66 protein-coding genes, 3 tRNA genes and 1 pseudogene (1 of these 70 only partly in view) are annotated in these 53,864 nt (G+C 61.8%); 36 read left to right on the top strand and 34 right to left on the bottom strand.

Going from position 1 to position 53,864, the window contains the following annotated elements; all coding sequences use genetic code 11:
• A protein-coding gene (locus CP49_RS13765) for an alpha-2-macroglobulin family protein (RefSeq protein ID WP_057850780.1) crosses the window boundary here: on the bottom strand, positions 1–687 show its beginning. The gene continues 4,524 nt to the left of window position 1, outside the view; only the first 687 of its 5,211 coding nucleotides appear in the window; the start codon lies at positions 685–687; its stop codon lies off the left edge, out of view.
• Positions 688–1,003: 316 nt separating this feature from the next.
• Here CP49_RS13765 and CP49_RS13760 point away from each other — a divergent pair.
• The 3 genes from CP49_RS13760 (at position 1,004) to CP49_RS13750 (ending at position 1,832) form a co-directional block, all read left to right on the top strand.
• A tRNA-Arg gene (locus CP49_RS13760) sits at positions 1,004–1,080 on the top strand.
• Between the two features lie 29 nt (positions 1,081–1,109).
• A complete protein-coding gene (locus CP49_RS13755; protein WP_057850779.1) occupies positions 1,110–1,385 on the top strand; it encodes a hypothetical protein in 276 nt (91 codons plus the stop codon).
• Positions 1,386–1,574: 189 nt separating this feature from the next.
• On the top strand, positions 1,575–1,832 hold the full coding sequence (locus CP49_RS13750) for a hypothetical protein (RefSeq protein WP_057850778.1): 258 nt from the start codon (positions 1,575–1,577) through the stop codon (positions 1,830–1,832).
• Between the two features lie 67 nt (positions 1,833–1,899).
• On the opposite strand, the gene CP49_RS13745 is transcribed toward CP49_RS13750, so the two are convergent.
• Positions 1,900–2,178: a hypothetical protein gene (locus tag CP49_RS13745; protein ID WP_057850777.1), complete on the bottom strand. Its 279-nt coding sequence runs from the start codon at positions 2,176–2,178 to the stop codon at positions 1,900–1,902.
• 358 nt (positions 2,179–2,536) lie between these two features.
• On the opposite strand from CP49_RS13745, the gene CP49_RS13740 reads away from it, so the two are divergent.
• A complete protein-coding gene (locus tag CP49_RS13740) occupies positions 2,537–2,788 on the top strand; it encodes a PilZ domain-containing protein (RefSeq protein ID WP_156438390.1) in 252 nt (83 codons plus the stop codon).
• Between the two features lie 277 nt (positions 2,789–3,065).
• Positions 3,066–3,380: a hypothetical protein gene (locus CP49_RS13735; protein ID WP_057850775.1), complete on the top strand. Its 315-nt coding sequence runs from the start codon at positions 3,066–3,068 to the stop codon at positions 3,378–3,380.
• A gap of 195 nt (positions 3,381–3,575) precedes the next feature.
• On the opposite strand, the gene CP49_RS13730 is transcribed toward CP49_RS13735, so the two are convergent.
• Positions 3,576–3,893, bottom strand: coding sequence for an H-NS histone family protein (locus CP49_RS13730; protein WP_063791689.1), 318 nt, complete (start codon positions 3,891–3,893; stop codon positions 3,576–3,578).
• Between the two features lie 1,199 nt (positions 3,894–5,092).
• Between CP49_RS13730 and CP49_RS44595 the strand changes: the two genes are divergently transcribed.
• Positions 5,093–5,254 (top strand): hypothetical protein, encoded by a 162-nt coding sequence (locus tag CP49_RS44595; RefSeq protein ID WP_156438388.1) that lies wholly within the window; start codon positions 5,093–5,095, stop codon positions 5,252–5,254.
• 327 nt (positions 5,255–5,581) lie between these two features.
• Here CP49_RS44595 and CP49_RS13725 read toward each other — a convergent pair whose 3' ends face one another.
• Positions 5,582–5,884, bottom strand: a complete 303-nt coding sequence (locus CP49_RS13725) for a hypothetical protein (RefSeq protein WP_057850774.1) — start codon at positions 5,882–5,884, stop codon at positions 5,582–5,584.
• A 43-nt stretch (positions 5,885–5,927) separates the two neighbouring features.
• Positions 5,928–6,173, bottom strand: coding sequence for a hypothetical protein (locus CP49_RS13720; RefSeq protein WP_156438386.1), 246 nt, complete (start codon positions 6,171–6,173; stop codon positions 5,928–5,930).
• 197 nt (positions 6,174–6,370) lie between these two features.
• Between CP49_RS13720 and CP49_RS13715 the strand changes: the two genes are divergently transcribed.
• A complete protein-coding gene (locus tag CP49_RS13715; protein WP_057850772.1) occupies positions 6,371–6,586 on the top strand; it encodes a hypothetical protein in 216 nt (71 codons plus the stop codon).
• 109 nt (positions 6,587–6,695) lie between these two features.
• Here CP49_RS13715 and CP49_RS44590 read toward each other — a convergent pair whose 3' ends face one another.
• A complete protein-coding gene (locus tag CP49_RS44590; protein WP_156438384.1) occupies positions 6,696–6,878 on the bottom strand; it encodes a hypothetical protein in 183 nt (60 codons plus the stop codon).
• A 123-nt stretch (positions 6,879–7,001) separates the two neighbouring features.
• Between CP49_RS44590 and CP49_RS13710 the strand changes: the two genes are divergently transcribed.
• Positions 7,002–7,355 (top strand): DUF6481 family protein, encoded by a 354-nt coding sequence (locus tag CP49_RS13710; protein ID WP_057850771.1) that lies wholly within the window; start codon positions 7,002–7,004, stop codon positions 7,353–7,355.
• Between the two features lie 180 nt (positions 7,356–7,535).
• On the opposite strand, the gene CP49_RS13705 is transcribed toward CP49_RS13710, so the two are convergent.
• Positions 7,536–7,772, bottom strand: coding sequence for a pentapeptide MXKDX repeat protein (locus CP49_RS13705; RefSeq protein ID WP_057850770.1), 237 nt, complete (start codon positions 7,770–7,772; stop codon positions 7,536–7,538).
• A 294-nt stretch (positions 7,773–8,066) separates the two neighbouring features.
• Between CP49_RS13705 and dctP the strand changes: the two genes are divergently transcribed.
• Positions 8,067–9,089, top strand: a complete 1,023-nt coding sequence (gene dctP / locus CP49_RS13700) for a TRAP transporter substrate-binding protein DctP (RefSeq protein ID WP_057850769.1) — start codon at positions 8,067–8,069, stop codon at positions 9,087–9,089.
• Positions 9,090–9,181: 92 nt separating this feature from the next.
• Here dctP and CP49_RS13695 read toward each other — a convergent pair whose 3' ends face one another.
• The gene (locus CP49_RS13695; protein WP_057850861.1) at positions 9,182–9,853 is read right to left on the bottom strand and encodes a GntR family transcriptional regulator; all 672 of its coding nucleotides are present in this window, start codon (positions 9,851–9,853) and stop codon (positions 9,182–9,184) included.
• Positions 9,854–10,036: 183 nt separating this feature from the next.
• Between CP49_RS13695 and CP49_RS13690 the strand changes: the two genes are divergently transcribed.
• From CP49_RS13690 to CP49_RS13675, 4 genes are all read left to right on the top strand, one after another.
• Positions 10,037–10,660 (top strand): TRAP transporter small permease, encoded by a 624-nt coding sequence (locus CP49_RS13690; RefSeq protein ID WP_057850768.1) that lies wholly within the window; start codon positions 10,037–10,039, stop codon positions 10,658–10,660.
• Positions 10,660–11,925 (top strand): TRAP transporter large permease, encoded by a 1,266-nt coding sequence (locus CP49_RS13685; protein WP_057850767.1) that lies wholly within the window; start codon positions 10,660–10,662, stop codon positions 11,923–11,925. The genes CP49_RS13690 and CP49_RS13685 overlap by 1 nt, the downstream gene beginning before the upstream one ends.
• A 28-nt stretch (positions 11,926–11,953) precedes the next feature.
• Positions 11,954–12,937, top strand: a complete 984-nt coding sequence (locus tag CP49_RS13680; protein ID WP_057850766.1) for a TRAP transporter substrate-binding protein — start codon at positions 11,954–11,956, stop codon at positions 12,935–12,937.
• Positions 12,938–13,013: 76 nt separating this feature from the next.
• A complete protein-coding gene (locus CP49_RS13675; RefSeq protein ID WP_057850765.1) occupies positions 13,014–13,940 on the top strand; it encodes a dihydrodipicolinate synthase family protein in 927 nt (308 codons plus the stop codon).
• 6 nt (positions 13,941–13,946) lie between these two features.
• Here the strand turns inward: CP49_RS13675 and CP49_RS13670 are convergent, their stop codons facing one another.
• From CP49_RS13670 to CP49_RS13655, 4 genes are all read right to left on the bottom strand, one after another.
• The gene (locus tag CP49_RS13670; RefSeq protein ID WP_057850764.1) at positions 13,947–14,855 is read right to left on the bottom strand and encodes a hydroxymethylglutaryl-CoA lyase; all 909 of its coding nucleotides are present in this window, start codon (positions 14,853–14,855) and stop codon (positions 13,947–13,949) included.
• Positions 14,852–16,861: an acetyl-CoA carboxylase biotin carboxylase subunit gene (locus CP49_RS13665; RefSeq protein WP_057850763.1), complete on the bottom strand. Its 2,010-nt coding sequence runs from the start codon at positions 16,859–16,861 to the stop codon at positions 14,852–14,854. Before CP49_RS13665 ends, CP49_RS13670 begins: the two co-directional genes overlap by 4 nt.
• Before the next feature lie 2 nt (positions 16,862–16,863).
• Positions 16,864–18,468 (bottom strand): carboxyl transferase domain-containing protein, encoded by a 1,605-nt coding sequence (locus tag CP49_RS13660; protein WP_057850762.1) that lies wholly within the window; start codon positions 18,466–18,468, stop codon positions 16,864–16,866.
• A gap of 114 nt (positions 18,469–18,582) precedes the next feature.
• Positions 18,583–19,755 carry an isovaleryl-CoA dehydrogenase gene (locus tag CP49_RS13655; protein ID WP_057850860.1) on the bottom strand — a complete coding sequence of 391 codons (1,173 nt, stop codon included), beginning with the start codon at positions 19,753–19,755 and terminating at the stop codon, positions 18,583–18,585.
• Between the two features lie 190 nt (positions 19,756–19,945).
• On the opposite strand from CP49_RS13655, the gene CP49_RS13650 reads away from it, so the two are divergent.
• Complete coding sequence (locus tag CP49_RS13650; RefSeq protein WP_057850761.1) at positions 19,946–20,614, top strand: TetR/AcrR family transcriptional regulator; 669 nt, start codon at positions 19,946–19,948, stop codon at positions 20,612–20,614.
• A gap of 18 nt (positions 20,615–20,632) precedes the next feature.
• Complete coding sequence (locus CP49_RS13645) at positions 20,633–21,130, top strand: Lrp/AsnC family transcriptional regulator (RefSeq protein WP_057850760.1); 498 nt, start codon at positions 20,633–20,635, stop codon at positions 21,128–21,130.
• A gap of 53 nt (positions 21,131–21,183) precedes the next feature.
• Here the strand turns inward: CP49_RS13645 and CP49_RS13640 are convergent, their stop codons facing one another.
• Positions 21,184–21,489 (bottom strand): ETC complex I subunit, encoded by a 306-nt coding sequence (locus CP49_RS13640; protein ID WP_057850759.1) that lies wholly within the window; start codon positions 21,487–21,489, stop codon positions 21,184–21,186.
• Positions 21,490–21,720: 231 nt separating this feature from the next.
• Between CP49_RS13640 and CP49_RS13635 the strand changes: the two genes are divergently transcribed.
• A complete protein-coding gene (locus CP49_RS13635) occupies positions 21,721–22,866 on the top strand; it encodes an OpgC domain-containing protein (RefSeq protein WP_057850758.1) in 1,146 nt (381 codons plus the stop codon).
• 31 nt (positions 22,867–22,897) lie between these two features.
• Here CP49_RS13635 and CP49_RS13630 read toward each other — a convergent pair whose 3' ends face one another.
• The 4 genes from CP49_RS13630 to CP49_RS13610 all read right to left on the bottom strand — a co-directional run bounded on the left by CP49_RS13630 (position 22,898) and on the right by CP49_RS13610 (position 28,422).
• Positions 22,898–24,712 carry a carbamoyltransferase family protein gene (locus CP49_RS13630; RefSeq protein ID WP_057850757.1) on the bottom strand — a complete coding sequence of 605 codons (1,815 nt, stop codon included), beginning with the start codon at positions 24,710–24,712 and terminating at the stop codon, positions 22,898–22,900.
• Between the two features lie 770 nt (positions 24,713–25,482).
• A complete protein-coding gene (locus CP49_RS13620) occupies positions 25,483–26,490 on the bottom strand; it encodes an amidohydrolase family protein (RefSeq protein WP_057850755.1) in 1,008 nt (335 codons plus the stop codon).
• A gap of 124 nt (positions 26,491–26,614) precedes the next feature.
• Positions 26,615–27,391 carry a cyclase family protein gene (locus CP49_RS13615; RefSeq protein WP_057850754.1) on the bottom strand — a complete coding sequence of 259 codons (777 nt, stop codon included), beginning with the start codon at positions 27,389–27,391 and terminating at the stop codon, positions 26,615–26,617.
• Positions 27,392–27,438: 47 nt separating this feature from the next.
• On the bottom strand, positions 27,439–28,422 hold the full coding sequence (locus CP49_RS13610; RefSeq protein WP_057850753.1) for a fumarylacetoacetate hydrolase family protein: 984 nt from the start codon (positions 28,420–28,422) through the stop codon (positions 27,439–27,441).
• Positions 28,423–28,509: 87 nt separating this feature from the next.
• Here CP49_RS13610 and CP49_RS13605 point away from each other — a divergent pair, with 87 nt between their 5' ends.
• From CP49_RS13605 to CP49_RS13585, 5 genes are read left to right on the top strand one after another with little or no spacing between them, the layout of a single operon-like run.
• On the top strand, positions 28,510–29,433 hold the full coding sequence (locus CP49_RS13605; protein ID WP_245310677.1) for an ABC transporter substrate-binding protein: 924 nt from the start codon (positions 28,510–28,512) through the stop codon (positions 29,431–29,433).
• Between the two features lie 11 nt (positions 29,434–29,444).
• On the top strand, positions 29,445–30,143 hold the full coding sequence (locus CP49_RS13600) for a GntR family transcriptional regulator (RefSeq protein WP_057850752.1): 699 nt from the start codon (positions 29,445–29,447) through the stop codon (positions 30,141–30,143).
• A 3-nt stretch (positions 30,144–30,146) separates the two neighbouring features.
• Positions 30,147–30,950 carry an ABC transporter ATP-binding protein gene (locus tag CP49_RS13595; protein ID WP_057850751.1) on the top strand — a complete coding sequence of 268 codons (804 nt, stop codon included), beginning with the start codon at positions 30,147–30,149 and terminating at the stop codon, positions 30,948–30,950.
• On the top strand, positions 30,947–31,711 hold the full coding sequence (locus tag CP49_RS13590) for an ABC transporter permease (RefSeq protein WP_057850750.1): 765 nt from the start codon (positions 30,947–30,949) through the stop codon (positions 31,709–31,711). The genes CP49_RS13595 and CP49_RS13590 overlap by 4 nt, the downstream gene beginning before the upstream one ends.
• On the top strand, positions 31,708–32,475 hold the full coding sequence (locus tag CP49_RS13585) for an ABC transporter permease (protein WP_057850749.1): 768 nt from the start codon (positions 31,708–31,710) through the stop codon (positions 32,473–32,475). Before CP49_RS13590 ends, CP49_RS13585 begins: the two co-directional genes overlap by 4 nt.
• A gap of 8 nt (positions 32,476–32,483) precedes the next feature.
• On the opposite strand, the gene CP49_RS13580 is transcribed toward CP49_RS13585, so the two are convergent.
• The 7 genes from CP49_RS13580 to CP49_RS13545 all read right to left on the bottom strand — a co-directional run bounded on the left by CP49_RS13580 (position 32,484) and on the right by CP49_RS13545 (position 36,572).
• On the bottom strand, positions 32,484–32,696 hold the full coding sequence (locus tag CP49_RS13580) for a hypothetical protein (RefSeq protein WP_057850748.1): 213 nt from the start codon (positions 32,694–32,696) through the stop codon (positions 32,484–32,486).
• Positions 32,697–33,119: 423 nt separating this feature from the next.
• Positions 33,120–33,665 (bottom strand): CAP domain-containing protein, encoded by a 546-nt coding sequence (locus CP49_RS13570; protein ID WP_245310685.1) that lies wholly within the window; start codon positions 33,663–33,665, stop codon positions 33,120–33,122.
• A gap of 122 nt (positions 33,666–33,787) precedes the next feature.
• Positions 33,788–33,864 (bottom strand) — tRNA-Pro (locus CP49_RS13565).
• A gap of 67 nt (positions 33,865–33,931) precedes the next feature.
• Positions 33,932–34,378, bottom strand: coding sequence for a DUF192 domain-containing protein (locus CP49_RS13560; RefSeq protein ID WP_245310684.1), 447 nt, complete (start codon positions 34,376–34,378; stop codon positions 33,932–33,934).
• A 180-nt stretch (positions 34,379–34,558) separates the two neighbouring features.
• Positions 34,559–35,224: a cold-shock protein gene (locus tag CP49_RS13555; protein ID WP_057850745.1), complete on the bottom strand. Its 666-nt coding sequence runs from the start codon at positions 35,222–35,224 to the stop codon at positions 34,559–34,561.
• Between the two features lie 200 nt (positions 35,225–35,424).
• Positions 35,425–36,186: an SIR2 family NAD-dependent protein deacylase gene (locus CP49_RS13550; protein WP_057850857.1), complete on the bottom strand. Its 762-nt coding sequence runs from the start codon at positions 36,184–36,186 to the stop codon at positions 35,425–35,427.
• A 149-nt stretch (positions 36,187–36,335) separates the two neighbouring features.
• A complete protein-coding gene (locus tag CP49_RS13545; RefSeq protein WP_057850744.1) occupies positions 36,336–36,572 on the bottom strand; it encodes a hypothetical protein in 237 nt (78 codons plus the stop codon).
• Positions 36,573–36,760: 188 nt separating this feature from the next.
• On the opposite strand from CP49_RS13545, the gene CP49_RS45980 reads away from it, so the two are divergent.
• Positions 36,761–36,928 carry a hypothetical protein gene (locus CP49_RS45980; protein WP_197423105.1) on the top strand — a complete coding sequence of 56 codons (168 nt, stop codon included), beginning with the start codon at positions 36,761–36,763 and terminating at the stop codon, positions 36,926–36,928.
• A gap of 448 nt (positions 36,929–37,376) precedes the next feature.
• Here the strand turns inward: CP49_RS45980 and CP49_RS13540 are convergent, their stop codons facing one another.
• Positions 37,377–37,562 carry a hypothetical protein gene (locus CP49_RS13540; RefSeq protein WP_057850856.1) on the bottom strand — a complete coding sequence of 62 codons (186 nt, stop codon included), beginning with the start codon at positions 37,560–37,562 and terminating at the stop codon, positions 37,377–37,379.
• Positions 37,563–37,935: 373 nt separating this feature from the next.
• Between CP49_RS13540 and CP49_RS45975 the strand changes: the two genes are divergently transcribed.
• Together CP49_RS45975 and CP49_RS13535 are read left to right on the top strand one after the other, a co-directional pair.
• Complete coding sequence (locus tag CP49_RS45975; RefSeq protein WP_197423104.1) at positions 37,936–38,082, top strand: hypothetical protein; 147 nt, start codon at positions 37,936–37,938, stop codon at positions 38,080–38,082.
• Between the two features lie 217 nt (positions 38,083–38,299).
• Entirely contained in the window at positions 38,300–38,494 is a 195-nt protein-coding gene (locus tag CP49_RS13535; RefSeq protein ID WP_057902702.1) for a hypothetical protein, read from the top strand.
• Here CP49_RS13535 and CP49_RS13530 read toward each other — a convergent pair.
• Both CP49_RS13530 and CP49_RS44585 read right to left on the bottom strand, forming a co-directional pair.
• A complete protein-coding gene (locus tag CP49_RS13530; protein WP_057850742.1) occupies positions 38,484–38,756 on the bottom strand; it encodes a hypothetical protein in 273 nt (90 codons plus the stop codon). The genes CP49_RS13535 and CP49_RS13530 overlap by 11 nt on opposite strands.
• 78 nt (positions 38,757–38,834) lie before the next feature.
• Positions 38,835–38,990, bottom strand: coding sequence for a hypothetical protein (locus tag CP49_RS44585; RefSeq protein WP_156438378.1), 156 nt, complete (start codon positions 38,988–38,990; stop codon positions 38,835–38,837).
• A gap of 246 nt (positions 38,991–39,236) precedes the next feature.
• Between CP49_RS44585 and CP49_RS42715 the strand changes: the two genes are divergently transcribed.
• The 5 genes from CP49_RS42715 to CP49_RS13510 all read left to right on the top strand — a co-directional run bounded on the left by CP49_RS42715 (position 39,237) and on the right by CP49_RS13510 (position 41,328).
• Positions 39,237–39,395: a Flp family type IVb pilin gene (locus tag CP49_RS42715; protein ID WP_082646008.1), complete on the top strand. Its 159-nt coding sequence runs from the start codon at positions 39,237–39,239 to the stop codon at positions 39,393–39,395.
• A gap of 54 nt (positions 39,396–39,449) precedes the next feature.
• The gene (locus tag CP49_RS13525) at positions 39,450–39,629 is read left to right on the top strand and encodes a hypothetical protein (RefSeq protein WP_057850741.1); all 180 of its coding nucleotides are present in this window, start codon (positions 39,450–39,452) and stop codon (positions 39,627–39,629) included.
• 147 nt (positions 39,630–39,776) lie between these two features.
• A complete protein-coding gene (locus CP49_RS13520; RefSeq protein ID WP_057850740.1) occupies positions 39,777–40,229 on the top strand; it encodes a VOC family protein in 453 nt (150 codons plus the stop codon).
• Between the two features lie 170 nt (positions 40,230–40,399).
• Entirely contained in the window at positions 40,400–40,525 is a 126-nt protein-coding gene (locus CP49_RS48620; protein ID WP_276326580.1) for a hypothetical protein, read from the top strand.
• 155 nt (positions 40,526–40,680) lie between these two features.
• Complete coding sequence (locus CP49_RS13510; protein ID WP_057850738.1) at positions 40,681–41,328, top strand: glutathione S-transferase family protein; 648 nt, start codon at positions 40,681–40,683, stop codon at positions 41,326–41,328.
• 1 nt (position 41,329) lies between these two features.
• Here the strand turns inward: CP49_RS13510 and CP49_RS13505 are convergent, their stop codons facing one another.
• Both CP49_RS13505 and CP49_RS13500 read right to left on the bottom strand, forming a co-directional pair.
• Complete coding sequence (locus CP49_RS13505) at positions 41,330–41,599, bottom strand: porin (protein ID WP_245310676.1); 270 nt, start codon at positions 41,597–41,599, stop codon at positions 41,330–41,332.
• A gap of 18 nt (positions 41,600–41,617) precedes the next feature.
• Entirely contained in the window at positions 41,618–41,878 is a 261-nt protein-coding gene (locus tag CP49_RS13500; RefSeq protein ID WP_057850736.1) for a PilZ domain-containing protein, read from the bottom strand.
• 239 nt (positions 41,879–42,117) lie between these two features.
• Between CP49_RS13500 and CP49_RS13495 the strand changes: the two genes are divergently transcribed.
• From CP49_RS13495 to CP49_RS13475, 5 genes are all read left to right on the top strand, one after another.
• Positions 42,118–42,192: transfer RNA gene (locus CP49_RS13495), tRNA-Glu, on the top strand.
• 986 nt (positions 42,193–43,178) lie between these two features.
• The gene (locus tag CP49_RS13490) at positions 43,179–44,417 is read left to right on the top strand and encodes a Zn-dependent hydrolase (protein WP_057850735.1); all 1,239 of its coding nucleotides are present in this window, start codon (positions 43,179–43,181) and stop codon (positions 44,415–44,417) included.
• Between the two features lie 8 nt (positions 44,418–44,425).
• Positions 44,426–45,640 (top strand): MFS transporter, encoded by a 1,215-nt coding sequence (locus tag CP49_RS13485; RefSeq protein ID WP_057850734.1) that lies wholly within the window; start codon positions 44,426–44,428, stop codon positions 45,638–45,640.
• 113 nt (positions 45,641–45,753) lie between these two features.
• On the top strand, positions 45,754–46,791 hold the full coding sequence (locus CP49_RS13480; RefSeq protein WP_057850733.1) for a PrsW family glutamic-type intramembrane protease: 1,038 nt from the start codon (positions 45,754–45,756) through the stop codon (positions 46,789–46,791).
• A 256-nt stretch (positions 46,792–47,047) separates the two neighbouring features.
• Positions 47,048–48,133, top strand: a complete 1,086-nt coding sequence (locus CP49_RS13475) for a 3-deoxy-7-phosphoheptulonate synthase (RefSeq protein ID WP_057850732.1) — start codon at positions 47,048–47,050, stop codon at positions 48,131–48,133.
• A 76-nt stretch (positions 48,134–48,209) separates the two neighbouring features.
• Here CP49_RS13475 and CP49_RS13470 read toward each other — a convergent pair whose 3' ends face one another.
• From CP49_RS13470 to epmA, 4 genes are read right to left on the bottom strand one after another with little or no spacing between them, the layout of a single operon-like run.
• The gene (locus CP49_RS13470; RefSeq protein WP_057850731.1) at positions 48,210–48,473 is read right to left on the bottom strand and encodes a single stranded DNA-binding domain-containing protein; all 264 of its coding nucleotides are present in this window, start codon (positions 48,471–48,473) and stop codon (positions 48,210–48,212) included.
• Positions 48,474–48,499: 26 nt separating this feature from the next.
• Complete coding sequence (locus CP49_RS13465) at positions 48,500–48,706, bottom strand: hypothetical protein (RefSeq protein ID WP_057850730.1); 207 nt, start codon at positions 48,704–48,706, stop codon at positions 48,500–48,502.
• Between the two features lie 6 nt (positions 48,707–48,712).
• Positions 48,713–49,804 carry a lysine-2,3-aminomutase-like protein gene (locus CP49_RS13460; RefSeq protein ID WP_057850729.1) on the bottom strand — a complete coding sequence of 364 codons (1,092 nt, stop codon included), beginning with the start codon at positions 49,802–49,804 and terminating at the stop codon, positions 48,713–48,715.
• Positions 49,801–50,853: an EF-P lysine aminoacylase EpmA gene (epmA, locus tag CP49_RS13455; RefSeq protein WP_057850728.1), complete on the bottom strand. Its 1,053-nt coding sequence runs from the start codon at positions 50,851–50,853 to the stop codon at positions 49,801–49,803. The genes CP49_RS13460 and epmA overlap by 4 nt, the downstream gene beginning before the upstream one ends.
• 474 nt (positions 50,854–51,327) lie before the next feature.
• Here epmA and efp point away from each other — a divergent pair, with 474 nt between their 5' ends.
• Positions 51,328–51,894: an elongation factor P gene (gene efp, locus CP49_RS13450; RefSeq protein ID WP_057850727.1), complete on the top strand. Its 567-nt coding sequence runs from the start codon at positions 51,328–51,330 to the stop codon at positions 51,892–51,894.
• Positions 51,895–51,964: 70 nt separating this feature from the next.
• Positions 51,965–53,509, top strand: coding sequence for a M23 family metallopeptidase (locus CP49_RS13445; protein ID WP_057850726.1), 1,545 nt, complete (start codon positions 51,965–51,967; stop codon positions 53,507–53,509).
• Between the two features lie 46 nt (positions 53,510–53,555).
• Here CP49_RS13445 and CP49_RS13440 read toward each other — a convergent pair.
• Positions 53,556–53,864 (bottom strand): annotated as a pseudogene (locus tag CP49_RS13440) (hypothetical protein); the annotation flags it as partial.

Genomic DNA, 53,864 nt, shown 5'->3' with positions numbered 1-53,864 from the left:
GCTCGTCAGCGCCGGCTTGTCGGTGCCGGCGAGCGCCAGGAACGGCGCAAAATCGATCCGCTTGGCGAGATCTTCTGAGAACTGGAAGCAGGCCCGCGGCGAGGCCCCGTCGGAATCGACGGTGTAGTCCAGAAGCCGGAAGCCGTGCTGGTCGCGCATTTTCTCATACTGGCCGCGGACTTCGGCGACCTCACGCATGTCGAGCGACAGCCGCAACGCGTCCAGCGCCGGACGCCACAGCTTGCGCTCGGACATTGCCCGGCCCAGCACGGCCAGCGCATCGGCCTCCTCGGCCTGGTTGCCGGCGCGCTGATAGGCGATGTAGGCCGCGGTCGAGGCGCGCTCGTACAGGAATGTCTGTTCGCTGGAACTGGCGGAACGGATCTGGAAGATGGTTTTGGCGAGTCGCAGCCAGTTGGCGCTGTCTTCGGGCGTAGTGGCGGCGATCTGCCCGAGGATCTGCAAGCCCACGCGGAAGTCGGAGCGCTTGAAAGCGGCGTCGGCATCGGCCCGCAGCGTCGCGGAGGATTTCGCGACCGGCCCGGCCTCGCTCTTGATCTGGGCCTCCAGCTTCACCGCCGAATCGGCGAGTTCGTCACGCTTGAACGCCTTGTCCGCGGCCCCTGCCGCCGTCAGGCCAAGCGCCAGCGTGGCGCAAATCACTGTGGCGCGAACCAAACCGATCATGATGGGCTCCCTGCCGCGGACGACGGCCGCGTAACGTCAAAAAAGGCGCGAAAAGGTGACGGACTGATGGCGGTCACATCGGCTTGCGAAAAGGTCGCATGCATGGCGTCGGCAGTCCAAGCGGTCCGGGCCACCCCCGAGCGGCGGCTGGCTTTGTGTCAGGGGCGGACCATGCGAAACGGCCCACCGTCTGCCTTAGTCGCGAACTTGAGGAAATCGGTTCGACCGGCTTGGCGGGAAAGCGGATTTTTCATATTGGCAGTGTTAGATAAGGAAGGCCTATAAGGCGGATACCCAGGGCGGCTACCGCCCGGACGGTCCCATAGCTCAACTGGATAGAGTAACGGATTTCTACTCCGTGGGTTGCAGGTTCGAATCCTGCTGGGATCGCCATTCGCCTATGCCGATGCAATAAGAGTTTCTTGCAGTTTCGGCTTCGTTCCAACAACCAATTCCGTGTTGCTAGGCGCAGCGAGATTGATCACATCGATAACAATACTCGCCGTATCGGCCTTGCCGAGGACGAACGCGCAAGGCTAGCCACTGCGGTTCAGGCTGAGAGATGTTCTGGCGGCACGCTCGAGCTGGACGAAGACGATCAGCAGTTCGAGGTTGACGATGCCGTATGTGCGGATGGAAGGAAATATGACCTCAAGTTTGATACGCAAATGCGGCTAAAGCGCAAAAATCTGGACTGATCGGTCATGCGCCGCCGAGCTGCTTGTGCCACGGGTCGCCGTTTCGAATCCTGTTGGGATCACCCAAAATAAGGCTGGCCGTGGCGCGCTATTCGCAATTTCGACGTTATTCTCGACTCGACTTGGACGCGAGCCTACGATGTCGGCCGGGAATTGCTTCCGTTGCCCTGACAAAGGATGCGGGTCGTAATGCCAAAGAAGGGAATCACCGGCCACGACGAGTGGGTCATGACGGAAGCGCTGGCGACGGCGCTGGTCGCGCTTGAGCAGCTTGAACCGACGCAGCAATCGCGGCAGCAGATCGACGATATCCGGAAATTGTTGGCCGCCAATTGCCAGCCCGGGACCCTCAACCTGCATCTGGCCCAGGCGAAATGCCGACTGAATCCCCTCACCGATCGCGCCGCCATCTATCGCGAATACGGATTTGAGGACTGGGAAGTCTGAAATGCGGGGGTACCCGCTGGAGCAGCCTCGCAGCGCCCCGGCAGCCTCACAGCCCTATTTATTTTATTCACCAGCCGTAGGTGCCAAGCGCAAGCGGCCGCTTTGGTGGAGCCTTGGCCGTTCGGGTCGTTTCGGGCTTCAGGCAGCGCCGCGCCGCTTCGATGTCGGCATCACTGGCGCCCTTGCTTCGCGCCCACTGCTCGGCGGCGGATGCACTGTATTGCGCCACGTAGTAGCGCACGACAGGGCACGAAATTCGACGCAAGACCCCGGACTGTTCACCAGCAAATCCGGCGCTCGATGTCACAAGACACAGCGCCAGCACGCACATCAAACGTGAGTACATCTGATTCCCCTCTGTGTATTACAGAGGTCACGGCTTTCGCCAACGCATCAAGTCTGATTGTGAGTTCCGCGCACGGAACAGCCGAAGCTGTGTTGAAGCCGCAACTACGACAAGGCGGCGCCCGGTCGAGCGCGAAACGCAGCGACATATCGACAATCAAAGCGAGTGACGGCACGCTGTGCCTACTTGAGGGCGCATTGTGATGGAACCGACCGACGGCTATTCTCCCGCGCGGAACGCGACTTTCCGCGATCATTAAAATTGATTGTTTACGAAAAAGGCCGAACCTGATTGCCGACCGAGCGCAATTCGGTAGCCTCTGCCTGCGAGGGCCTGGCGTGAACTGTTGGTAGCTCCGATGGACGTCGAACGCCGATCTGTTACGAGGACCACGATCTCGAAAAGCGCCTTGCTGTTCTTTGACGCGCAGCGAGGGGTCCTCACCTGCCAAGTTCACGACGTCACGAATTCCGGGGCCGGAATTGAACTCCATAACCTCAACCTGCTGCCGCTGAATTTTGAATTGACGTTCGACAATTTTCACACCGTTCGCGAATGCCGCGTGATCTGGCGGCAAGGCGATTTCGTCGGCGTTGCGTTTCTGAACTGATCGACGTGCAGCCAAGGTCAACCCGGAAATCGCTGCGCCAATCCGTGACGCCCCGCGCATCGACTTCGCACCTGCAAGACACACGCCTGCAGGTACCAGGAACCTGGAAAACGCGGCAAGCGGGACCCTTGGGAATGGAACGAATGGCGAGGCTCCGAGTCGAATTCTGTGATTTCGTTGTCCATTTTCGGCCTCACCGAAAGGCTACCCAAGCTGGGCCTGCGGTCCCGGCGCATCCCGTTGGGGTCGATCGAAGGTCCTGTAACGGGAGTTCAGCATGTCCTGGGATCGTCCGTTCGCTCAGCCTGTACCACTCCCGAAGGGGCCGCCCGCGCAAACGCTGCGAGACGCCGCCGACTACATCAGGAACCTGCCTCAGACGGAACGTGATCGTCAGGAATGGCGGCTTGCTGTCCAGATGCTCATTGATGCCGCCGAAGATCGCGGCCCCATGCTGTTTGCACGCATGGGAATTGTCAGAGCACTCGAAACGGACAGCGAAAGCAGGCTTCATCCAGAGCAGCAGGATGCACGACGCCAAGGCAAGAAGCCCCAAGGCAAGCTGAAGACAGACCGCGACGCCAGCATCTGAAGCCGGATCGGCAACAATAAGGATGCTGCCGAAACCTCCGAAATTTTTCAGGCAGGAGGGCCAAGCGTTCGCGAGTACTACGCGCGCATAAGCGGCGTGCGGCGGTTCGGAACGACGACCTCGTCCGCTCCGTCGATTGGCCGAAGTGCAAGCACGCCGCAAGCTTGTAGGGCAGCCGGACGGCTACCAGTCTGTTTATGCCACGTGCCTTATGCGGAAGTCGTCGATCCGCTTGCCGGACTTCAGTTTGGCAGCCAGCCAGCGAGGCGTCTTTCCTCGTCCCGCCCAAGTCTCGGACGGCCGATCTGGATTCCGGAATTTCGGAACCACGGTCGGATAAGGGCGCCGCCCTGATTTAGTACGCTCAGCTTCAGCAACGCCCTTAAGCTGTTTCAAGCGATCTTCGAGCACCCGCTTCTCCGCGATGAGTGTGGCTGCAAGCCTTGCAGCAATCTCTTCGTGGAGTGCCCACAACTCATCGGTGGACATCGATTTGAAGTCATTCCGGTTCACGACCGTCCCCAATCATGATTCGATTTCACCTATCATCGTTATTAGCAAACGTGAGCAGAAAGAATAAGGCTGATTAAGTACGTCTTTAAGTACCTCTTTCAGACCCTTAAAGTTCCAGGCCGTTGACCTCTTTAGATTATAAAGTTCCAGTCGGTTGACCTCTTTAGATAATGCAACCATGAGGGAATCTGTTTCAAGGGGGCACCCCAAATTTAACTGGTGATAGATTTGAAGATCCGAAGCTAACGATCTCTCGTTGACAGTTCCCCTAATCGCAATCGCATTCGATCAGCTTCTGTAAGGCACCGGTGAAGCAACGCGCGATCCAGATACGCAACGCATCATCCGGGTTCCAACTCGGCGCAATATCTCCCTACGCCTGCCACGCCGCGCCAAAGCCGCGCGGGAACTTTCTGGCGGAACCTCCGGCGCGCATCGCACCGAGCATCTTCGTCGTCACCAATCTCGAGAACGGCAAGAAGATCCGCTGCCCAGTGCAGGACCGCGGTCCCTATGCCCGCGACCGCGCGGCGCCGCGCGCCCAATCGGCTGCGACGGCTTGTGCCGCGTCACCCGCGCCGGCACGAGCAGCAAGCGCAGCCAGAACTACCTCCGGGTGTCGCCGAATGCCCCGGGCCCGGGCGGCAATCGCTAGGCCATCGTCTGGTGAATCGCTGGTTGGCCGCCATAAATCCCTGCCGGCGAAAACGGGCTTTGTCCCCGTCATCGGCGTTGTGCCCATAATAGCCGAGCGCGCGTCTCCCCTGGGGTAGGTGAAGGGGCGGCGCCCGGCTATTCGGGCCGCGCGGCGGTGCGACCTCAACAGGAACTCATTTATGACTTAAAGAGAATTTAAAAAGCCGTTGAATCATAACCATTTTATGATCAGGCCAAATTCAGACTTTGGCATCCGGGCATCCAGGGAACCGAAACGCGCAAAAGCTGGCCGAAATCCCGCGGCGCGAGGAACTGAGCGCCCTCGATACGTTTTCCCCGTCACATGAATGGAAACGGCCGAGCGCGAGGATCCGTTGAGCCCGCCACCACCTGAATTCGATCGCGACGAGGTGCTGGTGTGCATGGCGCTGGCGTTCTGTCTAGCCGGCGCATCGACCAGCATCATCTACTGGCTGCTGGGTTAGGGCCGGATGAGCGGGAGCGGTTGCTCTCAGCCGCGCGCTGCCGAAGGGAACAGTGCGATGAGCGGGATCGGCCGCAAGATCGTCTACGCCATGCTCGTGATCGTCGTGCTGCTGATCATCTGGCAATTTCTCGGATCGCTTTGGCCACCGGCACGCACGCCAATGAGCGCGCACCGCGTTCCGCTCTTCCAATGTGATTGTGCCGATGAAGCGGGTTGAAGGCGGGTAAACGGCTCGACCGCTGCGATCAGGAGTAGACGAGGCCCGGAGTGCCTAGGAGTCCGGGCCTCGTGGCCTCCAGTGGTAGCGTTCGTCGTGATGAACGCCCTGCCCCCCGCTGCAAGCGAGCGCGTTATAGATCGTCGTTACCTGCGCGGCCAATCCGTACGAGTACGGTGAGATGCGCGTGTGCATATTCCTTGCGTGTATCCCGCACGCTAGACCGCAAAACTCTGCCCGACCGTCATTGCAACGACCTGGTCAGGCTGCGGCGAACCGGATACCCCGTGTTCGCGGAACATGACGCGAGCAGCTATCCGCCGCGCTCTACCGCTTGTCGAACGGAATATACTGGTGATACTCCTTCGGCACCGAGCTCCGGTAACGCGCGGGCACCGTGCCGCGGTCGATCGAACGGTCGATCTCCTGCTGCCGGGTCATCTTGGCCGGTTTCTTTTTCTTCGGTGCCGCCTTCTCTTTCTCAGGAGCCGCGGCTTCCGGCGCAGCAGTGGACGACGTTGCCGGGTCAGTCGCGCCGCTCGGCGCACCCTGCGCCAGCGCGACGCCGGCCGGCAGGATTACGACAGCCGCCGCCGACGCGGCCACCACAAGACGAGACAGTTTTTGCATGCGAAGCTCCAGTTCCGGCCAACTTCGTTTCGGCCAGATCCTATTATGTCCGCAGCCCTCCGCACACCGGGATTTTGGCGACGCGGACAGGCCTTGACTGGGAGTGCTTGACCCGGCTGCAGGTCGTGAAGACGAAGGCCAGCCGGCTGCACTGCCAGTCCGGACCAAGGGCTGCGCTCAGAACCGGCTCCGGCGTGGACAGCCCGAACGTGGCGAAACCGACGGCGCAGGCCAGCGCGACGACGGTGACGGCGAGAACGATTTTGCGGGTCCACCAATTATGTGGCATGGCGCGGTCGCTCCTGTTTTGAAAGCCCGAAGAATAGGAACGGCCCGCCATAGCCCCTGTGAACAGGTTCACACTACACGGGTTTGTGCACGAGCCCGCTGGATGCAGAAATGGGTATAACTCACGTAAGTCCGTTGCGTGGTCACAACCCTTGATCGACACTGCACATTCGGGTGAGCGCGTGTGCGGGGCGTGCGATGGATAAGCAGGAAACGGGCTACGACTACATCAGGTACAAGCAATTGCTGGCGGAAGCAGTCGACGAGACCAAGCGGCTCGAGCTGATCGAGATCATGATCAGGGAGAAAGCCCGCGACAGGCTGGAGGCGCAGCGGACCGCGGATCAGGTGGCGATGACGGTCATGACGGTCGCGCGCGTTCTCGGTCCCCGCGGGCGTCGCGAGAATTTCTAGAGCCTTTACAGTTCCGATCGAATCGGAACGGGGCTCCGGATTTTGATTTGACGCGTTTTCTTGACGCGAACCGGTCTCCACTTCGCTGGGAAACGCTCCGGAAGTGCGGTTACTTTTCCGAAGCAGGCATCACCAGCGAGCCTATCAGGCCAATCAGCGCGCCGGCGAGAAGGCCATATTCAGGGATCGCCAGCGCCCGGCTGGGGGCTTCGGTCGCCGTTGCCATCTGGTAAGCCAGCCCGACGTAATCCCGCTCATCAGCGTCAGTTTGGGCCATTTGCTGTTCACGCAAGCCTCCCCTGCTCTACCTTCCCCATTTCGACGCTGGCATTTTGCCCCGGGTTCACTTACCTAGGCCCCATTCCGCGCGTGTGGCGCGTCCAACCCCAAGAGTGAAAGCGACAAGGCCCCTTTTATGAGTGGATTCAAGGAACCGAACTTCGCGGACCGCCAGAAGGCCGCGATGCAGGCGCGGCAGAACATCCTGAACAAGTTTCGCGCCAAGCCGGGAGCCGACGATCCCGAGGTGAAGCGCCGTCAGGCCGAGCGCGAAGCCCAGGCCGCCGCCCGCGCCAAGGCAAGAGAGGCAAAGGAAGCCGAAAAGGCCGAGCAGAGGCGTCGCGAGGCCGAGGCCGCCGCGGCGGAGGCCGCCAGGATCGCGCGCGAGAAGGAAGAAGAGGCCGCCAGACAGGCGGCGCTGGAGGCCGAGCAGAAGGCCAAGCGCGACGCGCGTTACGCCGCACGCAAGAGCAAAGGCAAGAAGAAGTAACCAAGACGCGCGCCGCGATCTCTTGCCGGCGCAACCCTCCCGTCATTCCGGGCTGGTGCATAAGCACCAGTTCCGGAAATCTCGAGATTTTCAGGTGCGCAATGCGCACGATGGTCCGATGCTGCGCGTCGTCCCTTTGCGCAAACGCCTTACGTTTGTCGCAGGGAACGACGGCGCGACTCAGTTCTTCTTCATTCCGTCCTTCTTCATTCCGTCCTTCATCATGCCATCGTGCTTCATGCCGTCCTTCTTCGTCATGCCGTCATCTTTCTTCATCGCGTCCTTGGACATGGACTCCTTCTTCATGCCGTCGTCCTTGCCCATCTTGTCCTGAGCGAAGGCGGCTGGCGCGAAGGCAAGGCCGAGCGAAACGAGTGCGGCAGAAAGGCCGAGGCCGATACGGGTCGTGGTGGTCATGGGATGGTCGTCCTTTGGGTTAGATTGTTTCTCGAAAGCGACGTCTGCCGCTTCCTCAGACGACGATGCCGCGGCCGGGATTGTTACTGGCCAAGCCCCAAGATTCTGCCGCTGTCACGGTTAGTTGACAGCGGGCTAATTGATGGCAGCTAGCGCTTCGCGAGTACCAAGGTCGGACGCATTATTGATGGAGCCGTCTGCGGTCGGGGCTGTTCCGGGGTGTACGCCGCAGCCGTATCAGGCTTTGGTCTGGGGCTGGATCGTCGGCCCAAGACCAATTTGCAGGGGACAACCATGCTTACACGCCGCCATGTCATCGCATCCGCGATTGCTGCGCCCGCCATCCTTCGTTTCGGCACCGGTACTGCCCATGCCGCCACGACGCTGAAGATCTCGCACCAGTTCCCGGGCGGCACCATCGACAAAGGCGACTTCCGCGACCGGCTGTGCCGCACGTTCGCCGCTGAAGTCGCCAAGCGCTCTGGCGGCGAGATCGCGGCCGAAGTCTATCCGAACTCCTCGCGGGTCAAGACGATCGCGCAATTCTCGGCGATGCGCAAAGGCGCGCTCGATATCAGCCTTTATCCGATGCCCTATGCCGGCGGCGAATTGCCGGAGACCAATATCGGCCTGATGCCGGGCCTGGTTGCGACCTACGACCAGGGCCTGCGCTGGAAGAAGGAACCGATCGGCAAGGCGCTGACTGATTTCCTCGCCGACAAGGGCATCATCCTTCTCACCTGGGTCTGGCAGGCCGGCGGCGTTGCCAGCCGCACCAGGCCGATCGTCGTTCCCGAAGACGCCAAGGGGCTGAAGGTGCGCGGCGGCTCGCGCGAAATGGACATGGTGCTACGGACCGCGGGTGCCGCCGTGCTGTCGGTGCCATCCAACGAACTCTACGCCGCGATGCAGACCGGCGCCTGCGACGCCGGCATCACCTCCTCCACCAGCCTGATCTCGTTCCGCCTCGACGAAGTCGCGAAGTCGCTGACCTCGGGCGCCGGCGCCTCCTACTGGTTCATGCTGGAGCCGCTGATGATGTCGAAGGCAATCTTCGACAGATTGCCCAAGAACCAGCAGGACATCATCATTTCGGTCGGGGGCGAACTGGAAGCGTTCGGCCGCAAGGGCGCGCAAGACGACGATATCGAAGTCGCTAAGGTCTATGAGAAGGCCGGCGCCAAGATCAGCAAGCTCGATGTAGCAACCGTCAGCAAGTGGCGGGATATTGCGCGCGACACTGCGTGGAAGGATTACAGTGCCAAGACGGCGATGTCGGCCAATCTGCTGAAGCTCGCCAGCGACGTCGCCGCATGAAGGTGAGGCTTCCGTAGGATGGGTAGAGCGAAGCGAAACCCATCGCATTGGTGGGTTTCGCTTCCGCTCTACCCACCCTACAAATTCATGCTTCAACGAAGCCCGATCGAGCCGCCACCGACCACGCGCAACAGGTCTGCCCTCACCGCTTCGATATGCTGCTCCAGAAACCGGCAAGCCTTGTCGATCTCCTGCGCCCGGCACAACTCGATCAGGTGGGCGTGCTCCTTTTCGGCCTTCCCCATCGCCTTGGTGTTGGAGAGCTGCAGGCGCGTGTAGCGGTCGCTGGTCTGCAGCAACGCCACCACGATCGCCTTGGTGCGCGGCTGCCGGGCGTGAGCGTACAGCGCCATATGGAAGTCGGCATTGAGCTGGCCCCATTCGCTGACGTTGCGCGCCTTGATCGCCTTCTCGAAGTGCTTCTGGATGTCGTCCAGCCCCTCGAAATCCTTTGCTGTAAATCCCGGCGCCGACTGCGCCAGCAGACGCGGCTCGAGGATCCGGCGCAAATCGAACACGTCGTTGATTTCATCAAGCGACAGCTCCGAGACGATCGCGCCCTTCTGCGGCACGATGCGCACCAGCCCTTCGGCCTCAAGCTGAAACAGCGCTTCGCGGACTGGAATGCGACTCACGCCGTAGGCCTCGCCCAGAGCATCCTGCCGCAACTGAGAGCCGGCCGGATAAGTCCCGTCGAGAATGGACTGACGGAGCTGATCGACGATTGCGGCCGACAACGTCCGGTGTTTCAGAGGGCCTTTCATTTCATTTTCCGTCGTCATCGCCGGCCTTCCGATTCCGATCCGAAGCGGCCCACTTTTCGCATGTTGACGTAGTCCCGACCCAGCAAAAGCTGATGAACGGGCCCGCAATCTCTATTTGACAAAAATGTATAAATTATACAATTCTGATTGGCACGATAAATCTCACGGGCAGCGGAGCTCTTTATGGTCGAGCAGACGATTGCGGATGCGCCAGCGCTCAGCGCCCGGCGGATCGTTGTCAGGGCCTCGAGTCGCCTGCTCGCTTTCGAGCGCATCGCCTTGATGTGCCTGATGTATCTGCTGACGGCGCTGATCCTGGTGAACGTCGTCACCCGTTATTCGCACTTCCCGATCTACTGGATCGATGAATCGGCCGTCTATTGCGTGGTCTGGCTGACCTTCATCGGCGCCTCCGCGATGACGCGGCTGCGGCTCGATTTTGCGGTCACGATGATGACGGAGCGGCTCTCGGCGCGACATCAGAAGATCGCGAAGGTGATCGCGACGGCCATGGTCGTCGTGTTTGGCGTGGCCCTGATCATCACCTGCTTCCTCTGGATGGATCCGATTGGCCTCGCCCGCGCCGGCTTCGACGCGCGCAAGCTCGCCGCCGAAACATTCAACTTCCTCTACACCGAGCGCACACAAACCCTGAACTGGCCGACCTGGGTCGTCTACCTGACGCTGCCGATCTTCGCGGTGTCGATGACCATCCATGGCCTGGCAAACCTGCTGGAGGATCTCGAGCTGGTGCCGCGCACGCCGCCGAAGGGCTTTCAGCTCTCCGAACTCGACGGGGTCAACTAGTGATCACTTCGGCAGCGTTCATTGCCGTCATGCTGGTCGGGGTGCCGATCGGGCTTTGTCTCTGCCTTGCCGGCTTCGTCTACATCATCGCATCGGGAAACCCGGTTCTGTTCCAGTCCTACCCGCTGCAGCTTTTCGGCGGGGTCGACAGCTATGGCCTGATCGCGATCCCGCTCTTCATCCTGATCGGCGAGATCATGAATGGCGGCGGCATTACGCGGCGCATCGTCGACATGGCGATGGCGTTTGTCGGATCGCTGAAGGGTGGGCTGGCCTACGTCAATATCCTCGCCAACATGTTCATCTCCTCCATCCTCGGCTCGGCGACCGCGCAGGTCGCGATCATGGCGCAGATCATGGTCCCGGAGATGGAAAAGAAGGGCTACGACAAGACCTTTGCCGCAGGCCTGACCGCGTATGGCGGCATGCTCGGGCCGATCATTCCGCCATCGGTGATGTTCGTCGTCTACAGCGTGCTGGCGCAGGTATCAGTCAGCGATATGCTGATTGCCGGAATCGTGCCGGGCGTGATCCTGACCGCGATGTTCTGCATCGTCATCGCGCTGATGGGATACGTCTACAATTACCCCAAGGCCGACTATCAGACGCCGCGGCAGCGGGTGGCGACGATCTTGCGGACATCGCCGACATTGCTGATTCCCATCGTGATTGTCGGCAGCATCCTTGGCGGGCTCGCCAACGCCACGGAGTCCGCGGCCGTCGGCGCGGTGGCGGCGGCCCTCGTCGGAAAATACTGGACCAAGGAGTTCCAGTTCTCGCAACTGCCGCAGATGATGCTGCGCGCGGGGATCTACGCGGCCATCGTGCTGTTCCTGGTTGCCGCGGCGGCGGTGTTCTCCTGGGTGCTGATCTTCGGCAAGGTGCCGCAGGAAACCGCCCGCTGGATCCAGTCGGTCGCCAAGGATCCGGTCAGCTTCATGCTGATCTGCAACGCGATCCTGCTGGTGATCGGCACAGTCATCGACGGCATTCCCGGACTGATCATGACGGTGCCGATCCTGCTGCCGGTCGCGACCGACATCTATCACATCGATCCGCGCCAGTTCGGCGTCGTCGTGGTGATCAACCTGGTGCTCGGATTGCTGTCACCTCCGGTCGGCCTCTGCTTCTTCGTTGCGGCGGCCGTCACCGGCGCCAAGCCCGGAAAGATGTTCATGGTGACGCTGCCGCTGTTCGGCATCTCCTGCATCCTTCTGGTGCTGCTCTCGCTTTACCCGTCGCTTTCCCTCGCCCTCATCAAGTAAACCCGCAAAAACGCTCAGGAGCCTTGCCATGCCTCTTTCACGTCGCCGCTTCCTTGCCGCCAGCGCGGCCGTGCCGCTGTTCGCGCCGTCGCTCGCGCTTGCCCAGGCCAAGGAGTTTCGCCTCGGTCTCATCACGCCCAACGGCCATTCCTGGAACAAGGCTGCCCTCAAACTCGGCGAGGATCTCAAGGCGGCGACCAATGGCCGCCTGACCATGACCGTGTTTCACTCCGGCCAGCTCGGCAATGAACCGGCGATGATGCAGCAGTTGCAGTCGGGCGCCCTCGACATGGGCTTCATCCAAGCGGCCGAGCTCGGCTCGCGCGTGCCGCATATCGCAGCGATTAATGCGCCCTACATCGTCCGCTCGACACCGTCGGTCGCGAAGTTCGTCCGCCATCCCGCGGCGATCAAGCTGTTCGAGGTGCTGCCGCAGGAAACCGGCACGATCGGCCTGGGCTGGGGCATCACCGGCATGCGCGCCATTTTCTCGGCGAAGGATTTGACTGGTCTCACCGATATCAAGGGCATGAAGCTGCGCATCAATCCGACGCCGGTCTATCGCGATTTCTATTCGTCGCTCGGCGCTGCACCGACGCCGATCCCGACGCCCCAGGTATTCGACGCCATGGCGAACGGCCAGGTCGACGGCCTCGAGGCGGATCTGGAATTCTCCTGGAATCAGCGCTTCGACAAAGTTTCAAAAGTCATCCTGCAGATGAACGCCGTCTTCATGCCGATGGCGGCGGTCGTCTCGGGCCGCGTCTGGCAGTCGTTGCCGGCGGCCGACCGTGAGTTGATCACCAAGACGGTCAAGTCGACGCTCGATGCACAGATCGATGAGTTGGCCGGCAATGAGCCCAAGCTGATCGAGAACTTCAAGAACGCGCCGATCCCGATCCGTCAGGTCCCGGCCGGGGATACCGAAGCGGTCATTGCCGAATTCGACAAGGTCTGGCTGCCCAAGGCCCCGGTCCTTGCCGAGTTGCGCAAAGTCGGCGCGACGCTCTGATCCTTCCATCGTTCTTTCAAGTCAAAGCCCGGCGGATCGAAAGCACCCGCCGGCCAATTCCAATCGGAGCCAAACAATGAGCCCACGCATTTCCTGGGAAGGCGTCTTCCCGGCCGTCACCACACAATTCAATGACGATCTGTCGCTCAACATCGATGCGACGGCGAAGGTCATGGACGGCCTGATCCGCGACGGCGTTTCCGGACTGATCGTCTGCGGGTCCGTCGGCGAAAACACCTCGCTGGAGCGCAAGGAAAAGATCGCCATCATGGAGACGGCCAAGTCGGTCGCGGCCGGCCGCGTGCCCGTGCTGTGCGGCATCGCCGAATTCACGACCGCCTTCGCCGTCGAGACCGCCAAGGAGGCTGCACGTGTCGGCATCGACGGCGTGATGGTGATGCCGGCGCTGGTCTATTCATCCAAGCCGCATGAAACCGCCGCGCATTTTCGTTCGGTCGCCACGGCGACCGATCTGCCTGTCATGCTCTACAACAACCCGCCGATCTACAAGAACGACGTGACGCCTGACATTCTCGCCACCCTCGCCGACGTCGAAACGGTGGTCTGCTTCAAGGACTCCTCCGGCGACACGCGGCGCTTCATCGATACCCGCAACATGGTCGGCGATCGCTTCGTCCTGTTCGCCGGCCTCGACGACGTCATCGTCGAGAGCGTCGCCATGGGCGCCGTCGGCTGGGTCTCCGGCATGTCGAACGCCTTCCCGCGCGAAGGCGAGACGCTGTTCCGCCTCGCCAAGGCGGGACGCTATGCCGAGGCCATGCCGCTGTACGAATGGTTCATGCCGCTATTGCACCTCGATGCCCGGCCGGACCTCGTCCAGTGCATCAAGCTTTGCGAGCACATCATGGGCCGCGGCACCGCGCTGACCCGCCCGCCGCGGCTGGCGCTGCTGCCGCACGAGAAGGCGGAGGTCGAAGCCATGATGGCCAAGGCGCTGAAGAACCGGCCGTCGCTGCCGAACGTTGGCCTGAAGGCCGCATAAACGGCTCTACTTCGCGGCCCGCATCTTTGCGTTCAACGCCGCCGCGACGCGGCTGACCGGCGGACGGCCGATCAGTCCGCTCACGACATTGGTCGCCGCGACCAGCTTTGCCATGTCTACGCCGGTCGCGACGCCTAAGCCTTCGAGCATGTAGACCACGTCCTCGGTTGCGACGTTCCCAGTCGCACCGGGGGCGTAGGGACAGCCGCCGAGACCACCGGCGGCGGAATCGATCACGCGGCAGCCTTCCTCCATTCCCGCATAGAGGTTGGCGAGAGCCTGCCCATACGTGTCGTGGAAATGCATGGCGAGATTGGCCATTGGCACATCGCCCGCCACGGCGCGCAGCAGTTGCCGGGCCTTCAGGGGCGTGCCGACGCCGATGGTATCGCCGAGCGAGATTTCGTAGCAGCCGAGATCCCACAGCACTTTTGCGACGTCGACCACCGCCTGCGGCTTGATCTCGCCCTCATAGGGGCAGCCGAGCACAGTAGAGATGTAGCCGCGCACCCTGACGCCATCGGCTTTGGCGCGAGCCAGCACCGCCTTGAATCGCTCGATCGATTCAGCGATCGAGCAATTGATATTGGCGCGCGAAAAGCTTTCCGACGCGGCGGCAAACACCGCGATCAGCTTGGCGCCGGCCGCCTGCGAGGCCTCGTATCCCTTCTCGTTAGGTACCAGCACCGGCAGTTCGCATTGCGCGTGATGGCTGACGCCGCGCAGGACATCGGCCGAACCCACCATCTGCGGAATCGCCTTGGGCGATACGAACGCTCCGACCTCCACCGCTTTGAGCCCGGCGCCGATCAACGCCTCGATGAAGGCGATCCGGTCGGCGACGCTGATCGGGGTCTTCTCGTTCTGCAGCCCGTCGCGCGGGCCGACCTCGACAATGTGAACGCTGTCGCTCATGACGCCGCCGCCGGTTCGATTTCGGCAAGTTCAACGCCTTCGCCGACGATATCGCCGACCTTGCACCTGATTTTCTTCAACACGCCCGCAAAGGGCGCGCGCAGGGTCTGCTCCATCTTCATGACTTCCAGCGTCAGGATCGCCGCGCCCTTCTCCAGCGTCGCGCCTTCCTCGGCCAGCAGCGCCACCACGGTCCCCGGCAAGGGCGCTACGATCTTGTCTTCGCCGACGTGCTCCTCGGTCTCGCCGCCGAACGGATCGACCCAGTGCAGCTCGAAGCGGCCGTTGCGGGTGCGCAGGTAAAGCTCATGGCCCTCGATGACAGCCGTAACGCGCGACTTCATGCCGTCGAGCGTCAGGTCGAAACCTTCGCCCTCCGCAGGCGAGGTTGCGAAAACGAATTGGTGTTTGCCGATCGATATTGTCGACGGTCCGTTGCCGTATCGCAGCATCACCTTCTGCTCAGGTCCCTGCCCCTGGCGGAACGAAAACACGCGTTGCCGCTGTCCGACCGGCATCCAGCCGAAGGTTTGCCATGGCGAATGGGCTTCCCGGCGCGCCGCCTTCTGCTCGTCGTTGACGATGGCGGCTACCGCGGCGCAAAGCTCGAGATCGCCGGGTTCGCTTGAGGCTTCCGTCAACTTCTTCAGTTCGCGTTCGATGAAGCCGGTATCGATGGTGTTAGCGCGCACATGCGGGTGCGTCACCAGCGCCGACAGGAACGGGATGTTCGTGATGATGCCGCGGACGTCAGTCTCTTCCAGCCCGCGGTTGAGCCGCTCGATGGCGGCCTGGCGGGTCGGCGCCCACGCAATCACTTTTGCCAGCATGGCGTCGTAATACGGCGACACCGCATCGCCATCGCGATAGCCGGCATCGATCCGCAGGCCGTCGACGGCGTCCGGCGTGCGCCAGGTCCTGATCCGGCCGACCGAAGGCATAAAGTTCTTCTGCGGATTTTCGGCATAAACCCGCGCCTCGATGGCGTGGCCGTCCAGCTTGATCTCGTTTTGCGCCAGCGGCAGCTTTTCGCCGAACGCGACCCGCAATTGCCATTCGACGAGATCGACGCCGGTAATCAGCTCGGTCACGGGATGCTCGACCTGCAGGCGGGTATTCATTTCGATGAAAAATACCTCCTTGCCGTCGGAGACGAACTCGATGGTGCCGGCGCCGACATAGTTCACGGCGGCAGCAGCCTTGCGCGCGGCGGCGCAGACCGCTTCACGTTGGGTCGCATCGAGCGTCGGCGACGGCGCCTCCTCGATCACCTTCTGGTGCCGCCGCTGCAGCGTGCATTCGCGCTCCCAGAGCGAGAGCAGATTCCCGTGGCTGTCGCCGATGATCTGCACCTCGATATGCCGGGGATTCTGGACGAATTTTTCGATCAGCATGCGGTCGTCGCCGAACGCCGCCTTGGCCTCGCGTTTGGCGCTGACGATCGCGGCCGAAAGCTCGGCGGCCGAATTCACCACGCGCATGCCGCGCCCGCCGCCGCCGGCGGAGGCCTTCACCAGCACCGGGAAGCCGATCTTGTCAGCAGCTTTTGCCAGCGTCGCCTCGTCCTGGGCCTCGCCGTGATAGCCGGGCACCAGCGGCACGCCGGCCTTTTCCATCAGCGCCTTTGAGCCGGACTTCGAGCCCATTGCGGTCATCATCTCCGCGGTCGGGCCGACGAACACCAGCCCGGCATTCAGACAGGCCTGCGCGAATTCGGCATTTTCAGACAGGAAACCGTAGCCGGGATGGACGGCCTCGGCGCCGGTCAGGCGCGCGGCTTCGATCACGCGTTCGATGTTGAGATAGCTATCGCGCGCCCGCGCCGGTCCGAGCAGCACGGCCTCGTCGGCCATCGCGACATGCATGGCGTCGCGGTCGGCCTCGGAATAGACAGCGACGGTACGGAGCCCCATGGCGCGGCCGGAGCGGATCACGCGGCAGGCGATCTCGCCGCGGTTGGCGATCAGGAGCGTGCGAAAACGCCGGTAGAGTTTCGAGCGGTCCATCATCACATCCTGAACAGGCCGAATTTGGTAGGTTCGATCGGCGCATTCGTCGCTGCCGACAATCCAAGGCCGAGCACAAGCCTGGTATCGGCGGGATCGATCACGCCGTCGTCCCATAGCCGCGCGGTAGCGTAATAGGGATTGCCCTGGCTTTCATACTGCGCTCGGATCGGCGCGCGGAACTTTTCTTCCTCTTCCGCCGACCAGGTCTCGCCCCTGGCCTCGATATTGTCGCGGCGAACCTGGCTGAGCACCATCGATGCCTGTTCGCCGCCCATCACCGAGATGCGGGCGTTGGGCCACAGCCAGAGAAAGCGCGGGCTATAGGAGCGCCCGCACATGCCGTAATTGCCGGCGCCGTAGGAGCCGCCGATCACGACGGTGAATTTCGGCACGCCGGCGGTTGCGACCGCGGTTACCAGCTTGGCGCCGTCACGCGCGATGCCGCCGGCTTCGTATTTCTTGCCGACCATGAAGCCGGTGATGTTCTGCAGGAACACCAGCGGGATATTGCGCTGGCAGCACAGTTCGATGAAGTGCGCGCCCTTCAGCGAACTCTCGCTGAACAGGATGCCGTTGTTGGCGATGATGCCGACTGGGTAACCCCAGATATGGGCGAATCCGCAGATCAGCGTGGTGCCGTAGAGCTTCTTGAATTCGTCGAACTCCGAGCCGTCGACGATCCGCGCGATGATGTCATGGACGTCGAATGGCTTGCGGCCGTCGGCGGACACCACGCCGTAGATTTCCTCCGCCGGGAACAACGGCTGCCGCGGCTCGCGCATGTTCAGCGCAGCGCGCGTCGGCTGCTTCAGCGTGGCGACAATGCGCCGGGCGATCCCGATCGCATGGGCATCGTTCTGCGCGTAGTGATCGGTGACGCCGGAATGCCTGGAATGCACGTCGGCGCCGCCGAGTTCTTCCGCCGTCACCACCTCGCCGGTCGCGGCCTTCACCAACGGCGGTCCGCCGAGGAAGATGGTGCCCTGATTGCGAACGATGATGCTCTCGTCCGACATCGCAGGCACATAGGCGCCGCCCGCGGTGCAGGAGCCCATGACGATGGCGATCTGCGGAATGCCCTGCGAGGACATCTGTGCCTGGTTGTAGAAGATGCGGCCGAAATGCCGCTCATCGGGAAAGATCTCCTCCTGCATCGGCAGGAAGGCGCCGCCGGAATCGACCATGTAGACGCAGGGTAGATTGTTCTGCCGCGCAATATCCTGTGCGCGCAGATGCTTCTTCACGGTCATCGGATAGTACGTGCCGCCCTTGATGGTGGCATCGTTGGCGACGATGACGCATTCGCGTCCCGAAATACGCCCCACCCCGGTAATGACGCTGGCGGAATGGACGTCACCGCCATAGAGGCCGTTGGCGGCAAGCGGCGACAATTCGAGAAAGGCGGTGCCGGGATCGACCAGCAGGTCGACGCGCTCGCGCGCCAGCATCTTGCCGCGCGAGGTATGCCGCTTGCGCGACGTCTCACCGCCGCCGCCGGAGACCACCTTCAATTTCTCGCGCAGTTCGGCCACCAGGCCGCGCATCACGTCCGCGTTGCGGGCAAATTCTGAGGATGTGGGATCGATCGTGGAGTGAAGCGGCATGGTCGGCGTTTTCTTTTGGATGCTGGAGGGCCGTTGGGATGGCTTCAGGACGGTCGGGGCAGCACGTTCGAAGAGGATGCGACAGCCTGTATCATCTTTGCCTCGATGTGAAGCTCAAGCGGTCTTTTCGAACAGTTCCCGCCCGATCAGCATGCGGCGGATTTCGCTGGTGCCGGCGCCGATCTCGTAAAGCTTGGCGTCACGCAGCAGCCGCCCGGTCGGATAGTCGTTGATGTAGCCATTGCCACCGAGGAGCTGGATGGCATCGAGCGCGCATTGCGTGGCCTTCTCCGCGGCGTAGAGGATCGCGCCGGCCGCGTCCTCGCGCGTGGTCTCGCCGCGGTCGCAGGCCTTGGCCACCGCATAGACATAGGCCCGCGAGGCGTTCATCGTGGTGTACATGTCGGCGATCTTGCCCTGCACCAATTGGAAGGTGCCGATCGGCTCGCCGAACTGCTTGCGCTCGTGCACATAAGGCAGCACCACGTCCATGCAGGCCTGCATGATGCCGATCGGGCCTGCCGCCAGCACCGCGCGCTCATAGTCGAGGCCGCTCATCAACACGTTGACGCCGCGGCCGACCTCGCTCAGCACATTCTCTTCCGGCACCTCGCAATCCTCGAACAGCAGCTCGCAGGTGTCGGAGCCGCGCATGCCGAGCTTGTCCAGCTTCTGCGCGGTGGAAAATCCCTTCATGCCCTTTTCAATGATGAAGGCGGTCATGCCGCGCGGGCCGGCGTTAGGATCGGTCTTGGCGTAGACCACGAGCGTATCGGCCACCGGGCCGTTGGTGATCCACATCTTGTTGCCGTTCAGCACAAAGCGGTCGCCCTTCTTGTCGGCGCGGGTCTTCATCGAGACCACGTCACTTCCGGCGCCGGGCTCCGACATCGCGAGCGAGCCGACATGCTCGCCCGAGATCAGCTTTGGCAGGTAGTTCCGTTTCTGCGCCTCATTGCCGTTGCGGCGGATCTGGTTGACGCAAAGATTTGAATGCGCGCCGTAGGACAGACCGACTGCGGCCGACGCCCGCGATATTTCTTCCAGCGCGATACAGTGCTCGAGATAGCCAAGGCCGGCGCCGCCATATTCCTCCTCGACGGTGATACCGTGCAGGCCGAGCGATCCAATTTTGGGCCAGAGGTCGCGCGGAAACTGGTTGCTGCGGTCGATCTCGGCGGCGCGCGGCGCAATTTCGGCTCTCGAAAACGCATGCACCGTCTCGCGAATCGCGTCCGCGGTTTCGCCGAGATCAAAGTTCAGAAGCAGCGCCCTGTTCGAGGCCATCATTCCACCCTTGGTTCTTCTTGGAATTAAACGATCATACGTTTTTTTACTATCCTCGCAAGCGGAACTAATCAGACCTCAAGAGAAGCACACAGGCTATTGAAATAATTACTATTTCATGCCAGTATTATACGATCGCTTGTTCGTTTATCGGGTTGGCGACCCGCCTTCATTCATTCCCAGAGACTCCATGGCACGGACGATCGGTTCTCACGGCCCGAAAACGATGGAGGCGATCCGGAAAGCCGGGCTACGCCTGATCTTCGAGCACGGCTACGCCGCCATGAGCCTGCGCCAGCTCGCGGCGGAGGTCGGCATCCAATCGGGCTCGCTCTATAACCACATCAGCACCAAGCAGGAATTGCTGTTCGAGCTGATACGGGACCATATCAACGAGTTGCTGCGCCAGCTTGATCGCGCCTTGCAGGGGCAGGAGCGACCGGCCGACAAGCTCCGCGCCTTCACAGCCTTCCACGTCAGCTACCACATGACCAGGAAGCGCGAGGTCTTTATCGCCAATTCCGAGTTGCGGAGCCTGGAGCCGAAGAACTACGAAGAGATCGTGGCGCTGCGCGGCGCCTATGAGCGGCGGCTGGCGGAAATCCTCAGCCAGGGCGTCGCCGAAGGCGAGTTCGAGGTGGTCGATGTCCAGGTCGCGACCTTTGCGATACTGGCGTTGTTGACCGGCCTCACCACCTGGTATCGGCCGGGCGGGCGGCTGACCAAGGAGGCCATCGTCGCCGCCCACGAGAAGCTGGTGCTGTCGAGCGTTGCGCCGGGCACAACGCCGAACCAGGCGCAGGCCAAACGTCCCCTCTCCCGGAGCGCCGCAACGAGCGCCAAGCCGGAGCGCCGATAAGGTGTCCAAGAGGAGCCTATGACGGAACGTCACCCCCTCGACGAAATCGACCTGAAGATACTGTCCGAGTTGCAGAAGGATGGACGCATCCGCAACAACGAACTGGCTGATAGGGTCGGCCTCTCGGAGCCTCCGTGCCGGCGGCGCGTTCGCGCCTTACGCGACCGCGGCTACGTCAGCGCCATCCGCGCCACGCTCGACGAGAAGCTGCTCGGTTACGAGGTTATTTCCTACGTATTGATCCAGTTGCAAAGCCAGGCCCAGGCGACGTTGCAGGCATTCGAGAAATCGATTGCGGCGATACCGCTCGTTCAGCAGAGCTGGCGGATTTCCGGCGACGCCGACTATCTGCTCAAATGCGTCGCGCGGAACGTCGAGGGCATGCACCAGCAGCTTCTGCAGTTTTCAGCGATGCCCGAGGTCCGCAACATCAGAACCTTCCCGGTGCTTGGCGTCGCGAAGGATGCTCCCCTGCCGATACCCCACCATCCGGCAGCGTCTGACCCGGCGCAGTAGGCCTCGCCCGCAACTCCCCGAGGCGAGCGGCCGGAACAGCGCCGGTCCGGCTCTTAGTGAGTCCAGGGTTCGACGCGCTTGAAAGCGAAATTGTCGGCGTAAGCGGCCGGCCGGCGCAACGGATCCTTGGGCTCGATCACCTGGTAGGCAATGCCCCTGCGCTCGCAATAGGCGATCGCGTCTTCCTTGGTGTCGAACTGCAGGGTGAGCTGCTGCTTCATATCGCCGGAAGAGGTCCATCCCATCAGCGGCTCGACGGCCCGGGGCTGCTCGGGCTCGTAATCGAGCTGCCATTCCCGGGTCATGGCCCTGCCCGATTGCATCGCGTTTTTGGCGGGCTTAAAAATGCGTGCGGTCATGGATGGTTGGATCCTCAAGCGATATGCGACATGGTAACGTTTGGTGGAAACGGCCGGGATAGTATAGAGACACCTTTCAGGAAATTTGATCGGTGATTCCAGAACCCGGATGTACCATTTCCGTACCGGTATAGTCATTATGCCGTACTGTGACAATCTAGGGCTATCCGGCGCCTGGGACCCCGTCTTTCGGCGCGATCTTCCCGAACGCATCACCTCGAAGCGGCACCCATGAAAATCAACGCCACCCTGCCCGACAAAGGACGCGACCTCCGGCTCGACCTGTTTCGCGGGGTCGCAAACTGGGCGATCTACCTCGACCACATCCCAGACAACGTCGTGAACTGGATCACCACCCGCAATTACGGGTTTAGCGACGCCGCCGACCTCTTCGTTTTCATTTCCGGGTATACCGCCTCCTTCGTCTATGCCCGGATGATGCTGGAACGCGGCTTCATCGTCGGCGCCACGCGGCTGACCAAGCGGGTCTGGCAGCTCTATGTGGCCCACATCATCCTGTTCGTGATCTATATCGCCTCGATCAGCTATCTCGCCCTGCGCTTCGGCGATTCCCAACTGGTCAACGACTTCAATGTGGTCGGCCTGATCGATAACGCCACCGAAACCCTGCGGCAGGGACTGTTCCTGAAGTTCAAGCCGGTCAATCTCGACGTGCTGCCGCTCTACATCGTGCTGATGGGTCTGTTCCCGCCGGTTCTTTGGATCATGCTGCGCCAGCCCAACTGGACCATGCTGGCCGCGATAGTGCTGTGGCTGGTGTCGCGGCAGACCGGCTGGAACCTGCCCGCTTACCCGATCGGAACCTGGTACTTCAATCCGTTCGCCTGGCAGGTCCTGTTCGTATTCGGCGCATGGTGCGCGCTCGGCGGCGCCCGCAACAACCTCGCGATCATCAACGCGCCGATCACGCTGTATCTGTGCATCGGCTATCTGATCTTCTCCCTCATCATGACGATGGCGGGCCGCTTTCCGACCTTCGGCGAAATGTTCCCGCAGTGGCTCTATTCGATGTTCAACCCGAACGACAAAACCAACCTCGCGCCCTACCGCTTCCTGCACTTTGTGGCGATCGTGATCCTCGTTATCCGTTTCGTACCGAAGGAATGGCCCGGACTGGAATGGAGGATTTTCGATCCACTGATCGTCTGCGGCCAACAATCACTCGCGGTTTTCTGCGTCGGCGTGTTCCTGTCCTTTGTCGGGCATTTCCAACTGTCGATGAGCTCAGGCTCGCTGCTCGTGCAGATCCTCGTTAGCGTAACCGGCATCGCGATCATGACCGTCGTCGCCTACTATATTTCCTGGTCAAAGCGGCAGGACAAGCCGCTGAAACCGGCGGCGCCGAAGGCCGCCTGAGCGGCCCTCGGCCGGTCTCCGGCAGGCGGGTTCAGGCCGGCTGCGCGGTCGACGCCACCAGTGTCCGCACGTCGGTGTAGATATTGACCAGCGGCGCCACCACCTTGTGCATCGCGTTCTTCGATACGATCGTGTCGTGGATCACCAGATGATCGACGCCCGTAGTCAGAAAGCAGTTCACGGCGTCCTGCGGCGCTTCCACGATGGGCTCGCCCTTGATGTTGAATGAGGTGTTGATTAGCACGGGAACGCCGGTCAGCGCCTCGAACTCCTTCAGCAAGCGATAGAGCATTGGATTGGTTTCCTCGCGCACGGTCTGCACGCGCGCGGTGCCGTCGACATGCACGATCGCCGGAATCTTGCCTCGCCATTCGGGGCGAACCGGCTTGGCGATCAGCATGAAGGGCGAATCCTCTTCGCCCTCAAAAATTTCCTTCATGCGCTCGGCCAGCACGATCGGCGCAAACGGCCGGAATGCCTGGCGGTGCTTGACGCGGCTGTTGAGGATATCCTTCATCTCGGGCTTGCGCGGGTCGGCCAGCAGGCTGCGGTTGCCGAGCGCGCGCGGTCCGAACTCCGAGCGGTCCTGAAACCAGCCGATGACCTTTTGATCGGCAAGCAGCTTGGCCGTGTCACGGCAGACGTTCTCGCTCTTGACGGCATCGACCTGGATACGGACGAGGAATTTCTGCAGTTGGGCGGCGGCCTCCTGATCGCTGTAGGCCCGGCCGACATAGGAATGATCCATGACGAAGCCGCGCCGCTGCTTCAAGATTTCGAGCCAGCCATAATAGGCGCAGCCGATGGCAATACCGTCATCGCCGGCCGCCGGCTGAATCCAGACATTCTCGAATCCGGCTTCGCGGGCGACCCGTCCATTGGCGACGCAATTCAGCGCCACGCCGCCGGCCATGCAGAGGTTCTTTGCGCCGGTGGTTTCGCGCAACCAGCGGGCGCGGGCGAGCAGCACGTTTTCGGTGTCGTCCTGCGTGCGCCAGGCGAGATCTTCCCAGTGCCGCATCGCGGGGTTCTTTTCCCAGTTGCTGGCGGCGTCAAAGACGTAAGGCTGCTTGAAGTCGGTAGCGTTCCAGTGCGGTACGTGCAGCTTGCCGTCGTTCAGTTCGAGCAGATGCTTGAACTGGTCACGGCGGCCATAGGGCGCCAGCCCCATCAACTCGCCGCATTTATTCCAGTCGCCGAAGATGTAGGTCGAGGCGCGGCTGTAGAGCGCACCGAGACCGGGCATGTTGTAGAATTCATCGCTGAGGAAGCCGCGGTCGGGCTCCATCCAGACCTTCTTGAGGCATTCCAGCGTCGTGCCGCTGAACTTGTAGTAGCTCTCGGACTCACGTGCCAGCGGCGTCGCCGTATCGCTGGCGGGAAAGGCTTCCATGACGTCGGAGCGGTAGCTGCCGACGCCGTCGACGATCATCACGACACCATCCTCGAACGGCGACACCGCGAACGCGCTGTAGGCGTGCGCCAGATGATGGGAAATCGTGACCACCTTTTCCTGACGCGACAGATACAGCGGATGCTTGGCGGCGTCGCCGCGTTCGAAATCCGGCAGAAAACCCGGCGCGTCGAAATAGACCAGCCGCTCCTCCATTTCCGGGACCGGCAGGATGTAGCAATTGCGCACCACGAGATCGACGTCGTCGAGCGTAATGCCTTCGGCCTCAAGGCAATAATCGATCACTTCCTTGTAGAAGCCCGATGCGTGCTTGGCCCGCGTGATCCGCTCCTTGGCGATCGCAAATGCGATGGCGCCGTCGCGCAACAGGCAGGCGCTCACATCATGGTCATAGGTGTTCAGGCCAAGGACATAAGTGTGTTTTTTGGGCATGGTTACTCGTCAGGAGAGGATCGTCTTGCGCTGAAAAATGGAGATCATGTCGATATCAAGTTGCCGGCGTGGCCTCGTTGAATTTTTCCAGCTCGAAGTTCTGCAGCGCACCATCCTAGTGTTCATCCAGCATTCAGAAAGATGAACAGCGCGATGCAAGAAGCCTCGGTAGACCGGCTACAACTTGACCTTACCTACCCTTCTTAATAAAGTCCCGAAAGCTCGAAAGAACCTTGTAAAATATTGTCTTAGCGCATCTGAACTAAAAGCTTTCTCGCGTGTCTAAGTGAGATAGTGCCGAAGTCCAGGTGTTTCGGAAGTGACCGGGAGAATCTAGAATGGCTAAACGCTACAATATCCTGACCCGCTGCCTGGCAGCGCTGGCTTTGTTGTTCGTCTACGTGGCCAGCACGTCTGCGATTCTGGTGGGTGCGACGACCACTTCAGCAGAAGCGCAACGAGGCAGAGGCAGAGGTTATGGTCGCGGTTACGGTCGCGGCTACGCGCGCGGTTATGGCCGGGGTCGGGGCTATGGCCGGGGTTATGGCTTCTATGGCGCGCCCCTCGTTGTTCGCCCGGGCCCTCGCTGCTATTGGAATCCCTACGGCGTCCGCGTCTGCAGGTGGTGATTTAGGCTCGATCGCCGTCGCCTTAGACGGGACCGGAGATAAGATAGAGGCGCACCGGAAATCCGGTGCGCCTTTTCTTTTTTTAACGAATCTCTTTTTGACGGATCGTGCCGCGAGGTGACGAGAGGCTCGGCTCCCGAACTAGCTTGCAAGTCGCGGCAGCAGCTTGAGCGCATTCCCCCGCTCGATCGCCGCCATCTGCTCCTCCGTGAACACACCCGCCTCGCGCAGCCCCTTCACATGATCGATGCCGGTCCGGTACGGGAAATCGGTCCCGAACACGATCTGCGACGGAGGAATGATCGCCGCCAGCGCCGACATCGCACTACGGTTGGATGTTTGCGCGGTGTCATAGAAGAAGCGCTTGAGCTCGGTAAGCGTGCCGTCGGGCACCGTCTCCTTGGCCTTCGGCGCCAGCAGCGGATGCCGCACGAAGCGCTCGATCAGGAACGGCATCGTTCCGCCGGCGTGCGAGAATATCCATCGGATGTCGGGAAACCGCCGCGCATTGCCGGAGAAGATGATGTCGGCGATGGTGCGCGTCGTGTCGGTGCCGAACTCGATCATGACGGGCGGCTGCGTCGGCACTAGGTTCACGCAGCAATTAGCCGCGGTCGGATGAGTGTAGACCAGCACCTTTCGGCGATTGAGCTCTTCCATGACGGGAAGGAACAGCGGATCGCCGAGCCATTTGTCGCCGTAGCTTGTCATCAAGGCAATGCCGTCGGCCTTGAGCGTGTCGAGCGCATACATCAGTTCGCGCAGGCTGCCTTCGGCATCGGTGAGCGGCCGCATTGCGAAATTGCCAAACCGTCCGGGATAATCCGCGACGAGTTTTGCGGCATATTCATTCGACTCGCGGCACAGCCTTCGCGCGGTATCGCCCTTGGTGAAATTGACCGCGGGCGTGGTGACGGAAAGCATCGCGGTGGCGATGCCGGCCTTGTCCATGTCGGCCAGCGATTTCTCGATGGTCCAGTTCTTCATCAGGGGATCGCCGAAGCCGCTGTCGTTCGACGCGGTGACGTAAGTTGGCGGCGATAGATGATGATGCACATCGATCCGGGACGGCTTTGCATCAGCAGTTTGTGCCACTGCCCCGTCGCGCCCGATGGCCGCAGTCAGCGCCAGCGCGCCGGCCCCGAGCATGAAGCCGCGCCGGCTTGGTGCGGAGCGCGACGAACTTGATGGGTCACAGCAGAAACATCCCCGCCATCGCGGTGCGCGCACATCCATCATCCGTTCCCTCCCTTTTTTGTTTGTTGTCGCGCCTTCAGCCATCGAGAATGGCGACCGCCCGGGTCCAGCCTGCGGATGCGCGCTCGATCTTCACCGGGAAGCATGACACCATGAACCCCGTCGACGGCAGTTGCTCGAGGTTGTGCAGCTTCTCTAAGTGGCAGTAGCCGATGTGGCGGCCGGCCTTGTGACCTTCCCAGATCAGGCTAGCGTCTTTGGTCTCGGCATATTTTTTTGCCGTGTAGACGAACGGCGCGTCCCAGCTCCAGCCGTCGATGCCGGTCAGCCGCACGCCGCGCTCCAACAGATACATCGTCGCCTCGTAGCCCATGCCGCAGCCGGAGATGACGTAATCGGGCCTTCCATATTTGGCGCCGGCGCTGGTGTTGACGACGACGATTTCCAGCGGCGAAAGCGTATGGCCGATGCGCTTCAGCTCCGCTTCGACATCCTTGGCGGTGGCGACATAGCCGTCCGGCAAATGCCGGAAGTCGAGCTTCACGCCCGGCTGCAGGCACCATTCCAGCGGCACCTCGTCGATGGTCCATGAACGCTCGCCGCGATTCATGGTGGGATGGAAATGCCAGGGCGCATCCAGATGCGTGCCGTTGTGGGTGGAGAGCGATACCTGCTCCACCGCCCAGCCCTGCCCGTCAGGCAGATCTTCCGCCTTCAGCCCATCGAAGAACTGCAACATCCGCGGCAGGCCCTGCTGGTGATCGATGTACTGGATGGTCGGGTGATTGCCCGGCGGATCGGCCGGTACGTCGTTTTGCAGGGGGACAGAAATGTCGATCAACTTGCGCGCCATGGCGTTTCCTCGCTGGATGTTTTTGTTGGATAGCGTCGCGGAACGGCTTATTGCCGCTCGACCCGGTTCTTCAAAATACCGATCTTTTCGACTTCGAGCTCGATGGTGTCGCCATGTTCGAGATACCAGCCGAGCTCGAGGCCGCAGCCATTGCCGACAGTGCCGGATCCGATGAACTCGCCGGGCATCAGGGTCTCGTCCTGGCTGACATGGGCGATGATCTCCTCGAACGAGAATAGCATGCCTTCGGTCACGCCCTGCGAGCGCATCTTGCCGTTGACGCGCGCTTCCATCTTCAATTTGTAGGGATCGCCGATCTCGTCCGGCGTGACGATCCACGGCCCCATCACGTTGCCGCCGTCAAAACTCTTGCCTTTCGCCGGGCCTAGCCGGCCCTCCATTTCGATGCGCTGGGCATCGCGGGCGGAAAAGTCGTTGAAGATCGTATAGCCGAAGATGTGATCTTTGGCCTTGGCCGCGGAGATGTTGGCGCCCTTGCTTTTGGTAATGATGCCGAATTCCAATTCGTAATCCATCACCTGGCTATAGCGCGGCCACTTCACCGTGGTGTTGGTGCCGCGCACGCTGAAGCGGTTGGTGATGTAGTAGATCGGCTGTTTGCGGTAGATCTCCGGCAGTTCGCCGAGCGGCTCGGCCTCGATCCGCGCCAACTCGGCCATGTCGCCCTTGGCGCGCGCAGCGAGCTTGAGCTGCCCGCGCGGCGCCTGCAGGATATGCAGCGGGAACGACATGCCGTCCCGCATCTGCCGCGGCTCGGGGACAGGTGCGAGAAGCTCGGCCGCCTCGATCTTCATGGACAAGCTCTCGTCCTTGCCGTGCTTGTCGAACACCTCTGCCGCCTGTTCGAGCGCGGCGTCGCCGGCGTCGATCAATGCCAGCATGGAGGCGAAGGCGGGATTGGTGCTTCCGCTCCGGCCGGCGGCGGCCGCGAGATCGAAAGCAAGCGTATCGCCCGTATGCACGATTCCGATCTTTTCCTGGCCGCCGGATTTGAATGTCGCGAGTTTCACTGGATGACCCCTTGTTTTCCGATGAAATATATGATCAAAAAAAATATCGATAAACAAGACAGAAAAATGTGTCATGGGGAGATTGTCGTGAAAAAGGTCCTTGCCGCCCTTGTGGTCAGCGTGGCGCTGACCGGTACCGCCTTTGCGCAAGCCAAGATCCAGGTCGGCTGCACGGCAACCTCGGACTGCGCCTCCGCGATGGTGGCGATCGACGAAGGCATTTTCAAAAAGCACGGGCTCGACGTCGAGATGACGCCGATCGGCATCAACTCGAACATCCCGGCGGCGATCCTGTCGAACTCGATCCAGATCGGCGGGCCGACCTCGACCGTGTTCCTGCAGGCGGTCGACGGCGGGCTCGATCTCGTTGCGATTGCGGGCGCTACCGTGATGAGCCCGGTGAACCAGGACAGCATCGCCGCCTTCGTCCGCAACGGCATCACCATCAAGGAGCCGAAGGATTTCGCCGGCAAGAAGGTCGGCGCGCCCGGGCTGAATGCCTTCCTGCATGTATTGTTCGTGAAGTGGCTGGTCGAGAAAGGCGTCGACCCCAAGAGCGTCAATTTCGTCGAGGTCACCTTCCCGACCATGGCCGACATCATCAAATCCGGCGGCGTCGATGCCGTGCTGACCGCCGAACCGTTCGTGACCCGCATGACCAATGCCGGCCTCGGCTCGGTCGGCGCACGCTACGCGGTCGAACTGGCCCGCACCGATCCCATCATTTTCTACGCTGCGTCACGCGAATGGGCCGACAAGAACGCCGCGGCGATCAAGAAATTCCGTGACGCGATCGCCGAGTCCGCCGTCATCGTCAACAACGACCGCGAAAAGGCATCGACCTCGATCGCAAAATTCACCAAGCAGCCGATCGAGCTGGTCAAGGCGACGCCGCCGAACCGTTCCGAACCGGCGCTGAAGCCCGAGCAACTCGGCTGGTGGATCGAGGTGATGTCGTCGCAGAAGATGCTGCAATCCAAGCTCGACACATCGAAGCTGGTCCTGAAGTAACGGATTGCGCGATGTCAGCCTCCGAGCGCCAACTGAATCGACCGGTGACCGAGGCCGCCACCCTGAGCGAGCGCGCGGCCGCGCTGGTCGAGCAGGACATTCTTGCCGGTCATCTGGCGCCGGGATCGCGGCTCGGCATCGTCGATCTCGTGCAACGCTATGAGATCGGCGCCACGCCGCTGCGTGAGGGCTTGTCGCGGCTGATGTCACGCGGGCTGATCGTCGGCATCGGGCAGCGCGGCTTTCGCGTCGCCGACGTCAGCCGCGAGGATCTGCTCGACATCACCTGCATGCGCACGGCGGTTGAGGTCGAGGCTATCCGGCTGGCGATCATCCACGGCGACGATGCCTGGGAGGCCGGTATCGTCAGCGCATTGCACCAGATGCGCCGCCACATCGAGCGGACTGGCGATGAATTCCGCGAGGGCGCGGAGGATTTCGACCGGCTGCACAAGGGCTTTCACACCGCCCTGCTGGCGGCGTGCGGCTCGAAGCGTTTGCTGGCAGCCCATTCCGATCTCTACGACCAGGCCTACCGCTACCGCCGCGTGATGATGCGCTCCGTCGACAGCGGCAAGAAATTCGTGCGCGCGCATCAATTGCTGGCCGATCGGGCGATCGAGCGCGATATTCCCGGCTCGCAGGCAATGCTGGAAGCGCATCTGCGCTCGACCCTCAATTTCGTCTATCCTCCCGGCAGCGAGAGTTGAACCATGGCAAGCGCCGCAAAACGCCTCGAAGCCGTACCTGGCATTCCTGCGCCGCAGATCGCATTTGACGGAGTGACGCTCGTACTCGGCGGTAAGACCATCATCGAGAATCTGAGCCTGGGCGTGCGGCCCGGCGAATTTCTCTGCATCGTTGGCGCCTCCGGTTGCGGCAAGACCACGGCGCTGCGTCTGGCCGCAGGTCTGTACCAGCCGACCAGCGGCAAGGTGAATTTCGACGGCCAGCCGATGCGCGCGCCGCGTCGCGAGATCGCGATCGTGTTTCAGGACTATGGCAAGGCGCTGCTGCCCTGGCGCACCGCGGCCGGCAACGTCTCGCTGGCGCTTGAAGCGGGCGGCATGCCGTCGGCCGAGCGCCCTGCCCGCATCGAAGAGTTGCTGCGCACCGTCGGCCTGCCCGGCCATGCCGGCAAGTATCCGTCCGAAATGTCCGGCGGCATGCAGCAGCGCCTGCAGATCGCCCGCTGTCTCGCGCAGGAACCAAAGACGCTGCTGATGGACGAGCCGTTCGGCGCGCTGGACGCGATGACGCGGCAGGGATTGCAGGACGAGGTGTTGTCACTGGTGGCAGCGAGCGGCGCTACCGTGATTTTCGTAACCCACGACCTCGACGAAGCGATCTATCTCGGTGACCGCGTGATCGGCCTGTTGCCGCATCCGGGCCGGATCGGCATCGAACTTTCGGTCAACCTGCCGCGCCCGCGCGACCAGCTATCGACCCGCGAGCATCCGGAATTCCTGCGGCTGCGGCGGCAATTGTTCGATTTCGTCAAGGCGACCGAGCAGTGACGGCCAACTCCGCCAAGGCGCTGGTGCTGCCGCTGGCCGTGCTGGCGGCGTTCGAAGTGTGGGCGCGCGCCACCCATCTGCAAAGCGACAGCCTTGCGCCGCCGAGCGAAATCGTCATGGCGCTCTTCGGCGCCTTTGCCGATCTTTCGATCCTGGCGGCCACGCGCGATACGCTGTTTTCAACTTTCGCAGGCCTTGCGATCGGCACGATCATCGGCCTTGCGCTCGGCATCGCCTTCGGGATTTTCGACACCCTCAATCGCCTGATGGAAGTGACGGTCGAAGCTATCAGGCCGATCCCCTCGATCGCGCTGCTGCCGATCGCACTGATCGCGCTCGGCTTCGGCTATCGCATGGAAATCGTGATCGTGGCGTTTGCCTGCGTCTGGCCGGTCCTGATCCTCTCACGCGCGGCCGTGCGCAGCATTGAGCCGCGGCTGATGGAAGTGGCGCGGGCGCTGCGGCTGCCGCCGGCGCAACGGGTCTGGAAGATCATCGTTCCGGCGGCGCTGCCGCGGATCTTCGTCGCCTTTCGGCTGTCGGCCGGCATCGCGCTGATCGTCGCCGTGACGGTCGAAATCGCGATCAATCCGCTCGGCCTCGGCGCCGGCATCATGCTGGCGCAACAGGCGCTGCGTCCCGATTTGATGCTGGCCTATCTGGTGTGGATCGGCGCCATCGGCTACGCGCTGAATGTCCTCCTGGTCGTCGCCCAGAACCGCCTGTTCGGGCGCGCCGCGCTCAGCGGAGACGGCGCATGAATCGGGCGGCCCTCCTCTGGCGTGTGGCGAGCTTTGCGGTCGCAGCCGGATTCATTGCGCTCTGGCAGTTGATCGCCAATTTGAAACTGGTCTCGCCGGTGTTCCTGCCGGGGCCTGATCGGGCCTGGGCCTCGCTGGTGCGCGGATTTTCCTCCGGTGATCTCTGGAGCAAGCTCGCCGGCACGCTCGAGCACATGGCCTATGGCTGGCTCGCCGCCTCCATCGCCGGCATTGCCATTGGCGCGATCATCGGATCGTCGCGCACGATGCGGACCTATGTCGCGCCCTCGCTGGAGTTTTTGCGGCCGCTGCCGGTGTCGGCGATCATTCCGGTCGCGATCGCCATGCTCGGATTGACCCAGGCGATGGCGCTGTTCGTGATCGCCTTCGGCGCGATCTGGCCGATCATGCTGGCGACCGTCCACGGATTCGGCGCGGTCGAGCCGCGCCTCTATGAGGTGGCGCGGTCGCTGCAAATGTCGCGGCTCGCCGTGATCTTCAAAATCGCACTCCCCTCCGCCAGCCCCGACATTCTCGCGGGCATGCGCCTCAGCCTGACGGTGGCGCTGATTCTGTCAGTGGTCTGCGAAATCCTGGCCGGCCTCGACGGGCTCGGCCACTGGGTGCTGCTGTCGGCCCGCGCGTTCCGCTCGGCCGACCTGTTCGCCGGCGTCATCCTGCTTGGTATCACCGGCTACGTGACGTCGGTGGCGATGTCACTCGCCGAGCACAAACTGCTGGCGTGGCAGGCGGCGCAGCGCTGACGTGGCGCTTACGGCTGCGAAGCATTCTCCGACATGGGTTCCGGAATGCGTTGAAGCCAGGCGGAACGCTTCTTCGTCCCGACAGCGTCTCGGACGACGTCTCCCATCCGCCGCCACAACGCCCGCAAACTGAAGGTGACGAGCACCTCGTGGTGCCGCATCCCCTTGCCGCCCTTGACCAGCCCGAGATCGCGGATGACGCAGTACGTCCCGCTGCTCATGCGGGCGAACTTTGCACCTCGAAAATGATTGCGCACACGCGACAACATGCCTGCAGCATGCACCGCGCGTCGATTCCGCGTCAATCTTGACGGCCGCCGAATCAACCTCGCCGACGTGCTAAGCCGTCAAAGCGGTGCGTTGTTGCCGCGTTCGCCGATGCGATGTATTTGCGCGGTCCGAACCGGCATGCGACGGAGCACTGCGCGCCGCTCGTTCATGCGTGCGCTCGGCGAATCCGGCTGCGCAAAGCATTCCAGAATCTGAATGCGGATTTCCTCCGCGAGCGGGCCCTCGACCCGACGCATGCGATTCCAGAGCCGGATTATTTCCCGTTGCTTCTCGACATCCATTGGCCACCTCCGAAGGAACGACCAAAAAGAACATAACGAGAACGATATTGCAAGCCACAAGTTGCGACTTCTCTAGAAGCAGATGCTGAGAATCTTCAGTCGGCAGGCCTCGGCGGCGCGCGATTTGGGCTTCGCAACGTTTGCCTGCTTCGAATCCTTCGGCGAACTCTTTGGCGAACTCTTCGGCGCTTTGGGACGCTCATAGTCGCCCGCGATCACCATGGCCCAATACATGCGACCGGTCTTCGCGCTTTTCACGCTGGCAACACCCACGCGCGTCGCGCCGGGCAACAGGAGGTTTTTTCGGTGCCCCGACGAATTGATCCACTGGTCGAGGGTTCTGGGAAAACCGTCATAACCGTACGCAATGTTCTCTGCGGCTCGGCCGGCGCCCGCCGGGCCGACACGCTTATTGAATCGACCGAGGACGTCGTGATCCAGTTGGTCCTTTGCGGCCATTGCCTGGGCTTGATCGTGCGCAATCCGTGTGAGCGTCGCGTCCAGGGTTACGCGCTTCTCCCCGTGCTTTAGCCGAAAGTCGGAAATCATCTGCGCGGGATTGGCCGCGGCCGTCTGGCCCAAAACTGTGGTGACAAAACAAAGAGCCAGCCCCAGCAGCAGAGCCTGCCGCGCCAGAATGACTGTCTTCGTACCGGTCACAAGTTTTCCCCCGCCCCTCCCAATCGGGATCGCTGGGAGAGATTCAACCCGAAAAAGACGCAGCAAATCATTGATTTTATTGGTCGGGGCAGCTGGATTCGAACCAACGACCTGCAGTACCCAAAACTGCCGCGCTACCAGGCTGCGCTATACCCCGATCCGATACTTTAAGAAATGCGTCGATACACCGTTAAACCGGTGCCATCAAGGCGATGTCGGCCGGATTAGCGCTTGCTGAACAGCGGGTGTGCGACCCGGTCGCCGGGTTGAATTCCATATTTTTGCGCTGTGCCGGCGATCACCTCCAGCACCCCCCTGGCGAGCCCGCCCGAGGAGATGATCTTGGTGGAAAGTGGCTCGGTATTCTCGGCGATGCGCAGGATGCGGCCGTCGGCGCGGATGAAGATCATGTCCAGCGAGATATAGGTGTTCTTCATCCACATCGAGATCGGCTGCTCCGGCGAGAAATCGAACAGCATGCCTTTTCCGTCGGGCAGCTCCTTCCGGTACATCAGCCCGTTGGTCTTCTCCTCTTCCGTGGTCGCCATCTCGACCGAGAACACATGCACACCTGACTTGGTGACGATCTCGAGCGGCTGAACGCTCGCGGCCCTCGCGGCGGGACCGGTGTAGAGCGTAACGAGCACCGCGGATGCTGCCGCCAACGACATCATCAAGCGGCCGGAGATGCGAAGCCGCGCAACCATCAAAGCGAAATTCATCAAAGCACTCACGCCGGATATCTCAGGGAATTGCCGGGGAACCCTAACCCGAGGATTGCGGCAAATGCCAGAGGACGCCGCGCGGGTGCACGGCGTCCGGCTCACGTTTCCGTCAGCGGTGTAGCGGGATTAATGCGAGGATAGCGCCGACGGTCCGGTCTCGGGATGGATCTCCGCCGCCATCATGCCCTTGGACCCGGGCCCGAAGCGCACCAGCACATACTGACCCGGACGCAGCTCGGTCATACCGAAGCGGCGCAGCGTTTCCATGTGGACAAAAATGTCGGGCGTGCCTTCGCCGCAGGTCAGGAAGCCGAAACCGCGCAGCCGGTTGAACCATTTGACCTGCGCCCGCTCCAGCCCGCTTGTCGGCGTGACGCTGACATGAGTCCGGGGCGGCAGCATTTGCGCCGGATGGATCGCGGTGGACTCGTCCATCGAGACGATCCGGAATGCCTGATAGCCCTTGGCCCGCTGCACACATTCAACAACCACGCGTGCGCCTTCATAGGCGGTCTGATAGCCGTCGCGCCTGAGCACGGTGACGTGCAGCAGCACATCGGGCCAGCCGTTGTCGGGAACGATGAAGCCGTAACCCTTCGAGGCGTCGAACCATTTGATGACGCCGGATATTTCGACAAGGTTGGCTGCGGCATCGCCGAGGCCCGAAAACGCATCCACCGCCGGATCGCGCTCGGCGCCCGCTGCGTATTCACCCGGTCCAAGCCTGTTCTGCCCCGTCCCGCCTTGCGGCGGCCCCCCGAGCTTCTTGGACCCAAATTCGTCCGACCCCATGACCCCGGACCTCACACTTCAAAAAGCGGCCCGCCATCGCCCTGGCGGGACCGGAACACGCGCTCATCCATGACCACTCATGACAACGCCGCGCGAATCTCTCGAATCAAAGATAACACTCTCGACTGCGGCGCATAGCTAAAAAAAACAAAATTGCGGAGGCTATGAACAGGCTTGCACAACTGCGAATCAGTTGGAGATCAATTGCCTACAAACGGTCCGAGCGCTTCCCCGATGTCGTGACGGATCACCAGATCGGCGACATCATCCTGTTCCGTGGGTTCATTGTTGATGATGACGAGCTTCGCGCCGCAGTTCTTGGCCATCAGTGGAAAACCTGCAGCCGGCCAAACCACCAGCGACGATCCGATCGCCAGAAACAGGTCGCACTGCTGCGACAATTCGGTGGCGCGGCGCATTGCGTCTTCCGGCATCGCCTGTCCGAACGAGATCGTCGCCGTCTTCACCGGCTCCTCGCAGAGGGAGCAGTCGGGCGCGCTGCCGGTTTCTTCGAAACGCGCCTTTACCCAAGGAAGATCATAGGCATGTCCGCAGCCGATGCAGCGGGCATAGGTCGTGTTGCCATGGAGTTCGACCACGTCGTCGGTCCTGAAGCCCGACGCCTGGTGCAGATTGTCGATGTTCTGGGTGATAATCGCCGGGGTCTTGCCGGCCTTGTAGAGCGAGGCCAGCGCGCGATGCCCGCGGCCGGGCTTGGCCGCCGCGAAGGTCTCTTCCATCGCAAAGCGCCGCCGCCAGGCCTCGGCCCGCGCGTCGGCACTGGAAACGAATTCGTCGAACGCAATCGGGCGGTTACGAGTCCACAGGCCGCCGGGCGAGCGGAAATCCGGAATGCCGCATTCGGTCGAAATGCCGGCGCCGGTAAAGGGCACGATACATGCGGCTTCGGCAATCATGTTGCCGAGCTGCTCGACGCCGCTGCGCAAATCCTTGGCGATCACCGCTGACATTTCCGAATGGTTGGCCGTGCGGATTATAGCACGGCCGTTCGGAATGCCAGATCGATGCGCCCTGCCCGGCCGCGCAGCATGCACGCTATTAAGATGCCTTATCGCGCAGGCTCATCAAGCCGCCTTCTCAAGCAGCATTCTCAAGCAGCCTTGGCGACCGGTTCCTTCGGCTCTTTGGCTTCCTCGGTTTTCTTCGCCTTGGGTGCTGGTGCGCTTTCCGCCTTCTTCACCGGCTTGCCGTACTGGGCCAGCTTTTCCAGTTCCGCTTCGAGCTCGGCGCGGCGCCGAGCTACCTTCTCGAACAGTTTGTCGGTGGCGTGTTCGCGCAAGCCCGCGAGTTCTTCGATGCTCAGTGAATCCAGATCGATCTTTGCCATTGGAACCTCCCGTTTGACCTTTCGCTAACGGGAACCCGCGCGAGCGACAAGAATGCAGCACATTTTATCCACCGCCTTCGCTTCGCAACGGCGCGCGATCGCAATGCTGCAACTTCCTTCCCCAATCACGCCTCATTCGCGCGCGCCAATGATGGCGGGGCCGAATCAAACAAGAAAACGGATGGGCGATGACGGAGAAGGAAGAAAGACTCGCGCGCGATCGCGCTGAAATCGCAGCGCGCGTCGCGAGCTTCAGGGAAACCCAGCAGAAGTTCGAACGCGAGCGTGAGGAATATTACGAGACGACCTTGGCCAATGCGGTGAACGGAGCCAGCCGGCCGTCGTTCTGGCGTTGAGGCGGAGCCGGCAAGCCTTTGCGTTATCGCCGACGGAATATGGCGCACGGAACCCGCCACGAGAATTCCACCAAGAGAATCCGGGAGCGCGGGAACGAAGCCGGCACTTCGACGTTTTTTTCAGAAGTGCAGTAACCTTGCGAGAGGTGAAAGCACGAAAGACCCCGTCTGCATCTTCCGGATGTGGGCGGGGTTTTCGCTTACCAAGTGGACGGCCTTGCGGCGCGATCGCGAGCCATGCGATCGCGCGGGTCTGATCATCGGATTTCGCCGGAACTTACACGGCCCTTGCGGAGTTTACTCTTAGGGAAAGGTGTGTCGTGTCATGCCCGCATGGATGGAAATTCTGATTAATGTAATCGGCTATGCCGGCTTCATCGCCATCGCGACCTATCACAAATCGCCCGACGAAAAATTTCCGGACCGTTGAGCGCGTGGGTCCCGCGCGCTAGTTCGCCTTGTGCGGTTCACCCGCAGTGCGGACGAGCCTGTCGGCCTTGACCAGCGCCTGGCCGCTTTCGGCTTGCGGCCGCAACGAAAAGCTGATGACGACGAAGGCAAGGCAAAACAGCAGGCCGACCACCATGACGCGATGGTGAGTCGGTTTGTCCGCATTGTGAAACGAAGGGACCATGGCCTGTTTCCTGAAGGCCATCCCTATCGCAACATCGGATACGCACAACGCGATTTGGGTTTTAACCTAACTGAATAGGGTTATCTGCGTTTCCGAGAGGAACCGATCCGCATCGATCGCCTGTTCGGAGATCGATCGCGTGTTAGGAAGACTCCTTTTGTTCTCTTGGAACGAACAGGGGGCACGTTTTCTGGGGCCGTTGCCTTGTTAAGATAGCGTTACTTCGCCGCTTCGTCCTCTCACCAGTCCGATCGATCCTGCGCGAATTTCCTCTCTCTCTCTCTCTCTCTCTCTCTCTTCCCGCCGTGACCGGTCGAGTGCCGGATGTCGAACCTTTTTGGCACACCCCATACTCATCTAAAAAGGTGCTGCCATGACCCAAGCCGACCACTACCGCGACCAGTCCGACAAAGCCCGGCGGCTGGCCGAAGCCGTCAAGGATCCGGAAGCGTCGAAGAAACTAATCGAGATGGCCGAGGAATTCCGCCTTTATGCCGAGCGGCTGGAACAGATGCACTAGAGCCTTTCGGTTCTGATTGAAGCCGAGCCGGGTTTCAGATTTCTTTTGACGCGTTTTCTTCACGCGAACCGGTGTCTCGGCGCTATTCTTTTTGACGCCGGGCATGGAAACTTAAGCCTTCATTTACCCAACCCCACTGAAGTGCTGCGCCGTTAACCCAACCCCTTTACAAAACGTAAATAGGCGCCTGACAGGTTTGGCCCAGGAGGGTCATTCCATGGTCATTTATCCCATACCGGTTGAAGTGACACAGGCCAGAATACAACTCGTCGTCGATCAAAACGCCAAGGCGCCGCCGAACACGATCAACCAGGATCTTCAGGCCGTCTACCATGCCAAGGCGGCCGCCATGGAAGCGGCGCTTGCGGAAGTGCAGGCCGACGAACCATCCTTGCTGGACGTCAAGGTCTGAGCAAAACCTGACGCGAATTCCCGCGGGTGGCGAGCGGGCCGTTACGTATGCGGCTATCCGACGTCCACGCGAGCTGTTGCGCCCGCACGGCACGCAGCGTGACAATGCTGCCGACGTCGGCGAGCACCGCCAACACAGCAAACCGGAGCCATTGCGGCCGTTCCTTGTACGCCAGGGAGGCGGAGCATATCGCGCACACGATCGTCGGCGTGCTTGCGACCAACAGAGCCTTCGAGCCTTCGACCGCAAAATGGTCGCGCAACGCCGTCTCATCAGTCCATTGTTCGAAGACGACCAGCGCATGGGATTCTGGCAGTCGACATGCACGTCATGCGAGATGTCAAGGCATCAGGCGCGGCACGACAACCGATACCGCCAGCAATACGCCGAGGCTGCTCACCACAGACAGTTTCATCCGAACCGTCCTGACGTCGGTAATCGGGAGAACGAAAAAGAAAATCATCGCGAGAATGAGCAGGCCATCGAACAGAAACATCGTTGATCCCTCCGTTAGCGCCACAATGGACGGGGGAAACCAATTGCGTATGTGTGAGGGATCACGCTGATGACGCCGCGTTTTGGCTCGTCAAAGATATCCGCCCGAAACAGGGCCACGACCGAACACGCTTAATCACGTCGTTTGCCCCAGCGCCGCCAGCATTACAATTTTACGCTTTTGGTTGTTATAGTAGCAACTTGGACGTGCCACACCGTTTTCCGTCAAGATTCCAGAGAAAAATGGATGCTTCGAAAATTTCTGCGCGACGACTCCGCCGCCACCGCCATCGAATACAGCCTCATCGCTGGGTTCATTGCCCTGGCCATTATCGCCGCTGTCGAAATGACCGGCGAAAGGCTCCTGGCGCTGTTGGAGAGTCTTCTTGACGCGTTGACGCGTTAGGGCACCGTGTCTGCCGGGGTTGCAAGGCGCGCCGCGTTGCGGACTAGAAATTAAATGATCGAACACGTTGTCAGTGGACTTTTCGAGTTGCTTGTCGTCGCTACCGGACGGCAGGCGCTCAAGCTGTTTGGCAGAAACGACCCAAATGAACTGATCTCGATGCTCGCAGGATTTGCGGTCTGGATCTTGGCCGGCTTCGCAATCCTGGCCCTTGCGGTGTCCCTTGGCGGGTAGCGGCGCGCTTTAACTCGATTGATTGAATGCGGCGAGGGCACAGGGTAGCACGCAGCCCCTGCCCTCCGCTGCAATTTGCTGCTACTTATTGCCCTCGGGAGCTGAAACGAACTTCAATTTTTGCAAGACCTCAAGAGGACAAGAAACATGCGCTATCTCCACACCATGCTGCGCGTCCGCAATCTCGATACGGCGATGAAATTTTATCAGGACGCGCTGGGGCTGAAGGAAGTACGCCGGGTCGACAACGACAAGGGCCGGTTCACGTTGGTGTTCCTGTGTGCGCCTGAGGACGAGGGCCTGTTCAAGGCCGCTCCGCAGAACCGCGGCGCGCCGCTGGTTGAGCTCACCTACAATTGGGACGAGGAGAAATACGGCGAGGACCGCTATTTCGGCCACCTCGCCTACGAGGTCGACGACATCTACGCGACCTGCGACCGCCTGATGAAGGCCGGCATCACCATCAACCGGCCGCCGCGCGACGGCAACATGGCTTTCGTGCGCTCGCCGGATCTGCATTCAATCGAGCTGTTGCAGAAGGGCGAGCCGAAGCCGCCGGCAGAGCCGTGGACATCGATGCCGAACACCGGCCATTGGTAGGACCAAATGGCGGCCGACGCGCAGCCGCCATTTCGACGACCTCAGCGCCGAAATGCGCGAAGCTGTCGAGCATGATGGCTACTCGCTATTTCCCGGATTGTAGCTCTCGGAAGTTCGGAACTCATAAAACGTTCCTTCGCGCAGGGTCCTTTTCTGCGCAGGAACAGGCCATGACATGGCGCGTTTTCTCCCCGACGGATTTTGAGGAGGAGACGATGGGACGAGGAATTCTGCTTTGGTTGCTGGGCGTACCTATTCCGGTGATCATTCTGCTGTGGCTGTTCTTCGGCCACTGACCGGCTGATGCAGGCCACGCGTTACGAGAGAATCAGGGCTCTGTCGCACTGCGGCGGAGCCTGATTTTTGTTGGGCTTCAGTCCGCGCGAAGGCGCGCTTTTTCACTGATCTTCCGCTATGAACGGCGATCGGAAGATCAGCGGGATAACAACGCGTGGCCGACAACAACAAACAACAACTAACCATCTGGGGCCGGGCCAATTCGGTCAACGTTCAAAAAGTGCTGTGGTGCCTGGCTGAACTGGACCTCCCCTATGAGCGCATCGACGCCGGCATGCAGTTCGGCAAGAACAACGAGGCAGCCTATCTGGCGATGAACCCGAACGGCCGCGTCCCCACGCTGGTCGATGGCGACTATGTACTGTGGGAATCCAATTCCGTGATGCGCTATCTCTGTATGGCCTATGGCGAGAATTCACCGATCTACCTTTCGCAGCCGAAGGCGCGCGCCGGTGTCGATCGCTGGCTCGACTGGACGCTGTCGACGCTGCAGCCGGTCGATCGGCCGGTGTTCTGGGCGCTGGTGCGGACGCCGGTCGAAAAGCGCGACATGGTCGCGATCCAGAAGGATGTCGATGCCGAAGCCGCGGTGTGGCGGACCGTCGAGGCGCAACTGGCGACGCGGCGCTTCATCGAAGGCGATCAGTTCACGATCGCCGATATCGCGCTCGGCGCCTTTGCTCGGCGCTGGTTCGGCGTCGAAGGCGTCACCAAGCCGAAACTGCCGAACCTCGAACGCTGGTTTGCGCAGTTCGCAGCCCGCCCGGGTTTCACGCAGTTCATCGCGCCGCCGATGAGTTAAGTCAGCGCGAGCCGCTGGAAACGCCAGCGCCGACGCTCACCGCGCCGCCGATTTTCATGCAAGTGTTGGTGCCTTCGATCTTGACGAAGCCCGCGCCGTACTCCGCGCATGCATTGGCCGAGCTTGGGCGCTTCAGTGGAACCGACTTGCCCGGTGTTGCGGCCTTGTCGGCCTTCTGAAGACGGGGCTGTTCGGCAGAAGCGGCAGCCGAAGCCAGCACCACAGCAAACATCACAAGGAGGGATTTTCGCATCCCGCCTTTTATCGCCACTTGCCGATCGGTGCCAGATCAGCGCACGAACTTCACGCCGACCGATTTGCCACGGCGCCAGACCACTTCGCAGCGGCGTCCGGTCCTGGCGTCGCGCGAAAACGCCAACCGCAACTTCGCCGGCAACGTGTTGGGATCGTCAATCGTGACCTTCGCCCCGGTCGTGGACAGATCCTGCACCACGCATTGGCGTGCGGCAAAACCACCCTCCAGCGTGATCCAGCCGGGCTGACTCAATGATTTCCGCGTGTCGCGCTTCTTGCTCGATAGCAAAGCCATGTCGGAAGTTCCCCCGACACAGCCTTACGCCCTACGGCTTTAAAATCCGTTGCACGGCCTGGCGTGCCGCCGTGGCGTGTCGATCGAGGCGCAAACGACCGCAAAACGGGTTTTTCGAGCGGCTTGCCCACCCGGCCAAACGCCACTATACGTTCGCCCGTCGCCGCCTCCATGGAACATGGACGTTGGCGGCCAAACGGCCCATCAAGCGCATAACACCTTGATTTTCCGGTTGTTTTGCTCCCTTCGTCTATCGGTTAGGACGCCACCCTTTCACGGTGGAGAGAGCGGTTCGATTCCGCTAGGGAGCGCCATCACGTTCCAAACACTTTCAAAGCCCAAGGCGACCATTTTCACGGCTTAAGGGAACCATCTTCACAGCCCAAGTTCCATCCGCTGCGTAGTCCGGCAAACGGACACCAGTGCATAGGAATGAGGGACAGGGAAAATGGATACGGCCGCTATTGCAATCACAGCCTGCGTCGCGCTTTACGTCGCACTCCGCCTGACGGTGCGGTGCTACTTTCCGCCAGATAGCTGAGAACGTCCGCTGGCCTTGCGCTGCTAGGTGCATTCGCGCCGTTCGAATTCGAAGTCGCCATGCTGCAACTATGAGGTGATCGCGCCACTAGCTTCGTGGCTTGCAGACAAACAAACGGCGAAACAACTCGCTACTGAATGCCATTGCGATTGCCATCATTCCATAGGTCGGTCCCAGCCCTGCCCATTGCACGACAAGCTCTTTGGTCGGAGGGCGGCGCATCGCTCTGACCGCCGGTCATTCGCTGCCGGCTCGCGCAGATATCATCATGGTGCAGGCGAGCTCGATCCAGCGGGATAATGTTCTTTTTACTACGGGCACTCAGTCTGGCACGACCGCGATGTGTCGAGCTTGCAAGGCACAACCTTCGGCGGCCGCACCACGATCAGCACGAACGGGGGACAGGCCCGGCTCGAGGACATTGAATAACCTCGCCCGACGATCGAGAATATCCCTGCCGGGGATCGCAGAATCGACGACATCAAGTTAGACGGCTGTTCGGCCGCGAGGGCCTCGACACACACTTTTTCCGAAAACAATGCGCGATTACACGTTAAAGGAGAAAGCGAAGATAACCGCCGGCGCGGTGGCGGCGCTTGTCATCGTTGCTTGGCTTGCCATCATCGCATTGGCCCTGCTGTCGGGAGGATAAGATAAGCGCGGCTAGCGACATCCCTGGAACTTTGTTCTACTCGCGCGAACATCATCCGGAACTTTGTTCTGCTCCGGAGAACTACGGACCCGCAAGGTACGCAAGTCATGAATAATAATCTCGCACGCGTTGATGGCACGCGTGTTCTCGCCGATCTTCACGCGCTGCGTGCAATCGGCCCGTACAAGACCGGTGTCCACAAGCCGACGTTTTCGGAACCGCATCTGCGTTCCCTGCAATGGCTGGTGCAGCGGCTTCCTGAGGCCGGCCTCGCGGGCGAGATCGACGGCATCGGCAACATCGTCGGCACCAGCACGAAGCCGGGGCCGAAGCTCTTGGCGGGATCGCATCTCGAAAGCCAAAACCACGCGGGCTGGCTCGATGGACCGCTCGGCGTGGTCTACGCGCTCGAAGCTGCCCGCGTCATCAATCCCGATCCGAATACAAGCGGCGCCGTCGAGGTTGCGTCCTGGTGCGATGAGGAAGGGCATTTCGGACACTTCCTTGGCAGCCGGTCCTATGTCGGCGGCGTCACCGAAGCCGATATCGACGCGGCGCGCGACCGCAATAACGACCGGAGCATGCGTGACGCGCTGCGCGATGCCGGCCTGGCCGGCCGCGCCCGCGCGCGCTACGAACGCGGACGGCATATCGGATATCTCGAAGCCCATATCGAACAGGGCGAGACGCTCGAAAGCAGCGACCTCAAGATTGGGATCGTCACGTCCATCGTCGGCATCTGGCAATACCGCATCACCTTCACGGGCGAACAAAACCATGCCGGCACCACGCGGATGGCCGTTCGCAGGGACGCCGGCCTCGCACTCGCCAGATTTTGCGTCGATATCGACGCCCGCTTCCCGGCCGTTTGCGGTCCGCGCACGGTGTGGACCACCGGCCGCATCACCCTAGATCCCGGTGCGCCCAGCATCATCCCGGGCGCCGCAGAGATGCTGTTCCAGATTCGCGACGACGATCCGGGCGTGATTGCGCGGCTGGAGGATCTGCTCCGCAGCATGGCCGCAGAGGTCGACAAGCAGGGCACTGTCGTGGTGGAGCGCATTCGCACCGGCGCGCCCGCGCTGATGGATGTCTCGTTCCAGCAGGCCATCGAACAAGCCGGCGCAGCCTGTGCCGGCGGCAGGTCACTCCGCATGCCGAGCGGCGCCGGTCACGACGCCCAGATTCTTGCGACCGTCATGCCGGCGGGCATGCTGTTCGTGCCCTCGATCGGCGGCATCTCGCACCACTGGACCGAGAACACCGCAGACGCCGACATCATCACGGGGGCCGTGGTCTTTGTCGAAGCGTGCCGGACAATACTGACGCAACGAGACAGCGCGTAAGGGGCGATATGGCTGGTGGCACCAAGCCGACCTACTCGATCAAGGATGTTCCGGCGAGCGTATGGGTTCTCGGTTTCGTCTCGATGCTGATGGACATCTCGTCGGAGATGATCCACGCGCTGCTGCCGATCTACCTGGTCTCGGTGCTTGGCGCGTCGATGGTGACGGTCGGTGTCATCGAAGGCATCGCCGAAGCGACCGCCTCCATTACAAAAATATTCTCCGGCGCGCTTTCGGACTGGCTCGGCAAACGCAAATGGCTCGCGGCTGCCGGCTACGGCCTCGCGGCCTTCACCAAGCCAGTCTTTCCGCTGGCGCCAACCGTCGCCTGGTTGGTGGCCGCGCGTTTTGTCGATCGGATCGGCAAGGGCATACGAGGCGCCCCTCGTGACGCGCTGGTGGCGGACCTCGCGCCGGCCCATTTGCGCGGCGCGAGCTTCGGCCTGCGCCAATCGCTCGACACGATCGGCGCCTTCATGGGCCCCCTGCTCGCCATCGCGCTGATGTGGTGGACGACAGACAACTTCAAGGTCGTGTTCTGGGTTGCCGTGGTTCCCGCCTTCCTGGCGCTGGCGCTGATTGTTTTCGCCGTGCGTGAGCCCGAGCGGCCGCAGACACTGCGTACGGTCCGCAATCCGATCAGCCTGGTCGAGATCAGAAACCTCGGAGCAGCCTATTGGTGGGTGGTCGCGGTGGCGAGCGTGTTCACGCTGGCGCGCTTCAGCGAGGCATTCCTGGTTCTGCGCGCCCAGAATGTCGGACTGCCGATCATGCTCGTGCCTGCCGTGCTGGTGGCCATGAATGTCGTCTATGCCCTCGCGGCCTATCCGGCCGGCGTCATCTCGGATCGCATGAGCCGCACGGCCGTGCTGGCGAGCGGCATGCTGTTGCTGGTTGCCGCTGATGTTGCGCTGGCCCTGCTGCCGTCGATTGGCGGCGTTGCGCTGGGCGTCGTCCTCTGGGGCCTGCACATGGGGCTGACGCAGGGCTTGCTGGCCGCGCTCGTGGCGGATACCGCGCCGGCCGAGTTGCGCGGCACGGCCTACGGATTCTTCAACCTGCTCGGCGGTCTGGCGGTGCTCGCAGCCAGCATCATTGCGGGCGCGCTCTGGGACATCACGGGACCGCAGGGAACGTTCCTGGCCGGCGCCGGCTTCGCGCTGGTCGCGCTGGCGGGGTTGCTGATGGTACATGGCAAGATCGGCGGCAAGGCCGTCGGATAGGCCCGGAAGGCCAAATTTTCGAATTGCTCTTGGCGACAACAAGTCGCGTTCGGATTTCTTGCAAACAACTGAATTTGCGGCCATTTGAGCGCCCGATGAGGTAATTTCCCCACATGCTTTTGCTCCAGGCCCTCCCCACATCGATCGGCGTTGCCGCCATCGCACCGGCATTGCTGTTGCTTTGGCTGGTCATCGCCGCCGACGAGCGCCCGGGCCCGCCCGTGCGGGTGTGGCTCGCCTTCATACTCGGGGCCGCCAGCATTTCTCTATTGGGAATTGCCCGCGCCCCCTTTGCCGCAATCCTCGCGGTGCCGGGAAACCCCTGGATGACGCAGGGGCTGCGCTCGGTCTTCGGCGTCGCTGCGCCCGAAGAGATCGTGAAGGTCCTGGTCATCATTCTCGTCTCGATCCGTCGCCGCGCCTTTGCGGACCCGATGGACACTGTGGTCTACGGCGCAGCCGCTGGCCTTGGCTTCGCGGCTTACGAAAACCTCGCTTACCTCGTGCAGCATGCCGACATGTGGCGTTCGCTGGCCGCGTTGCGCAGCGTCCTGACCGTGCCGTTTCACGGTGCGCTCGGCATTATCGCGGGCGCCTATATCGCGATCGCGCGCGCAGGAACGGCGCTGGGCGCGCATCGCCATCATCGCGACTGGGCCCGGATTTCGAGCTGGTGCCTCGCGCTGTTTGCGCCGGTGGCGTTGCATGCCGCATTCGACTTTCCGCTGCTGACATTGCAGAAACATCCCGATCTCGGTCCCAATGCGCGGATGCTGCTGGGGGCCGCAAGCCTCCTGATCGGCTTCAGTTCGATCGGGTTTGCCATACGGCTGGTACGGCGCGTCGGGCGCCACCATGCGCCGCGCACCGAGATCGCGCGGGAGCGGCTGAGCCAGTTGCGGCGGATGTGGGCCCTGCTGCTTGTCGGCAGCGGTGCAGGCTTTGCTGGGGCCGCTTTCGTGCTGACCTCGCTCCATCACTGGTTCGTCAATCCCGACCGCAACGCCTCGCTGCTTCTCATTCCGCTCGGCCTGACCTCCATTCTGATAGGCATGGCGTTGTTGCTGGCGACATCGGCGGTCTACGTGTTCGGCCGCAACCGCATCAGGACGTCCTCGGAGGGATTTTCGTCCGCGACCAAGCCGGGCTGATCCGGCTCCTTCTGTCGTTGATCTCGCTCAAAAATCCTGACGCCGATTAAATGATGACAAGGCCGGACGGGTGCGCTATAGAGCCCGTCATGATCATGATCGCCGCCAGCAACTTTTGGTATTTTAGCTACGACAGCTCGCTGGCGGTGGGAGGATCGCGCTCAATCTGATGAATTGAAGCCAAAAAGTCCGAACAGCCGCCAGACCTGGCGGCTTTTTTATTGGCCGGCAGGTTCTCAAAACAGGAGCCGCAGCCGTGTTGAGCACCACCGACGATCTTCGAATTAGCGAACTGAAAGAGCTGAGTACGCCGCAGGAGGTGATGCGTGAGATACCGCGCACCTTGACCGCGACGCGCGTGGTGATGGCGGGGCGCAACGCCATCCACGCCATCCTGAACGGGGCCGACGATCGCCTGCTGGTCGTCGTCGGCCCCTGTTCGGTCCACGATCCGGTTGCAGCCGTCGACTACGCCGAGCGCCTCGCCGCCTTGCGGGAGAAGCTTGCCGACCGCCTCGAGATCGTGATGCGCGTCTATTTCGAGAAACCCCGCACCACGGTCGGATGGAAGGGGCTGATCAACGATCCCGACCTCGATGGCAGTTTCAACATCAACAAGGGGCTGCGGCTTGCCCGCAACGTGCTTTCGGCCGTGAACAACCTCGGCCTGCCGACCGGGACCGAATTCCTTGACATGACGACGCCGCAATACATTGCCGACCTGATGGCGTGGGCGGCGATCGGCGCGCGCACCACCGAGAGCCAGATTCATCGCGAACTGGCGTCGGGACTTTCCTGCCCGGTCGGCTTCAAGAACGGCACCGACGGCAATGTCCGCATCGCAGCGGATGCCGTGAAGTCGGCCTCGCATCCGCACCACTTCATGGCGGTGACCAAGGGCGGACGCTCGGCGATCGCGGCGACCACCGGCAACGAGGACTGCCACATCATTCTGCGCGGCGGCCACAGGCCGAACTACGACCGGGAAAGCGTCGACGCCGCGTGCCTCGAACTTGTCCGCGCCGGCGTGGCGCCGCGGATCATGATCGACACCAGCCACGCCAACAGCAACAAGAGGCCGGAGAACCAGCCGCTGGTCGTGGCCGACGTCGCGCAGCAGATCTCGAACGGCGAGCAGCGCATCACCGGCGTCATGATCGAGAGCAATCTGGTGGCCGGCCGCCAGGACGTAATGCCGGGCAAGAAGCTCACCTACGGGCAAAGCATCACCGACGGCTGCATCGACTGGGAGACGACGGTATCCGCGCTGAACGTGCTGGCCGATGCGGTCGGGACAAGACGGAACGGGCCGTCGCGCAAAATCCAGGAGCTATCGGCCTAGCCAATTGAACGAACGACCGTGAAGCAGGCGCGCGGTCTGCGCGCCCTGCTTCACGGTTTCACGGAAGCTCTCGAGCCTAGCAGCCGCGGCAGATGCTCTTGATCTTGCGGTCGAGGGCTGCGTTTTCCTTGTTGAGCGGGTCGTTCGGATCGTTCAGGCTCTTCTCGCTGGGCACATCGCTGGCGCGCGGTTGGCGATGACCGACCGGCGCCTGCGGTATCGGCCTGTCCGGGTTCTTCGTCACCGTCGACGATCCACCTTGCGCAAGGACCTGCGGGCTGCCGCCGATCAGAAACATCAGGGCCGCCATCGACAGCATCGACAGGATTGTTTTTCGCATCTTGGTTCTCCCGCTTTCTGTTCTGCCTATCGCACTGGCGCGTCGATCGTTCCGCAATTGCGGCGTCCCTGGGCGGCGCAATCTTGCACCTTTCGTATATCGGCCATGGTGCTGAGCAACCAGATTCCGGCTGCCACCAGCACCGCGAAGAAGCCGAGCATCACAGCGTTTTCGATTGCGCGGCTGCCCTCGTCTTCGTGCGGCTTCGGTTTCTCCTCGCCTTCGTCCGTCATCGCCGATTACGGCTTTGGCGGATAGAGATGCACATCACCGCAATAATCAACGATACGATAATGCGTTTCCGAGGATAGTTCACGTTTCCCAGAATTTGCATGCGACAAATAATTCGGGCCGATCGGCGCCTTTCCATGGCCGCCGGGAATATCGAGCACATAGTCCGGCTGGCACAGGCCGGACACGCGGCCCCGCAGGTTCCGCATCAGTTCCTGCCCCTCTGCAATCGTCGTGCGTAAATGCGCCGTTCCCGGCGCGAGATCGCCATGGTGCAGATAGTAAGGCTTGATTCGGCATTCAACGAAGGCCCGCATCAGCGCTTCCAGCGTCGCGGCATCGTCATTGACGCCACGAAGCAGCACCGACTGGCTCACCAGCGGAACACCGGCGTCAGCGAGCCGCGCGCAGGCGGCGCGTGCCTCGCCCGACAGTTCGCGCGGATGATTGGCATGAACCGCGATCCAGGTGGTCACGCCATGAGCCCGCAACGCCCTGATCATGTCGCCGTCGATGCGCGCAGGCGCCGCCACGGGCACGCGGGTGTGGATGCGGACGATCTTGACGTGCTCGATGGTTGCGAGGTCTGCCATAACCTCGGAAAGCCGCCGTGGCGACAACATCAGCGGATCGCCGCCGGTCAGGATGACTTCCCAGATCTCGCCGTGCCGACGGATATAATCCAGCGCGCCGCGATAGGCGGCCTCCGACAGCGCCGTTGCCTTGCCCGGCCCGACCATCTCGCGGCGAAAGCAGAACCGGCAATAGACCGCGCAGACATGCACCAGCTTGAACAGGACGCGATCGGGATAGCGATGGACGATGCCGGCGACCGGCGAATGCGCGTCGTCACCGATCGGATCGGCGTTCTCGCCCGGCGCTTCCACCAGTTCCAGCGCGCTCGGAATGAATTGGCGCGCGATCGGATCATCGGGATTTTCAGTGTCGATCAGGCCGGCGATGTCTGGCGTCACGGCAATGGCATATCGCGCGGCGACCCGTTCGAGGTCGGCGAGATCGGTAGCCTTCGCCAGCCCGCGCTCGATGAGCTCGGCGGGCTGCCGCAGCGTTGCCGTCAGTTTCGGATCAATCCTGTTCATGTCTCTCCTGCCGGTGGGGTCCACACCACCTGATCGACGCGCAGCGCGCCGCTTGCCAGCATCACCAGCCGGTCGAAACCGAGGGCTACGCCGCTCGATGGCGGCATCGCGGCGACGGCTGCGAGAAAATCCTCGTCTAGCGGGTAGCGCTCGCCGTAGCGCCGCTCCTTCTCGTCCATATCAGCGACGAAACGGCGACGCTGCTCGGCAGCCTCGGTCAATTCGCCAAATCCATTGGCGAGTTCGACGCCGCAAGCATAGACCTCAAAACGTTCGGCGACGCGGGGATCGGCCGCCTTCGCTCGCGCCAGCGCTGCTTCCGGCGCCGGGTATTCGAACAAGACAGTCAAACGCCCCTGCCCCAGATTCGGTTCAACGTGCTCGACCAGCACCTTGCTGAAAATATCCGACCAGGTGTCGTCATCCGTGACCCGTATCAGCGGATTTGCCGCCGCCGCAAGTGCGGCGCGGTCGCCCTCGCCATGGCTGATCGTGGCCAAAAGATCGATCCCGGCAAAGCGCTCGACTGCCTGTGCCACCGTCAACAGTTCCGGGTCGACGAAGGGGTCGGCGGTTCTACCCCGGAATGAAAACCGGCCGATTCCGGTCGCCTGTGCAGCGTGGGCGATCACGACGATGGTGTCGGCCATAACAGCGTCATAGCTTGCCTCGGCACGGTACCATTCCAGCATCGTGAATTCCGGCAGATGCAGATCGCCGCGCTCGCGGTCGCGGAACACGCGCGCGAACTCGAATATCTTGGCTTCGCCGGCGGCGAGCAGCTTCTTGGCGGCGAACTCCGGCGACGTTCGCAAATACCGTGTCGCACGGGTGCCGTCGTTGCTGGTGAGCTCGGTACGGGGAGCGTGCAGATGCGTCTCGTTGCCCGGCGAGACCTGGAGGATGGCGGTCTCCACCTCGCTGAAACCCTGCTCGTCGAACCAGGCCCGCACCGCCCTGGTGATCGCACCTCGCGCCGTCAGGAACGGCTTCCGATCGGCGTGCCGCGCGGGCGACCACCATGGCGAAGGCTGGTCGATGTCTGCCATCAGCAACTATTCCGAGCCGGCCACCGCGGAGGCGCGCCCACCGAACCCATCAATACGTGCAAGGGATCGACCAACACCATTGATATTATTCGACTTTCTTTGCAGCGAAGCGATAAGCAGCAGGAGGTGACGAGGCTAAGCTCAACTCCGTCATTTCATGTCGAAAGATACGCACCTTGTCCATTCGCTTAGAAAGCCAGCGTAACTCGCTGAGCTTTCGGGCTTCTGCGTGCCCTTGGAAATTTACTGCAAGGCCATCGGTATCGTTGCGGACCGCTAAATGACCTTGTCGGCGTCTTCCAATAAACGCGGTGAAACCGGGCTGTTTGCGGCCCCAGGCGGACCGCGGGAATGGCCGTAAAACGCTGGCATCGACGGGCAAAATCAGTATGTTGCAGCCCGAAACCGCCCGATTTGGCCGCTTGGACACGATGTCCGGATAGGCCCAAAGGCCAGAAATTCAGGAAAACAGCTTTGAAAGTCATCGCCAGTTCTATTCGCAAGGGCAACATCATCGAGCAGGACGGCAGGCTCTATGTCGTGCTGTCGGCCGAAAACATTCATCCGGGCAAGGGAACCCCGGTCAGCCAGATCGAAATGCGCCGCATCGGCGACGGCGTGAAGGTGTCGGAACGCTACAAGACCACCGACCAGGTCGAGAAGGCGACCGTCGAGGACCAGAATTTCAACTACCTGTACGAGGATGCCGACGGCTTCCACTTCATGAACACCGAGACCTATGATCAGGTTCAGGTGTCGAAGGAGATCGTCGGCTCGTCGGCGCCCTATCTGCAGGAAAACATGACCGTGAAGCTGTCGATGCACGACATGAACCCGGTCGCGATCCAGCTTCCGCAGCGTGCAACGCTGGAAGTCGTGGAAACCGAGCCGGTGACCAAGGGTCAGACCGCTTCTTCTTCCTACAAACCTGCTATCCTCTCCAACGGCGTTCGCACCGCTGTGCCGCCGCATATCGGAACGGGAACCCGGATCGTGGTCATGACCGAAGACGGCTCTTACGTCGAGCGCGCGAAGGATTGAAATCGCGCTTTAGAATACGGAGCACGCGCCGGGGGGCGATGCATTGAATACCGTGGCTGTCCGCTTGCTTATGCGTTGGCTGGCAGCCCCTTGTTTGCTCCTGGCCGGGGTCACCGGCGCTGCCGCCGACGAGTTCAGGACACCGTCGATATCAGCCGTCCGCGTCGAATGGCGGGCGGTCGTCGATCAGCTCCGCACCGAGATCGGAACCCGGCCAGCGATCGCCTCCCGATTCATGTTCGCCGGCCAGCGGCGGGTGCCGGCATGGGATCCGCGCTCGACGCCTGCGCTGGTGCAACTGAACGCCATCAACGCGCCGCTGTTCAACGGGATCGGACGCAGTCCGGTGCCGGTGCTGTTGCCGTTCGACACCGCAGGCTACCTCGAAGGCCAGGCCGACGGCACGCAGCTTCCGCTGTCGCGCTACCAGGCCGATTTCCGGCCCGCAGACCTGTTTCACGCCGGTCCGGCCGGCTACGACGCGGTGTTTTCGCTGCTATCAGGCGCAGGCAGCTCGCGGACCTTCGCCAAGCCGGTCGAAGTGCAGATCACGGGCTCGATCCTGCTCTACGACCTCGCCGATCCGCTTGGCGGCAAGGGCGAGCCGGTCAAGGCGCTGGCGGCGCAATTTCCCGACATGCGCCGCTTCATCCGTGAAGGCTATGTGCGCTACGCCTTCACGCGCTTCGGCGTGCCCTATGTGGTGTCGATACAGTGTCTCGATTCAGCGCCGCGGGCGCGGCGGCTGGCCTGCCGCGAAGCCTATCCCATCGCCGAGCGCTTCCTGAAAGCCTTGCGCATCGCGGGCGGACAACCGGCGCGGCCGCGCCATGACATTTCGTCCGAGATCGCTGAACGACCGACGGCGGTTTCGCCCGCCTTCACCTATTACCCGGGCGGCGACATTATCTCCCGCAGCAGCATACGCCGGCGCGGCGGACGCGCCGATTTTGCTGCCTACTCGCAGATCCGGTTTCCACTTGAAAAGGCGCCCGCCGCCATCCGCTCGCAATCCTTCGGCAGGAAGAGGACGGAGGGCGTCTATCCATGGCGGGACAATTTTTGCGAAGCCCGCAGCTTCCAGGTCGGGCAATGCGCTGCCGGCTTCGGACACCAGGGTCAGGATATCCGTCCCGCGCCATGCCCGCCGAACAGCAACAGCGAAAGCAGTTGTCATCCGAGGAAGCAGTCTGTGGTCGCCGTCCGCGACGGCATCCTGATCCGCTCGCTGAAGCAGCAGGCGGCAACGCTGCAGATCAACACCCGCAACGAGCACATCCGTTTTCGCTACATGCACATGAACCCGTCAGCGATGGATGCCGACGGCATTCTGAGCGGGCGCCGAGTCGCCGAGGGCGAAAAGGTCGGCGTGGTCTCCAACTATCTCGATTTCCCGAACGGCACGTCCTACCACCTTCACTTCGACGTGCAGGTGTTCACGCGCGACGGCTGGATCTGGGTCAATCCCTACACCACACTGATCGCGTCCTATGAACGGCTGATCCGCGGCCGCGGCCGCGAGATCGGCACCGATCCACCGGCTGTCGCCGCCGTGGTGCACGATTTGCCGGTGGATGTCCTGCGTCGGAGCGCGGCGGAAGGCCGGGCGAACTAGGTCCTGCACTCGAAGTGAAGTTCGAATTGCCGCGAGAACAACGGGCTTACCAAGTGAATGGACCCCCGAAAGGCGAGTGCCAAAAAGGCATGCCGCGTGGGCGCGCGTAGCGGAAGTCAGTCCCCGGCCTGCGTCGCCGGTTCTTGATGCCCCCTTGCGGCTCGCCGCTCAACAGCACCACGAATTCCGTTCCCTTGCCGGTTTCCGAACTCAACGCCTCGTCCGTGACGATCAGGGAAGATCGCGGCGTGATGTTGCCGATGCGATCCAATACGTCCTGCGGAATAGCGATGCGGTCGAGCGCGGCCTTTGCGCTGTCCGGGTCCGTCGGCGCCGGCTCAACGTCGCGACCACT

Source organism: Bradyrhizobium valentinum (genome assembly GCF_001440405.1).
In the GTDB taxonomy this organism is placed as follows: Bacteria; Pseudomonadota; Alphaproteobacteria; order Rhizobiales; family Xanthobacteraceae; genus Bradyrhizobium; species Bradyrhizobium valentinum.
This window is presented reverse-complemented; position numbering and strand designations above follow the sequence as displayed.

Coding starts and splice junctions, on each gene's coding strand:
- CP49_RS13750 (WP_057850778.1), top strand. CDS start 1,575: ATGCCAAAGAAGGGAATCACCGGCCACGACGAGTGGGTCATGACGGAA.
- CP49_RS13745 (WP_057850777.1), bottom strand. CDS start 2,178: ATGTACTCACGTTTGATGTGCGTGCTGGCGCTGTGTCTTGTGACATCG.
- CP49_RS13740 (WP_156438390.1), top strand. CDS start 2,537: ATGGACGTCGAACGCCGATCTGTTACGAGGACCACGATCTCGAAAAGC.
- CP49_RS13735 (WP_057850775.1), top strand. CDS start 3,066: ATGTCCTGGGATCGTCCGTTCGCTCAGCCTGTACCACTCCCGAAGGGG.
- CP49_RS44595 (WP_156438388.1), top strand. CDS start 5,093: ATGAGCGGGATCGGCCGCAAGATCGTCTACGCCATGCTCGTGATCGTC.
- CP49_RS13725 (WP_057850774.1), bottom strand. CDS start 5,884: ATGCAAAAACTGTCTCGTCTTGTGGTGGCCGCGTCGGCGGCGGCTGTC.
- CP49_RS13720 (WP_156438386.1), bottom strand. CDS start 6,173: ATGCCACATAATTGGTGGACCCGCAAAATCGTTCTCGCCGTCACCGTC.
- CP49_RS13715 (WP_057850772.1), top strand. CDS start 6,371: ATGGATAAGCAGGAAACGGGCTACGACTACATCAGGTACAAGCAATTG.
- CP49_RS13710 (WP_057850771.1), top strand. CDS start 7,002: ATGAGTGGATTCAAGGAACCGAACTTCGCGGACCGCCAGAAGGCCGCG.
- CP49_RS13705 (WP_057850770.1), bottom strand. CDS start 7,772: ATGACCACCACGACCCGTATCGGCCTCGGCCTTTCTGCCGCACTCGTT.
- dctP (WP_057850769.1), top strand. CDS start 8,067: ATGCTTACACGCCGCCATGTCATCGCATCCGCGATTGCTGCGCCCGCC.
- CP49_RS13695 (WP_057850861.1), bottom strand. CDS start 9,853: ATGAAAGGCCCTCTGAAACACCGGACGTTGTCGGCCGCAATCGTCGAT.
- CP49_RS13690 (WP_057850768.1), top strand. CDS start 10,037: ATGGTCGAGCAGACGATTGCGGATGCGCCAGCGCTCAGCGCCCGGCGG.
- CP49_RS13680 (WP_057850766.1), top strand. CDS start 11,954: ATGCCTCTTTCACGTCGCCGCTTCCTTGCCGCCAGCGCGGCCGTGCCG.
- CP49_RS13675 (WP_057850765.1), top strand. CDS start 13,014: ATGAGCCCACGCATTTCCTGGGAAGGCGTCTTCCCGGCCGTCACCACA.
- CP49_RS13670 (WP_057850764.1), bottom strand. CDS start 14,855: ATGAGCGACAGCGTTCACATTGTCGAGGTCGGCCCGCGCGACGGGCTG.
- CP49_RS13665 (WP_057850763.1), bottom strand. CDS start 16,861: ATGGACCGCTCGAAACTCTACCGGCGTTTTCGCACGCTCCTGATCGCC.
- CP49_RS13660 (WP_057850762.1), bottom strand. CDS start 18,468: ATGCCGCTTCACTCCACGATCGATCCCACATCCTCAGAATTTGCCCGC.
- CP49_RS13655 (WP_057850860.1), bottom strand. CDS start 19,755: ATGGCCTCGAACAGGGCGCTGCTTCTGAACTTTGATCTCGGCGAAACC.
- CP49_RS13650 (WP_057850761.1), top strand. CDS start 19,946: ATGGCACGGACGATCGGTTCTCACGGCCCGAAAACGATGGAGGCGATC.
- CP49_RS13645 (WP_057850760.1), top strand. CDS start 20,633: ATGACGGAACGTCACCCCCTCGACGAAATCGACCTGAAGATACTGTCC.
- CP49_RS13640 (WP_057850759.1), bottom strand. CDS start 21,489: ATGACCGCACGCATTTTTAAGCCCGCCAAAAACGCGATGCAATCGGGC.
- CP49_RS13635 (WP_057850758.1), top strand. CDS start 21,721: ATGAAAATCAACGCCACCCTGCCCGACAAAGGACGCGACCTCCGGCTC.
- CP49_RS13630 (WP_057850757.1), bottom strand. CDS start 24,712: ATGCCCAAAAAACACACTTATGTCCTTGGCCTGAACACCTATGACCAT.
- CP49_RS13620 (WP_057850755.1), bottom strand. CDS start 26,490: ATGCTCGGGGCCGGCGCGCTGGCGCTGACTGCGGCCATCGGGCGCGAC.
- CP49_RS13615 (WP_057850754.1), bottom strand. CDS start 27,391: ATGGCGCGCAAGTTGATCGACATTTCTGTCCCCCTGCAAAACGACGTA.
- CP49_RS13600 (WP_057850752.1), top strand. CDS start 29,445: ATGTCAGCCTCCGAGCGCCAACTGAATCGACCGGTGACCGAGGCCGCC.
- CP49_RS13595 (WP_057850751.1), top strand. CDS start 30,147: ATGGCAAGCGCCGCAAAACGCCTCGAAGCCGTACCTGGCATTCCTGCG.
- CP49_RS13585 (WP_057850749.1), top strand. CDS start 31,708: ATGAATCGGGCGGCCCTCCTCTGGCGTGTGGCGAGCTTTGCGGTCGCA.
- CP49_RS13580 (WP_057850748.1), bottom strand. CDS start 32,696: ATGAGCAGCGGGACGTACTGCGTCATCCGCGATCTCGGGCTGGTCAAG.
- CP49_RS13560 (WP_245310684.1), bottom strand. CDS start 34,378: ATGTCGTTGGCGGCAGCATCCGCGGTGCTCGTTACGCTCTACACCGGT.
- CP49_RS13555 (WP_057850745.1), bottom strand. CDS start 35,224: ATGGGGTCGGACGAATTTGGGTCCAAGAAGCTCGGGGGGCCGCCGCAA.
- CP49_RS13545 (WP_057850744.1), bottom strand. CDS start 36,572: ATGGCAAAGATCGATCTGGATTCACTGAGCATCGAAGAACTCGCGGGC.
- CP49_RS45980 (WP_197423105.1), top strand. CDS start 36,761: ATGACGGAGAAGGAAGAAAGACTCGCGCGCGATCGCGCTGAAATCGCA.
- CP49_RS13540 (WP_057850856.1), bottom strand. CDS start 37,562: ATGGTCCCTTCGTTTCACAATGCGGACAAACCGACTCACCATCGCGTC.
- CP49_RS45975 (WP_197423104.1), top strand. CDS start 37,936: ATGACCCAAGCCGACCACTACCGCGACCAGTCCGACAAAGCCCGGCGG.
- CP49_RS13535 (WP_057902702.1), top strand. CDS start 38,300: ATGGTCATTTATCCCATACCGGTTGAAGTGACACAGGCCAGAATACAA.
- CP49_RS44585 (WP_156438378.1), bottom strand. CDS start 38,990: ATGTTTCTGTTCGATGGCCTGCTCATTCTCGCGATGATTTTCTTTTTC.
- CP49_RS42715 (WP_082646008.1), top strand. CDS start 39,237: ATGCTTCGAAAATTTCTGCGCGACGACTCCGCCGCCACCGCCATCGAA.
- CP49_RS13525 (WP_057850741.1), top strand. CDS start 39,450: ATGATCGAACACGTTGTCAGTGGACTTTTCGAGTTGCTTGTCGTCGCT.
- CP49_RS13520 (WP_057850740.1), top strand. CDS start 39,777: ATGCGCTATCTCCACACCATGCTGCGCGTCCGCAATCTCGATACGGCG.
- CP49_RS48620 (WP_276326580.1), top strand. CDS start 40,400: ATGACATGGCGCGTTTTCTCCCCGACGGATTTTGAGGAGGAGACGATG.
- CP49_RS13500 (WP_057850736.1), bottom strand. CDS start 41,878: ATGGCTTTGCTATCGAGCAAGAAGCGCGACACGCGGAAATCATTGAGT.
- CP49_RS13490 (WP_057850735.1), top strand. CDS start 43,179: ATGAATAATAATCTCGCACGCGTTGATGGCACGCGTGTTCTCGCCGAT.
- CP49_RS13485 (WP_057850734.1), top strand. CDS start 44,426: ATGGCTGGTGGCACCAAGCCGACCTACTCGATCAAGGATGTTCCGGCG.
- CP49_RS13480 (WP_057850733.1), top strand. CDS start 45,754: ATGCTTTTGCTCCAGGCCCTCCCCACATCGATCGGCGTTGCCGCCATC.
- CP49_RS13470 (WP_057850731.1), bottom strand. CDS start 48,473: ATGCGAAAAACAATCCTGTCGATGCTGTCGATGGCGGCCCTGATGTTT.
- CP49_RS13465 (WP_057850730.1), bottom strand. CDS start 48,706: ATGACGGACGAAGGCGAGGAGAAACCGAAGCCGCACGAAGACGAGGGC.
- CP49_RS13460 (WP_057850729.1), bottom strand. CDS start 49,804: ATGAACAGGATTGATCCGAAACTGACGGCAACGCTGCGGCAGCCCGCC.
- epmA (WP_057850728.1), bottom strand. CDS start 50,853: ATGGCAGACATCGACCAGCCTTCGCCATGGTGGTCGCCCGCGCGGCAC.
- CP49_RS13445 (WP_057850726.1), top strand. CDS start 51,965: ATGCGTTGGCTGGCAGCCCCTTGTTTGCTCCTGGCCGGGGTCACCGGC.